This window comes from Streptomyces sp. NPDC050535 (assembly GCF_044457665.1).
Taxonomy (GTDB): domain Bacteria; phylum Actinomycetota; class Actinomycetes; order Streptomycetales; family Streptomycetaceae; genus Streptomyces.
Genome location: NZ_JBITHE010000010.1, coordinates 228,848 through 286,046 on the forward strand (window position 1 = coordinate 228,848; position 57,199 = coordinate 286,046).

The following is a 57,199-nucleotide window of genomic DNA, read 5'->3' on the forward strand; positions in this document are numbered from 1 at the left end:
CTCACCGGTGCCGCAGTCGAGAAGTGGCAGCTCCGGCCTCTCCGAAGGGTGAATCCATGCTGTTGCGAATCGCCGAGCTCGCCGTGCGTCGTGCCCGGCCGCTGCTCATCGTCTCCACGCTCCTGCTCGTCGCCATGGCCGCCCTCGGCATCGGTGCCTTCGGCAAGCTCAGCGGAGGCGGGTTCGATGATCCGGGCGCGCCGTCCAGCCGGGCCGAGAAACTGATCGACGAGAAGTTCGGCGGTGACGCGAACCTGGTCCTGCTGGTCGAAGCCGAGCAGGGCGGCCCCGACACGACCGCGGCGGCGCAGCGCGGCCGGGAGCTCACCGAGAGCCTGCGGAACGAGGGAACCGTCTCCGGCGTGCTGTCGTACTGGGACCGTGGCGGCGAGGGCCTGAAGTCCAAGGACGGCGAAAAGGCACTGGTCCTTGCCCATGTCAAGGGCGGCGACCGGGACGAGGGCCCGAACACCGAGGCGCTGCTCGACGAGTACACCGGTGACAAGGACGGCGTCTCGGTCCGGGCCGGCGGCGGCGCCGCGGTGAACAGCGGCCTCTCCACGCAGGTCGCCGAGGACCTCGCGCTCGCCGAGGCCATCGCGATACCGGTCACCCTGATCCTGCTGGTGATCGCCTTCGGGAGCCTGGTGGCGGCCCTGCTGCCGCTGGTCATCGGTGTCATCGCGATCGTCGGCACGCTCGCCGAGCTGTATCTGCTGGGCAGCGTCACCGACGTCTCGGTCCTCTCGGTCAACCTCACCACCGCGCTCGGTCTCGGGCTCGGCATCGACTACGGTCTGCTGCTCGTCTCCCGGTTCCGTGAGCAACTGGTCCACGGCGACGACGTGCCCGACGCCATCCGGCACACGGTCACCACCGCCGGGCGCACCATCGCCTTCTCCTCCGCGACGGTCATCGCCGCGCTGGGCGCGCTGCTCGTCTTCCCGCTGTTCGCGCTGCGCTCCTTCGCCTACGCCGGGATCGGGGTGGTGGCGATCGCGTCCATCAGCTCGCTGCTGGTGATCCCCGCACTGCTCGCCGTACTCGGTCACCGCGTCAACAAGGGCCGGGTCCCCGGCACCAGGGCGGCCGGCCGCACGGACTCCCCGCTGTGGGGGCGGATCGCCGGCACCGTGATGCGCAGGCCCGGTCTGACCGCCCTGCCCGTGCTCGCCGTGCTGCTGCTGGCCGCGAGTCCGCTCCTCGGCGTCAGTTTCGGCATCCCGGACGAGCGGGTGCTCCCGGAGGACGCCGAGAGCCGGCAGGTCTCGACCGCGCTGCGGACCGACTTCGCGGCCAACGACGCGGCGGCCGTACAGATCATCACCACCCGCTCGGTGACCCCGGACGCGCTCGGCGGCTACGCCACCCAACTGTCCCGGCTCGACGGTGTGGTGCGGGTCGACGCGAGCTCCGGCAGCTACACCGGCGGCCGGCAGTCCGCGCGGCCCGGACCCGGCGCCGAGGCGCTCGGCAACCCGGACGCGCAGCGGCTGACCGTGCTCCACGAGTTCACTCCGGCCTCGGACGCCGCACAGGACCTGGTCGGCGAGATCCGGGCCGTCGACGCGCCGTCCGGTGCCAAGGCCCTGGTCGGTGGCAACGACGCGCGGCTGGTGGACTCCAAGCAGTCGATCGGCGACCGGCTGCCGCTGGCCATCGGCTGGATCGTGGTCAGCACCTTCGTCCTGCTGTTCCTGTTCACCGGCAGTGTGGTGCAGCCGCTGCGCGCCCTGGTCCTCAACGGGGTCAGCCTGATGGCCGCCATGGGCGCCATGGTGTGGATCTTCCAGGACGGAAACCTCAGCGGGCTGCTCGACTTCACGCCGCAGCCCATGGAGGCCGGCACGACGGTACTGATGTTCTGCATCGCCTTCGGTCTGTCCATGGACTACGAGGTGTTCGTGACCAGCCGGATCAAGGAGCTGCATGACGGGGGCGCCGGTCCCGAGGAGGCCGTGACCCGGGGTCTCGCGGGTACCGGACGGATCGTCACCATGGCGGCCGGGCTGCTGGCCGTGAGCTTCTTCGCCTTCGCCACCAGCAAGGTCAGCTTCATCCAGATGTTCGGACTGGGCAGCGGGCTGGCGATCCTGATCGACGCGGTCGCCGTACGCGGAGTGCTGGTGCCGGCGGCGATGCGACTGCTGGGCCGCAGCGCCTGGTACGCGCCGGCCGGTCTGCGCCGGCTGCACACCAAGGTGGGCCTGAGCGAGGCCCCGGAGGCACCGGCCGACCGGGTGTCGGCCGGCGTGTAGCGGACACGGCGGAGGCCGTGACCCGAACCCTCGGGTCACGGCCTCCGCCGCGTCGGCCGTCACGCATCCGCTCCCGCACGCTTCCCGTGGGGGTGCGCCCCGGTCAGCCCACGGAGTGATCCGACTGTCACTACAGACGGGGGCCCCGGTCGCTCACCTGGGGCGACCGGGGCCTCTCGCGTCCCCGGATCCGGCCACGGCGGCGACACTCCCCCGAGTTACGCGTCCTACGCGCGCACCGTCGGGCCAGATCCGATGTTGTGATCACATCAGGCCACGCCAACAGATCGCTAACATAACCGCCAACGGTTCCACGGGGAGCCGCGTGCCGGTCGGTGCAAGTCGCCGTGGGCGCGGTCGGGTTGGTGCGCGGCACGGGCTGCTCGCGCGGAAGGGCAGTGGGCGGCTTCATGCGGGACGGACTGCGGCGTGGACTGCGGTTCGGGCTGCTGGGGCCACCGGTTCTGTACGACGCCGACGGCGAGGTCCGGTCGGCCGGCGGCGGCAAGATGCGTGCCCTGCTGGTCGCGCTGCTGCTCGAACCGGGCCGGGTCGTCTCCGTCGACGCGCTCAAGGACGCCCTGTGGGCCGGGTCGCCGCCGGCCTCCGCACAGGCCTCGCTCCAGAACCATGTGACACGGCTGCGGCGCCTCCTCGACGATCCGGAACGGCTGCGTGCCGTCCAGCCGGGATACGTACTGCGCGTCGGCGAGGGCGAGTTGGACGTCCGTGTCTTCGAGGACCACGTCACGGCGGCCCGCGCCGCGCACGCCGGACGCGACTGGGAGCGCGCGCTGCGCGAGTCCGCGAACGCCCTCGCACTCTGGCGCGGGACACCCCTGAGCGGGCTCCCGTCCGAGGGATGCGGGTACGCGTTCGTCCAGCGGCTCGCGGAGGCGCGGCTGCTTGTTCTGGAGTGGCGGTACGAGGCTGAGTTGGGCCTCGCGGAGGCCGGATCCCGGGGTGACGCGGGCCTCGGGGGCGCGGGTGCCGGGGCGCACGAGGTCGCGGCCGGTGCGGCCGGGGTCGCGGCCGGGGCGGATCGACTGGAGCGGCTCGCACCGGAGTTGGCCGCCCTCGTCACCGAACATCCGCTCCGTGAGGCCTTCCACCGGCAGCTCATGCTCGTACTGCACCGCACCGGACGCCGTGCCGAGGCCTTGGCCGTCCACCGTGACCTGCGGGCCCGCCTGGTCGAGGAGCTCGGCGTCGAGCCGGGCGCCGCGGTGCGGGCGGCGCACCTGGAGATCCTTCGGGAGCGGGCGGTGCGGGGGGCGCCGTCGGCAGGGGCGGACGATCGGGGGACCGGCTCCCCGGATCCCCGTTCCGTGAAGCCTGCCCCGCCGACGCCGAGCTCGCCGGTCCCGAGCTCTCCGGTCCCCGGGCTCGCGGAGAACGTCCCACCCCGTCCGGCCCAACTCCCGCCCGCACCGGCATACTTCACCGGCAGAGACGAGGTGCAGAAGGCGCTGCGGCCGGTTCTGGACGCGGAACTCCGGACGGCCGCAACCGGACCCGGTGTCGCCGTCATCAGCGGTATGGCCGGTGTGGGCAAGAGCGCGCTGGCACTGCACGTGGCACACAGGTCGAGGAAGTGCTTTCCCGACGGGCAGCTCTACGTCAACCTGCACGGCGCCACGCCCGGAATGGCTCCACTCACCTCTGCCCAGGCGCTCGCCGCGCTGCTGCGCGACCTCGGTACCGAGCCGCGCCGTATCCCCGAACACCCGGACGCGGCAGCTGCGTTACTCCGGTCGATACTCGCGCCGACCCGCACGCTGCTGGTGCTCGACGACGCGGCGCACGCCGGGCAGGTACGGCCGTTGCTTCCCGCGGGAGCGGGGTGCGCGGTGATCGTGACGAGCCGTTCGCCGCTCACGGCACTGGACGGCGCGCACCGATTCCCGCTGGCGCCGCTGTCGGACGAGGACAGCGCGGCGTTGCTCCGCGCGATCTCCGGACGGGAGGAGGGACTCGACGGCGGACACCGCCTCGTCGAACTCACCGGCAGACTTCCGCTCGCCCTCCGAATCGTCGCGGCCCGCCTCGCCGCCCGCCGCGCGCTCACACCGGACGCGCTCGCCGGTCAACTGGCCGCCACAGAAGGGCGGTTGCACCATCTCGAGTACGACGACCTGAGCGTACGCAGGTCGCTGGGCGTCGCCCATGACGCGCTGCGCGTCTCGGAGCGGCAGGCCGACCGGGACGCGGCGCTCGCCCTGTGCCGTATCGGCGCGCTCGACCTCCCCGCGTACGGGGCGCCCCTCCTCGCCCGGCTGACCGGCACCGACGAACGCCGTGCCGAGGCAGCCCTCGACCGCCTAGTCGACGTAGCCCTCCTGGAGGAGACGGCGTACGGCCGCTACGCACCCCACGACCTCGTCCGCGACTTCGCCCGCGAGATCGCGGGAGCACCGGACGGCGGGCTGGTCACCGAGCCGGCCCCTGAGGCGGACACCGGGGGAGACGGCGTCTCCGTCCCGGCCGAACGCGCCCTGCGCTGGTATGCCGCCGTCGCCGCGCGCACCCTCGCGGTGATCGTCGAACCCGGCCTAGACCGCGAGGACCGCGGCAGGCCGACCGCGTCACAGCCGGACTCGCACGCGGCGGACGTCGAGGCCACGCCGCCGTTCGGCTCCTCCGAGGAGGCGTTCGCCTGGGGCGATCTCGAGCTGGAGAACGTGGTGGCGCTGGTGGAGCGGTACGCGCGGGTCTGCCGGTACGTCCCCGTCCTGGTGCGGCTGCTCCACCCGTACGCCCAACGCAGCGGCCGGGTAGCCGAGTCGGAGGTGCTCCAGCGGGCCGCGCTGCGCGCCGCGCGGCGGCTCGGGGACGAGGCCGCCGAGGCGTACGCGCTCGGGGACCTCGCGGGGCTGCACTTCATGACCGGGCGCGCGGGCGGTGCACTCGCCCTGAACGACGAGGCGCTGGCGATCTGGCGGCGGCTCGGGGTCCTGTCGTGGGTGCGGCGGGGCCTGAACAACCGCGGCATGCTCCTCCAGGGGCTCGGCCGGCACGACGAGTCCGGCGAGGCACTGCTGCGGAGCCTGGAACTCTCACGGCGGCTGGGAGACCGGCACACCGAGGCCATCACCTACAGCAACCTCGGCAACCTGCACGAGCACACGGACCCCCGGGTCGCCATCGACCACCACAGGCGGAGCCTCGCGATCGGCGACGCGCTGGACGACGTGATCATCCGGCACTCCGCGCACTGCAACATCGGCTACGCCCATCTCACCCTCGGCGAACCGGCCGCCGCCGTACCGCACTTCGAGGAGAGCCTGCGTGTCCTCGGCAGCCACGGCGACTGGCACGGCGAGGCGCAGACCCGGCTAGGGCTGGTGCGCGCCCTGCGGAGAGCGGGGCTCCGGGCGCGGGCCGCGGCCGAGTGCGACCTGCTGTTGTGCCGTGCCGACAGCCGCGCCGACGGGTACACCGGAGGGCTCGCCCGCCACCAGCGCGGACTGCTGCTGCGCTCGGCGGGGGACACCGAAGGGGCGTACGGCCAGTGGCGGTCGGCCCTGGAAGCGCTGGACGGGACGGACAGTTCGGTGGTGGGGGAGCTGAGGGAACTCCTCGCGCGGCCGGCTGACCTGCCCCGGCCGGATGTCGTCCTACCCCGGCCGGTCGCCGCCCCCGAGCCGGTCCAGTCGGTCCCGGCCTCGTCGCGCCCCGCCCTTTGACTCCCGCCTCACGCCACCCCACCGACCCTCACTTCGCGTCCGCATAACACTCGACCACCGCTGTCGTGAACGGAAAGCGGACCGGTGTCTCGCCGAACGTGAGGCGGCCCGCGAGGTCGGCCGCCTCGCGGATCGCGGTCACCACCGTGTCCGCCTCCTCGGCGGGGCAGTGCACGATGACCTCGTCGTGCTGGAAGAAGACCAGCTCGGCGGCGAGGCCGGCGCAGGTGCGCCGGAGGGCGGCGAGCACCAGCAGGGTCCATTCGGCGGCGCTGCCCTGGACGACGAAGTTGCGGGCGAACCGGCCGCGGGCACGGGAGTTGGAGGACGCGTAGCCGGGGACCCAGGCGCTCTGGTCGACGCTGGTCTCGGCGGGGTCGTCCTGCGGGATGCCCGCCTCCTCCGACGCGGCGTCCGCGGCGTCGGACGCGCCGACCGCCGGAGGGCAGGTGCGCCCGAGCCAGGTCCGGACGAGCCGCCCCTCCTCGCCCGCGCGGGCCGCGTCGTCCACGTAAGCGACGGCCTTGGGGAAGCGGCGGCGCAGCAGGGCGAGGTTCTTCAGTCCGTCACCGGACGTCTGCCCGTACACGGCTCCGAGCACGGCGAGCTTGGCCTGCGCCCGGTCACCGGAGAACGCCCGGTCCGACACCGACTGGTACAGGTCGCTCTCGCGGCCCGCGACCTCCATCAGTCCCGGGTCGCGCGAGATCGCGGCGAGCACCCGGGGCTCCATCTGGTCGGCGTCGGCCACGACGAGCCGCCAGCCGGGGTCGGCGACCACGGCACGGCGGATCACCTTGGGGATCTGCAGCGCCCCGCCGCCATTGGTCACCCACCGCCCGGTGACCGTCCCACCGGGCAGGTACTCCGGCCTGAAGCGTCCGTCCCGCACCCAGTCCTGGAGCCAGGACCAGCCGTGTGCCACCCAGATCCGGTACAGCTTCTTGTACTCGATCAGTGGTTTCACGGCCGGGTGGTCGATGGACTCGATCTCCCAGCGGCGGGTGGACCTGACCTTGATCCCGGCCTGCCCGAACGCCTTTATGACGTCGGCGGGCAGGTCGGGTCTGACCCGTCTGCCGAAGGCCGCCGAGACCTCTTCCGCGAGCTCGGCCAGGCGGCGGGGCTCGCCACCGCCCACGTACCGCTCGCCGAGCAGTTCGTGCAGGACCGCCCTGTGGACGTCCGCGCTCCACGGCAGCCCCGACTCGTTCATCTCGGCGGCCACCAGCGTCCCCGCCGACTCGGCCGTCGTCAGCAGGTGCATGCGCTCGGGGCGCGCGGTCGCTTCGTGGCGGCGGTACTGGTCCGCGTACACCTCCAGGAGGTCCGCCAGGGGTACGTGGACCGGGCGCGGTTCGAAGAGGGACGACTGCGAGCCGGGTTCGGCGGAGCGCTGGGGCGGGTCCGGCGGTACGGGGCCGCCGCGCAGTCTCGCGAGCGCGGCGGCAGCCGACCGGGGTTCGCCCAGCCGCCCCTCGTGACCGAGGAGCAGCGTCTCGGCGGCCTCGATGTCGTAGCACCGCTCCACTCGCACCCCCGTGGCGAGCAGGCGCGGGTACACGTCCGCCGTCGACCGCCAGACCCACCGGGTCACGTCCGGGCGCGTCCGCACGGCGTCCACGAGATCCGGCTCCCTGCGCACCGGCCCCGCGGGCAGACCGTCCGGGCCGAGGGGAGCGACCTCGGCGCCGCCGTCCTCGGCCGGCACGAGAGCCCACCGGTCGGTCATGATTCCGAGTCTCGCAGGGGGGTCTGACAATGAGGTCGGGCGCGGCGTGTCGCCCCCCCCCGGGGGGCAGGGCGTGGACGGGCCGGCCGCCGACCTGCTCCGGACCCGATCAGCCGGTGGTCTCCGTCCGCGCCTTCACGATCTCCCCGATCACGTGGCTGATATGCGCCTCGGCCGCGGCCTTCTCCACGCCGACTCCGCTGAGGACTCCCTCGCCGTTCTCGAACTCCAGGAGGGCCAGGAGGATGTGCTCGGTGCCGACGTAGTTGTGGCCGAGGCGGAGGGCCTCACGGAAGGTGAGTTCCAGGACCTTCTTGGCCGCGGGACCGTACGGGATGAGCTCCGGTACCTCGTCGGCGGCCGGCGGGAGCGTTGCCGTCGCCGCCTCGCGTACGGCGTCCAGGGTCACACCCTGTGCGGTGATCGCCTGCGCGGCGAGCCCCTCGGGTTCGGCGAGGAGGCCGAGGACGAGGTGTACGGGGAGGCTCTCGGCGTTGCCCGCGGACTTCGCCTCGCTGTGCGCGGCCATGACCACGTTCCGGGCGCGCGGGGTGTAGCGGCCGAAGCCCTGGCTGGGGTCGAGGTCCGACTCGGCCTTCGGGACGAAGCGCTTCTGGGCGGCCTGCCTGGTGACTCCCATGCTCTTGCCGATGTCCGTCCAGGACGCGCCCGAACGCCGGGCCTGGTCCACGAAGTGGCCGATCAGGTGGTCGGCCACGTCGCCGAGGTGGTCCGCGGCGATCACCGCGTCCTGGAGCTGGTCGAGTGCGTCGGTGTGGACCTTCTTGATGGCGTCGATGAGGTCGTCGAGACGTACGGATGCCGTGCCGGGTGGGTTCGTCGTCATGTGTCAACCGTAGGTTGGCAGTTGAGGGCTGTCAACCCGAAGTTGACACTTGGCGGCGGTGTCGCTGGTGCGGGCCGCGGAACCGGGCGGGGCCTCCGCGCGGGCCTCCCTGCGGGCTCCCGGTACTCCGACGTGCGGGTCCGACGAGCGTGCGGATCCGTCACGCAGGTCCCGGCACGGGCCCCCGTACAGGCTCCGCGTGCAGGCCCCGTACGAGCCCAAAGATCACCCCGAGCCCAAAGATCACTCCCGCCGTCCCGCCCGAGAACCCACCCCCATCACCGAGACCCCCAGCACCGAAGCCCCCACCCCGACCGCCAGGCAGACCCCCACACACCCGCCGAGCACTCCCCACGGCACTCCCACCTCCACCGGCGCGGACAACCGCCCCAGCGCCACCGCGAGCCCCGCGAGGTTCACCCCGGCGACGGCACCCCCGAGCAGGGCCCCCGCGCCGATCCCCATCGCCGCCTCACCGGCGACCACGCGCAGCACCTGCCCCCGGGTCGCGCCCGCGAGCCGCAGGGACCGGAGCTCCGTACCCCGTGCGGACGTCGCCATCAGCAGCGTCCCGGCGAGTGAGATCCCGGCGTAGACGAGAGCGATGCCCAGGACGACCAGCAGCCCCAGCCGCGTCTGCGGGCTGGTCCGCGGATGCGTGGCGGCCAGCCACGCCGACGTGGCCCGCACGGTCCCACCGCCCGCCCGGGCCTTCCCACCAGTGACCCGCGTCGTCCCGCCGTCGGACCCCACCGCCCCACCGATACCCCGACCCGTCCCGCCGTCGGACCCCACCGCCCCCACCGCGGCCCGCAGTGCCGCCCCGACCGCCCGCAGATCCACCCCCCGCCGCGCCCGCACATCAACCCGATCGACACGCGCCCCCGGCGCGTTCGCCAGGGTCACATACGCCCCGTTGTCCCCCGTCCCCCGCGCCAGCACCGCGGCGATCCGCAGCCGGGCGGGCCGTCCGTCGCCGAGCCGGACCCGGACCCGGGAACCCACCTCGTGCCGTTCCCACTCCTCGTTCACGACGATCGAGTGGTCGTCGAGGTCGCGCAGGTCGCCCGCGACGACCGGAAGCCGGGTCACCGAAGCGAATGCCGCCACGTCACTCACCGCCCGCGCTTCGGACCGTACGAGAGAGGTCCCCTCCTCCCGCACGAAAACGGCGGTGGACGCGGTCCCCGAAACCGTCGCCCCCGGTACGCCGGACCCTCGAAGCGCGTCCAAGTCCCCGCCGGTGACGACGAACTGCGCCCGCGTCTGCTCCCGAGCCTCGACCGCCTTCGCCCGTGCGACCGTCGCCGCCGAGCCCAGCAGCGACCCCGCAAGCGCGACCGTGACCAGAACGGGCGCCGCCACGGCGGCGGTTCGCCGTACGGAGGTGGACGCGTTCTCGCGGATCAGCAGCCCGGCGGCACCCGGCAGCCGATCCAGCCGGACCAGCCGTACGACCGGACGCACCAGGACGGGCGCGAGCGCCGCCACCGCCGTGATCAGGATCATCGGCTGGGTGACGTACGTCTTCCGCTTCAGCGGCGCGGCGGGGTCCGTGCCCAACGTCCAGGCCAGCAGGCCCAGTCCGGCAGCGAGCAGGGTGCAGCCGATCGCCCGCCGGGACCACGGCATCACGCCCGTGTCCACGGAGGCCTCGCGCAAGGCCTCGACAGCACCGATACGGGCCGCCCGCCGCGACGCCGCCCACGCTCCCGTGACGGCGACCAGCACCCCCACACCGAAGGCGGCCTGATACGGCCGGCTCACCGACCCCGGCAGCGCGAACCACGAGGGCGCCACCCCGCCGTCCACCAGCGCCCGCACGAGCCGCGGCGCCGCCCGAGACCCCAGTACGCAGCCCATCGCCGAGGCCACGAGCCCCACCGCGACCGCTTCGCCGAGCAGCAGCCGCCGCACCTGCCCGGGCAGTGCCCCGGCCATCCGCAGCAGCCCGAACTCCCGTCTCCGCAGGGCCACTACGAAGGCGAACGTGGACGCTGTCACGAACACCGACACGAAGGCCACGACCCCGGCGGCGGTGCCCAGCAGGGAGTTGACCCCGACCAGCGCCTCGGCGTCGCGCGCGGCGGAGGGGTCGGCCCGGTGGCGGTCGTCCCCGGTCAGGACGCGGGCGCGGTCCCCGACGAGCGCTCGTACGGCCGCGGCGGGAGCGTCGACACCGACCGCGTCCGGCACCGCCCCGTCCGTCGTGCCGAGTCCGTCGAGCCGTACCGGGCCCAATTCCCGTAGCCCGGCTATCAGTTCTCCGTCCACAGGGTGTGGATGCGCCAGCCGTTTCGACACCAGCGCGGTGTCCGGCCCCCGCCGTACCTCCACCGTCAGGGTGTCGCGGCCCATCACCACCACGGGCGAGGACGCGAACCGTTCCGGTGCGCGGGCGGGCGCGCCGAGGGAGGCGCTGAGACCCAGCCCCATCGCCGTCATCACGGCGACCCCGAGCCCGACGGCTACGAAGGAGCCGAGCAGGGAGGCCCAGCGGGTACGCAGAGAGGACCAGGTCAGGAGGGGGAGCGGGGTCAGCACTTCGCACGCTCCAGCCCAGCCAGGTGCGCGGCGATCTCCGCTGCCGAAGGGGCCGCCGACTCCCCGCTCACCCGCCCGTCGACCAGGAAGACCACCCGGTCCGCGTACGAGGCGGCCACCGGATCGTGCGTGACCATGACCGTCGTCCGGCCCTCGCGGTCCACCGACTCCCGCAGCAGCGTAAGGACTTCATGGCTCGTCGCGGTGTCCAGCGCGCCCGTCGGCTCGTCGCCGAAGAGCACGGACGGGCGGGTGATCAGGGCCCGCGCGAGCGCGACGCGCTGCTGCTGCCCACCGGACAGCTGCGAGGGACGGTGTCCGGCACGGTCCGCGAGGCCAACCCGGGCCAGCGCCTCGCGCACCGCCCCGCGCGCAGGCCGCCGCCCGGCCAGCCGCAGCGGCAGCGCCACGTTCTGCGCGGCCGTCAGCGACGGCAGCAGATTGAAGGACTGGAACACGAAACCGATCCGTTCCCGCCGCAGCAGCGTCCGCCGCCGCTCGCTCAGCCCGGCCAGCTCGACCCCGTCGACGGCCACGGTCCCGGAACTCGGCCGGTCGAGCCCGGCCGCGCACTGGAGCAGGGTCGACTTCCCCGACCCCGAGGGGCCCATCACGGCCGTGAAGGTCCCGGCGTCGAAGTCCAGGTCGACCCCGGCCAGGGCGGCGACGGCGCCGTAGTCACGGCGCAGGGATCGGATACGTACGGCTGTGGTGTCCATGCCCTCCAGCGAACCGTCCGGCGGCCGCCCGGGCACGACCACCAGGGGGTCTTCCGGGGGTAGGGCAGGCCATACCCCCGCCCGGCCCGTGACACGATCGAGGCATGAGCAGCCCGCCCAGCACCGTGGAGCGCGCCTTCGAGGCCGCCCTCTACGCCGACTCCGACTCCGCCCTCGACACCGGCGCCTCGATGCTCGCCGCCGACCCCGCCTCCGATGCCGAACTCGCCCGGCGCGGCGAGGAGTTCGTCGCAGGGGCCTGGCGGCGCGGCTGGGAGCCCGCAGACGTCGTGCGGTTCGTGCGGCGCGAGCTGGAGGACGTGCACGTACGCCTGGCGGCGGAACTGATCCGCGGCGAGAGCGGCCGGGACAAGCCCCGCGGTCCCCGCTGGGCGGCCCAGCTCGAAGACCTGGACGCCACCGGACCGGCCCCCCGCGGCGATCGCTTCTCCTTTGCCACGGCCGCCCTGGAGCTGTACCGGCTCCTCCTCCGCCTTCCTTCCATCGAGCCGCTGGACGTCCCCGAGGGGGCAGCCGCCGCCGCGCCGAAGGACTCCCGCATGCTCACCCGTATCCGCGCCCTGCTGGCGAAGGCCGAGGCGACCGGGTTCCCGGAGGAGGCGGAGGCGTTGAGCGCCAAGGCACAGGAGCTGATGGCGCGGCACAGTATCGACGAGGCGCTGCTGGCGGCCCGTACGCACGCCAAGGACGCGCCCGGAGCCTGCCGGATCGGGGTCGAGCCGCCGTACGAGACGGCCAAGGCGGTACTTCTGGACGCGGTGGCCGGGGCGAACCGCTGCCGGGCCGTGTGGAACGACTTCCTCGGCTTCTCGACCGTCGTCGGCTTCGAACCCGATCTGGAGGCGGTCGAGCTCCTCTACACCTCGCTGCTGGTGCAGGCCACCGCCGCGATGACGAAGGCGGAGGCGGCGCAGCGGGCGGGCGGGCGCAAGCGTACGAAGACCTTCAGGCAGTCGTTCCTGGCCGCGTACGCGCACCGGATCGGCGACCGGCTCGCGTCCGTGTCGGAAGGCCAAGTGGCTTCTACGGAGGGTGAGTTGCTGCCGGTGCTGGTGGCCCGCGACGTGGCGGTCGCGGACCAGCTGGAGCGGATGTTCCCGGCGACGGTGACCACTCGTCTGCGCGGGGTGACCGACGCGGCCGGCTGGGAGGAAGGGGCCGCGGCGGCGGACCGGGCGCAGGTCAGGGGGCGGCGCCCGATCCCGTGACCCGGCGGGTCTCCGTGACCCGGCGGGTCTAGTCGCCCGCGCGCTGGAAGGGGCTCACGGAGGCGTCCGGGTCGCTCGCGTCGGTCTTCCCGGCGACCGGGCCGTACGACCACGGGAAGTCCTTGGTGGCGTCGGCGCCGGGCAGGCTGATGCGCACCGTCTTCGCGTCGAGGCTCCTGGCGCCGGCCGCCTCACCCCGTACGTAGGTGAGGGTGAAGGCCGCGGTGTCGCCCTTCGCCAGGGTCAGCTTCTCCGGCTGCGCGCCTTCGTCCCCGGGCACGGTCGCGGAGGCCTCGCCGGCGCTCAGGCCGATGCCGGGAAAACCCTCCAGGGTGCACTGTTCGCCGCTGTTGGTGATCGTGAAGGGCACGATGCCGGTGTCGCCCGCTGCCGGGGCCTCGCTCGCGGGGCCGGCCTCCAGACCGACCTGGCCGATCGCGCAGGCGGCGGTGGCGGCGGTGGAGGCCGTGGCCTTCGTGCCGCTGTCACCGCCGTCGTCGCCGCTGTCGCCGCAAGCGGTCAGAGAGAGGGCCGCCACGAGGGCGGTGACGGTGATCGGTATGGCGCGCATGTTCTGGTTCCCCTGAATCGGCCTGCATCGTGCCTGGATCATGACGGTGCTCCCAGGATCATCACGCATATCGCTGTGCTTCCGTTCCACCGCCCTGGTTGTCCTGGCCGCCGGGCGTTCGTCCGTTGCACCCCCCCGGCTGTCCTGGCCCCCGGGCCTGCACTCGTTGCGCCGCCCCGGCTGCCCCGACTCCCGGGCCCTCTCCCGCTCCGCCATCCCCGGCACGTCTCGCCCGCCGGGCCCTCTCCCGGACCGCGAACCCCCCGAAACCTCCGTACGCTGGCCGAATGAGCTGGCTCCGGGCGCTGAGGGAGACCACGCGCTCGGGTTTCGTGGTCGAGCGGAAGCGTCTCGAACCGCTGATCGCGCTGCGCGGCGCGGCCGGGCTCGCGCTGGTGATCGCGGTGAGCCTGTGGGCGTTCGGACCCGCGGCGGCGGCGAGCTCGGCGTTCGGGGCGTTCCAGGCGGCGATCGCCACCTTCCAGCGGAGCTGGCGCCCGCGCCCCGAACTCGCCCTGGCCTCCGGGGTAAGCCTCGCGGTCTCGACCTTCCTCGGCTACCTCACCATCTCCCACCTGGTCCTCTTCCTGGCGCTGCTGGTGGTGTGGACCTTCCTGGCGGGGATGAGCTGGGCGGCCGGCCCGACCATCGGCCTGATCGCCTCCTCGAACGTGGCGATCATGCTGATCACGGTCACCCTGCCGACCTCGGTCGCCCAGGCGGCCGGTCACGCGGCGATGATGGTCGTGGGCGGGCTGGTGCAGGCGCTGCTCGTCGTGCTCTTTCCGGTACGGCGCTGGGGTGCCCACCGTGACGCGCTGGCCGACGCCCTGGCCGCCGAGGGGGACTACGCGCGCCGGCTGCGCCACGACCCGGTGGCGCGCTTCGACCCGCTCCCGCTCATGGAGGCCCGCAACGCGGCGGCCGTCACCCCGCGCCAGGCCCGCACCCGCCCCGCCGCACTCCACGGCACCCGCGGCATCGCGGAACGCATCCGCCCGGTCCTCGCCTCCCTCGCCGACCCGGCCATGGGCGTACCGTCCGAGGGCCGCGAACGCGACCGGGTCCGCGAACTCCTCGCCGCCGCGGGCACCGTCCTGGACGCCACCGCCCGCGCCGTCCGCCACGGAGACCCGGTGTCCGTCCCGCCGAACGCGGTCGCCACCTTCAGGACCCCCGACACGGGCTCCATCCTGACGGGCCCGCCCTACCGCGCGGCCGTACGCCTGAGAACCCTGCTGGAGGACGTGGTGGAGACGGCGGAGAGCACCGGGAAATCCGCGGGCACCGCACCCGATCACCGCCTGCGCCCCACCCTCCCGCACCTCGTCCCCGTGGCCCTCGACGCCATGCGACGAGAACTCCACCGGGGTTCCCCGATCGCCCGCCACGCGACCCGGGTGACCGCGGTCGCCGCCACCGGCTACCTCCTGGGCACCTGGCTCCCGCTGGGCCACGGCTACTGGGCCCCGCTGACCTCGGTGATGGTCATGCGCCCCGACTTCTCACTGACGTACAGCCGCGCGGTCGCCCGATTCGGCGGCACCCTGGTGGGCGTGGCCCTGGCGACGGGTGTCGTTCAGGCGGCGCATCCGGGGGAGTACCTCTCGGCCGGGCTCGCCGTCGTCAGCGCGGCCTTCATGTACCTGGTGATGCGCACCGGCCAGTTCGCCGCCCAGGCCTGCGTCGCCGCGTACGTCGTCTTCCTGCTCGGCCTGGGCGGCGAGGAGTGGACGCAGACGGTCCCCGAACGCGTGCTGCTCACCCTGCTCGGCGGACTCCTCGCGATGCTCGCGTACGCGCTCTACCCGGCCTGGGAGACCCCGAGGCTGCGCACCCGGCTCGCCGACTGGCTGGCCGCGCAGGGCCGTTACGGGGCCGCGGTACTCAGCAGGTACGCCGATCCCGCCGACGGTTCCGGCGTCCGCGAGGCCCTCCTCGGCTCCCGGGCCGCCCGCGCCGCCTGGCACACGGCCGTGGCCCGCGCCCAGGGCGAGCCGGTACGCCACCGGGGCCTATCCCGCACCGCCGCCGACGACGCCGAGGACGCGCTCGCCCAGCTGGGCCGCGTCGCCATGCTCATGGAGGCCCACTTCCCGGACCGGGACGCGCCCCCCGTCCCGGCCGCCGGCCGCTTCGCCGAGGCCCTGCGCACCGCCACCGACAAGGGCGCCAAGGCCGTACGCGAGCGCCGTGTCCCGCGCTGGGACGCCGTGCGCGAGGCGCTGGAGGCCTGGGACAGGGAGGGCGTCCCCGAGGACGGGCCCGAAGCGATGGTCCGCCAGGGCGCCGGCCTGCTCCTGAACTCCCTCACCGAACTCTCCGAGGCCCTCGACACCGCCGTATCCCCGATGACGGCAGGCGGGTCCGGAAAGACGGGCCTTCCGCGGACGACGAATGGTTCCCAGACCACGAACGGTTCCCAGACGACGAGCGGGCCCCAGAGCACGAGCGGGCCCCGAACCACGAACGGGCCGCAGAGCACGAACGGGCCGCGGGACCCGAAGGATTCCGCGGCCCGCGACCAGTAGCGGCCCCGTCGGGGGAGGAGACCGTCAGCCCAGGCTCGCCGTGGGCAGTCCGGTCGGCAGCTGCCCGCCCTCGGACTTCGTGTACGACTCGGCGCCGAGGTCGCCCTCCCAGGTGACCTTCATGGCCCCGCCGCTCACGGAGTCGACCATCCCGACCGCGCGGACCTTGCTGCCGTCCGTGCACGTGAGCCGGATCATCCGCATGCCCGACTCCTCGCCCGCGGTGCCACTGCACACCGTGCCGCCGGTCTCGAAGAGCCCGGCCTGCGTACCGGTGATCACCAACGCCACGGCCTTGCCGTCCGTGGTGGCCAGCCAGCTCCCCTCCAGCTCGCCGCCGGACGAGGATGCGGCTCCGGAGCCGCCTCCGGTGTCGGCCGACGCGCTCGCGGACGCGCTGGGGCTCGCGGATCCGTCCGCGGAACCGTCGCCGTCGTCGCTGCAACCGGTCAGCACGAGCACGGCCGCGAGGCTCGCGCCCGCGGCCGCTGCCGCGATACGCGCCCGACGCCGCGGGAAGGTAGCCGAAGTCAACTGAAGCCCCCAAGGGTGGAGAAGATGCCGGGGTCGCCGGAACGACCGCAGCAAGTTACCAGGAGGACTCGCGAACCCCTGGAGGGAATTCCGCGTGCGTTTGCTCACGCGGATGCACCCGGGAGGCCCGCGTCGCGCGGCTGCCCGCGCAACTCCTCCTCGGCAGCGAACCGTTCGGCCTCGCTGGAGGTCGGCCACCGGATGCCGTACGCCGGCAGCTGAGCGCGGTCACGCGCGGCTGAGCGGGTCTGATGTGACGGGGGGTTCCCTATGCGTCACGCGTAGGGAATCCCCAGCCATTTCCGCCTCCTATTTGTCGAGGTTTCAAGGAGGTTGGAACACCGCGGCCCTTGCGCGCGTCTCCTTAAAGAGGCACGGGGGCTGGAGATCGTGTGTGCCGCGAGCTGCTGAGAACGCGGCTGGGGACCAGCTGTAGTCACCTGGACAACCGCCTGTAGTCAAAGGGGCGGTAAAAGCTGTAACCACAGGACCACCCCGCGTGCACGTGCATCTGCCCATGCATCTGCACATGAACAGAGCTATGATCCGGGTCAGTTGACCACTGCATCTATGGCCACATCAGCCACTGCACGACCGGGGAGCGACCTGTGGACCACGACGTGTACGACGTGGATGACGTGCACAACGGCATGGCTGCTACCGAGCTGAGCGGAGTGGCCTGGCAGAAGAGCCGGCACAGCAACTCGCAGGGTTCCTGCGTGGAGTTCGCGAGGCTGCCGGGCGGTGACGTCGCCGTGCGGAACTCGCGGTTCCCCACCGGGCCCGCGCTCGTCTACACGCGCGCCGAGATCGAGGCCATGCTCCTGGGTATCAAGGACGGCGAGTTCGATCACCTGATAGCGGGTGCCTGACCGCGCGACCCAGGGCGATCACCGCACTGCGGTGAGTAACGCGCGTAGAACCGCGGCGCCGAGAGGCGCCGCGGTTCTTCAGTCGCACGGAGTCGCGGCGGGAGCGGTCGGGAGCAGGAAGAGCGCCCACACGACCTTGCCGCTGAGGGTCCCCGCGAGCGGGTGCCAGCCCCAGCTGTCGGAGAACGAGTCGACCAGGAAGAGGCCGCGGCCCGATTCGGCCGAGAAGTCCTCCGAGCCGCCCGCGACCGGACTGTCGTGACTCGGGTCGCGCACCGCGCACACCAGTCGCTCGGTCCACCGCATCAAGTGCAGCCGCACGGGCGGCCCTTGGTCCTCCGGACGGGGCGTGTCCGATGGCAGTGCGTGCCGCAGCGCGTTGGTGACGAGCTCGGAGACCACCAGACAGGCATCGTCGAAGCGGTCGCCGACCTCCCACTGGTCGAGCGTTCTGCGGGTGAACTGCCGCGCCTCGCGCACCGCTTCGTAGCGGGCGGGCAAGGCGCAGGAAGCGGCGTTGGACACGGCAGCGGGATCTAGCGGCGGAAGTCCCTGCCGTAAGGGCTCGAGCATGGTCGATCCATTCGTCCCCATGCGAGGCACTCCCGGGTGTTCGCGGTCGTTGCGATGCAGCGGTGGCGCGAGGACCATGGTTCCGAATGCGCAGAGCAGATGCAAGGGCAGATGCACGTGCACGTGACCGAATTGGCCCTGCATCTACCATTTCCGGCTTATTTCTTCTGTCACCTTCTTCACTCTTGTTGCTCCTCCAGTGGTCTTTTCCTGTGGCGCTCCTTCGGAAGCTTTCCGTTTCTGTAACCGAATGAGTACAGCTCGAAGTGTTTTAGTGGCAGACTTCGGCCCCTGAAGACGGTTGGGGAGGCGGACGAACGTGAGCGCTGGTGAGTCGAGCGGCTCGGTGGTGCGGCGCATGCTGTTGGGATCGCACCTCAGGCGCCTGCGAGAGGCGCGTGGAATCACCCGCGAAGCGGCGGGTTACTCGATCCGCGCCTCCGAATCGAAGATCAGCCGCATGGAGTTGGGACGGGTGAGCTTCAAGACGCGCGATGTCGAGGACCTGCTGACGCTCTACGGCATCATGGACGAGGTCGAGCGCACCTCCCTGGTGTCCCTCGCGAAGGAAGCCAACGTCGCGGGCTGGTGGCACAGTTACTCCGACGTCCTGCCGAGCTGGTTCCCGACCTACGTCGGCCTCGAGGGCGCGGCCCACCTGATCCGGGCGTACGAAGTGCAGTTCGTGCACGGCCTGTTCCAGACCGAGGCCTACGCTCACGCGGTCGTCTCGCGCGGTATGAAGGGCGCGAGCGCCGCCGACATCGACCGGCGGGTGGCACTGCGCCTGGAGCGCCAGAAGTACCTCGTCGCCGAGAGCTCCCCCGAGTTCCACATCATCCTCGACGAGGCGGCGCTGCGCCGGCCGTACGGCGACCGAGAGGTGATGCGCGGGCAACTCCAGCATCTGATCGAGGTGTCGGAGCGCTCGAACGTACGGCTTCAGGTCATGCCGTTCAGTTTCGGCGGCCACTCGGGAGAGAGCGGCTCCTTCACCATCCTCAGCTTCCCCGAGTCCGACCTCTCCGACGTCGTCTACCTCGAACAGCTGACCAGCGCGCTGTACTTGGACAAGCGCGAGGACGTCACGCAGTACGAGAGCGCGCTGAAGCAGTTGCAGCAGGACAGCCCCGGTCCCTCGGAGAGCCGCGATCTGCTCAGAGGTCTGCTCCAGCTCTCCTGAGGATTCCCGGGATTCTCAAGGTCTTCTGAGATCTCCCGGACCCCTTCACGGGATCTCCCGAGGTGTTCTCCAACTCCCTTGAAACACAAGTACGATGACGTCCGATCAGTCGTTGATCGGATGGCTGCCACGGCAGCGCGGGGATTGAGGGATTGAGGGAGTAAATGTCGTCCTACTTCACGGACCTGGCCCAGCAGTACATCGACGGTGAGTGGCGCCCAGGCACCGGATCCTGGGACATCATCGACTTCAACCCGTACGACGGCGAGAAGCTGGCGTCGATCACGATAGCCACCGTCGACGAGGTCGACGAGGCCTACCGCGCGGCCGAGCGCGCCCAGAAGGAATGGGCAGCCACCAACCCGTACGCGCGCCGCGCCGTTTTCGAGCGCGCCCTGCGGATCATCGACGAGCGCGAGACCGAGATCACCGAGGTGATCATCGCGGAACTCGGCGGCACGCACCTCAAGGCGGGTTTCGAACTGCACCTCGTCAGGGAGTTCCTGCGCGAGTCGGTCAACCTGGCGCTGCGCCCCGAGGGCAAGATCCTCCCCTCGCCGGTCGACGGCAAGGAGAACCGCGTCTACCGCGTCCCCGTCGGTGTCGTCGGCGTGATCAGCCCCTTCAACTTCCCCTTCCTCCTCTCGCTGAAGTCCGTCGCGCCCGCCCTGGCGCTCGGCAACGCCGTGGTCCTCAAGCCGCACCAGAACACCCCGATCGTCGGCGGTTCCCTGGTCGCCAAGATCTTCGAGGACGCGGGCCTGCCCGGCGGCCTGCTGAACGTCGTGATCACCGACATCGCCGAGATCGGCGACGCCTTCATCGAGCACCCGGTCCCGAAGGTCATCTCCTTCACTGGTTCGGACAAGGTCGGCCGGCACGTGGCCACCGTCTGCGCCTCGCACTTCAAGAGCGCGGTCCTCGAACTGGGCGGCAACAGCGCCCTGGTGGTCCTGGACGACGCGGACATCGACTACGCGGTCGACGCGGCGGTCTTCAGCCGGTACGTCCACCAGGGCCAGGTCTGCATGGCCGCCAACCGCGTGCTGGTGGACCGCTCGATCGAGGCCGAGTTCACCGAGAAGTTCGTGGCCAAGGTCAAGACGCTGAAGGTCGGAGACCCGTCCGACCCGACGACGGTCATCGGCCCGGTCATCAACTCCTCGCAGGCGGACTCGCTCACCGGCGTGGTCGACCAGGCGATCGCCGAGGGCGCCACCGCCCTCGTGCACGGCACCGCCAACGAGAACCTCGTCTCCCCGAGCGTCCTCACCGGCCTGCCCGCCGACTCCGCCATCCTCCAGCAGGAGATCTTCGGCCCGGTCGCCCTCCTCATCCCCTTCGAGGGCGAGGAGGAGGCCGTACGCCTGGTCAACGACACCCCGTACGGACTCAGCGGCGCCGTCCACACCGCCGACGTCGAGCGCGGAGTGGCCTTCGCCAAGCAGATCGACACCGGCATGTTCCACGTCAACGACGGCACCGTGCACGACGAGCCGCTGGTCGCCTTCGGCGGCGAGAAGCACTCGGGCATCGGCCGCCTGAATGGCGAGGCGACGGTCGAGGCGTTCACCACGCAGAAGTGGATCTCGGTCCAGCACGGCCGCAGCCGCTTCCCCTTCTGAGCCTTTCGGGTCTCTTCCGAGGCGCTCGGTTCTCGGCGGGCCCTTGCGGACAGAACCTGACCGCAAGGGCCCGTAGCTTCATCGGTGTCAGGCAGAAGGTGCCGGGCAGTAAGACCCGATGAAAGGCGGCCCAGACATGGTCACTCACGTTCCCGCAGAGGCGTACGGCGATGAGCGCGGCGCTCTCCTGGCCTTCGTGGAGGCCCAGCGCGGCGGCATCAGGCGCGCGGTGCTCGGACTGAGCGACGAGCAGGCGGCGCGCACGCCCAGCGCGAGCGAGCTGTCCCTGTCCGGGCTCGTCAAGCACGTCGCCGAGTGCGAGCTGAACTGGCTGCGGCTGGCCCAGCGGAAGCCGAACGAGCGGGCCCGTACCCGGGAGACCTGGGGGGAGAGCTTCCGGCTCGTCGAGGGTGAGACGCTGGCCGGGACCCTCGCCTTCTGGGACGAGGTGGCGCACGAGACCGAGGAGTTCATCCGGTCCGTCGGGTCGCTGGACGACACCTTCCCGCTGCCCGAGGCGCCCTGGTTCCCCAAGGGCGAGGTCTCGATGCGCTGGCTGATGCTCCATCTCGTTGAGGAGATCGCCCGGCACGCGGGCCACGCCGACATCATCCGCGAGTCGCTGGACGGCAGGACGGCCTTCGAGCTGGTCGCCCAGGAGCAGGGCACCTCCTGGGAGTAGCGCGGCGGGTCCTAATGTGGACCACATGTCAGCGATCCGTCTCCTGGTGCTCGGCGCCGTCCGCCAGCACGGGCGGGCCCACGGCTACCAGGTGCGCAACGACCTGGAGTACTGGGGCGCGCACGAGTGGTCCAACGCCAAGCCCGGCTCGATCTACCACGCGCTCAAGCAGCTGGCGAAGCAGGGACTGCTGCACGCGCACGAGATCGCGCCGTCCACGGCGGGCGGCCCGCCGCGCACCGAGTACGAGATCACGGACAAGGGCACCGAGGAGTTCCTGGCGCTGCTGCGGGAGTCCCTGACGTCGTACGACCAGAAGATGGACGTCAAGTCGGCGGGCATCGGCTTCATCGTCGAACTGCCGAGGGCCGAGGCGGTGGGCCTCCTGAAGGAGCGCATCAGCCGCATCGAGGACTGGCGCTCCGCCGTCACCGAGCACTACGTGCCCGAGGACGGCCCCGAACAGCTCGGCCACATCGGCGAGATCATGAACCTCTGGGTGCACACCGCCGACTCCGACGCCGAGTGGACGCGTGGCCTGATCGCGCGGATCGAGCGCGGGGAGTACACCTTCGCGGGCGAGGGCGAGCCGTTCGTCGGCGTCCTGGCCGAGGGCGAGGAGAACCCGTACGCGACCGGTACGCCGCATCCCGGGGACCGCGGCTGAGCAACGGCGGCCGACTGAGCAACGGCGGCCCGATCGCCGATCCCACGGCTAATCAAGTTTGACTAATGATGTGACGGGGGATATTTTCGGCACGTAGTCAAGTTTGACTACTGAGCGAGGGGGATCGGATGACCGACGCGATTGTCGCTGAGGGCGTACGGAAGCGGTACGGCGACAAGGCGGCACTGGACGGCCTCGACCTGGCGGTGCGCCGCGGCACCGTCCACGGCCTGCTCGGCCCGAACGGGGCGGGCAAGACCACCGTGGTGCGTGTCCTGACCACCCTGCTGCGGCCCGACGAGGGCCGGGCGGAGGTCGCCGGGTACGACGTGGTGCGCGAGGCCGGCCGGGTCCGGCGCAGCATCGGCCTGCTCGGCCAGCACGCCGCGCTCGACGAGGAGCTCGGCGGCCACCAGAACCTGGAGATGTTCGGGCGCCTCCACCACCTGGGCGCCCGCCACGCGCGCGTGCGGGCCGACGAGCTCCTGGAGCGCTTCGGCCTCGCGGACACCGGCCGCAAGGCGGTCAAGCAGTACAGCGGCGGCATGCGGCGCCGCCTGGACCTCGCCGCGTCCCTCATCACCGAGCCGGAGGTGCTGTTCCTCGACGAACCGACGACCGGGCTCGACCCGCGCGGCCGGGCGGAGGTGTGGGCCGCCGTCCGCTCCCTGGTCGGCGGCGGCACCACGGTCATGCTCACCACGCAGTACCTGGAGGAGGCGGACCAGCTCGCCCACCGCATCTCCGTCGTCGACCAGGGCCGCGTCATCGCGGACGGCACGGCGGACGAACTGAAGGCCCGTACCGGCGGCGACCGGATCGACGTGGTCCTCCGGGACGGCGGCCAACTGGGCGCAGCCGTGGCCCTGTTGCCCTTCCCCGCGGACGGCGTCTCGGTGGACACCGACCGCCGCCTCCTCAGCGCCCCGGTCACCGACCGCATGTCGGCGCTCGCCGGGGCCGTACGGGCCCTGGAGGAGGCCGGCATAGAGGCGGAGGACATCGCGCTGCGGCGGCCGACGCTGGACGAGGTGTTCCTGGACCTGACGGGGGCCGGGCACCGTACGGACCGCATGGAGGAGACCGTATGAGCACGGGTACGTACGAGGCGAACCGTCCAGGGACATACGACACGAGCCCCGCGGGGACGTACGTCCTCACCGACTGCTGGACCATGACCCGCCGCGAACTCGCCCACTGGGCACGGCAGCCCGTCCAGGTGCTCGTCGGCCTGGTCTTCCCCGTGATGCTGCTGCTGATGTTCGGCTATCTGATCGGCGGCGGCCGGGGCGTCCAGGGCGATTACGTCGACTTCCTCGTGCCCGGCATGCTCGCGCTGACCATGGCCTTCGGCCTGGAGGGCACGATGCTGGCCGTCACCCAGGACCTCAACAAGGGGGTCATCGACCGTTTCCGCTCGATGCCGATGACCAACGGGGCGGTGCTGGTGGGCCGTTCGGCCGCCGACATGCTCCAGTCGGCGGTGGCCCTGGCCGTGATGATCGGCGTCGGGTACGCGATCGGCTGGCGCGCGCACGGCACGTTCGCGGCGTTCCTGGGAGCCGTCGGGCTGCTCCTGCTCTTCCGGTTCGCCATGCTGTGGATCGGCATCCACCTCGCGATGGTCGCCGGCAAGCCGGAGATGGTCCAGGCCGTGCAGATCCTGGTCTGGCCGGTCGGCTTCCTCTCCAACGCCTTCGCGACCCCGGACTCCATGCCGGGCTGGCTGGGCACGGCGGTCGAGTGGAACCCGATGTCCCAGACGGCGACGGCGGTACGGGACCTGTTCGGCGGGCCGGGCGGCGAGCCGGGGCACGTCCTGGCGGCCGTGGTCTGGCCACTGGCGCTGCTGGCGGTGTTCCTGCCGCTGGCCGTACGGAAGTTCGGGGCCCTGAGCAAGTAGGAAAGCGGCCGGCAGCGGCGGGGGCCGGCCCGGAAAGTCGTGGCGAGGGAGTGGGAACCCGATCGCGTCGAGCGGTGTACCAGAAGTGACGGGACATCGCGGGATCGGGGGGCTCTCATGAGCAGGGGCAGGGGCAGGGGCTGGGGCTGGGGCTGGAGTGGCGGTCGGGGAAGGGGGCGGGCGGTTGTGGCCGTCGTGCTTGGCGTGCTGGCACTGCTCGTCGGGTGCGTTGACTCGGGTGCGGGTGCGGGTGCGGGTGCCGGTGCCGGTGTGGACGGCGGCGCGGATGTGGACATTGGCGTGGGCGTGGGCAGAAGCGCCCCCGCCCGGACAGGGGCGGCGCCACCCCGCATCCCCTCGTCACCGGACCTCCCCGGCAGTCCGTACGCCGTCGGGTTCGCGTCGGACGCCGGCGGGTTCGCCCTGCTCGCGCGGTGCGGCAAGGAGCGTTGCCGGCAGCACGTCGCCGTGCTCGACAAGGGCGCCGGTTCCTGGCGCCGGGCCCGCTCACCCCTGCCGGACGTGACCGGGGATCTCGGCATCACGGCGGGGCTCATGGTGCTCGGGCCCGGCCGCGCGCTGATCACCGAGGGGCGGTGGCCGCCACCCGAGCGGACCTGGTTCACGGACGACGCCGGGCGCAACTGGCGGCGCGGGTCCGTCGACCCCTCCGGCACGGCTCCCGAAGTACCCCGAGGAGGCGCCCTGGTCCACGACTGCTCACGACCGGACAGAGAGGGGAACGGCTGCGAGGCGTCCCGCCTGCTGGTGGTCCTCCCCGGCACGGGCCGGTTCGAGGCCCTCGCCGGCCAACCCCCACTGGCGGGTGTGCTGACCCCGGCCGGGGAGACCGCGGACGGACTGCTCTTCGCCTCCGGTGCCGACCCGGGCACCGGCCTCCCGGCCCTCGCCCGCAGCGAGGACCGCGGGCGCACCTGGCGTACGACGACGCTCGCCGGCTCCGACAAGCACGGCTGGGGAATCCGCGTGGTCGCCGCCGAAGACGTCCTGTACGCGGTCCAGCCGGGCCAGTTGCCCGCCGGGGAGGGCGTGAAGAACGGCCTGCTCGCCCTCCACCGCAGCACCGACGGCGGTCACACCTGGGAGCGGGTCTGGAAATACCGCAGGGGTGTGGAGCCGCGCTCCACGCTCGGCGATCCGGTCGCCGCCGCCGACGGCAGCCTCACCGTCCACGGCGAGAACGGCGTCTGGCGCAGCACCGACGGTGGCCGTTCCTTCGAGCCCGCCAGGGGATCACAGGGCCTGGGCGGTCCGGCGACCGTGACACCGCTCGGCTACCTGTCGGGCGGCAGCTTCGGAGCCGGGAGCTACCGAATATCAGGCGACGGCGTCCACTGGCACGGGTTCGAGCTGGGCGACGGCACCTGACAAGGACCGGCGCGAGGGCGGGCCGGGTGTCGGCCCGGGTGTCGGTTCAGTGGTGGAAGCCGGTCGCCGCGTCCTTGTCGGTCAACGGATGCGGCTGGCACCGCAGTTCCGGCAGCAGTCGTCCCAGGTCCTCCACGAAGAGGTCGGCGAGGTCCTTGGAGAAGCCGTTGCGGCACACCACGCGGAGCACGGACAGGTCCTCGCGATTGGCCGGGAAGGTGTACGCGGGCACCAGCCAGCCCCGCTCGCGCATCCGCCGGGACACGTCGAAGACGTCGTACGCGCTCACGTCGGGCCCGGTCGTGAAGGCGAACACCGGCAACTCGTCGCCCCGGGTGAGGAGTCGGAAGTCGCCCAGCGCCTCGACCCGCGCGGACAGCCCGAGCGCCACGTCGCGGGTCGTCCGCTGCACGGCCTGGTAGCCCTCGCGGCCCAGCCGCAGGAACGTGTAGTACTGCGCCACGACCTGGGCGCCGGGCCGGGAGAAGTTGAGCGCGAAGGTCGGCATGTCGCCGCCCAGGTAGTTGACGCGGAAGACGAGCTCCTCCGGCAGCTCGGCCGCCGACCGCCACAGTGCCCAGCCGACGCCCGGGTAGACAAGGCCGTACTTGTGCCCGGAGGTGTTGATGGACGACACCCTCGGCAGCCGGAAGTCCCAGACCAGGTCCTCGTCGAGGAAGGGGGCGACCATCGCGCCGGAAGCGCCGTCGACATGCACCGGGATGTCGAGGCCTGTCCGCTCCTGAAGGGCGTCCAGGGCCGCGCACAGGTCGGCGATCGGTTCGTACGAGCCGTCGAAGGTGGATCCGAGGATGCCGATGACGCCGATGGTGTTCTCGTCACACAGTTCGGCGGCCGCCTGGGGGTCGAGGTGGAACCGGTCGCCCTCCATGGGGACCTGGCGCGCCTCGACCTCCCAGAAGTTGCAGAACTTCTCCCAGCAGACCTGGACGTTGACACCCATGACGAGGTTCGGACGGGCCCCGGGGTAGCGGTCCGCGTTGCGCTGGGACCAGCGGCGCTTGAGGGCCATCCCGGCGAGCATGCACGCCTCGCTCGACCCGGTCGTCGAACAGCCCACGGCGGCCGACGGATCGGGGGCGTTCCACAGGTCGGCGAGCATGGCCACACAGCGCCGCTCCAGCTCGGCGGTGCGCGGGTACTCGTCCTTGTCGATCATGTTCTTGTCGCGGCACTCGGCCATCAGCACCCCGGCCTGCGGCTCCATCCAGGTGGTGACGAAGGTGGCGAGGTTCAGCCGCGAGTTGCCGTCCAGCATCAGTTCGTCGTGGACGAGTTGATAGGCCGTCGTGGGCGGCAGCGGTCCGTCCGGGAGCCGGTGCCTGGGCGGAGCCTCGGTCATGCCCCCGACCGGATTGGTCTCCCCGAAGAAGGGGTTCACGGACATCGGGCGCTCGTCGCCCTCGTCGGGGCCTTTGTGGAGGGGCATGGCATCTCCTAGCGGATCGGGGTTCCGTCGTCGTGAAGCTGCATCTGGGGGCGCCCGGTGACCAGCAGCCAGGCCGGCACCGACGCCAGCACCAGCAGGGGCAGCACAGCGGGGTCGGACACCAGGACCGCCGCCGTGAACAGGCTGATCCAGCCCTGCCGGGTGACGGCGAGGAGTACGCCCAGGACCCCGCACACCACACCGACCGTGGGATGCACCTGGGGTACGAGCGCGTGCGCACACAGGCCCAGGGCTACCCCGGCGAAGACGGCGGGAAAGATCCGGCCGCCCCGGAAGCCGCAGGACGCGGCGATCACGAGAGCGGCCAGTTTCACCACGGCCATCAGCGCGAACCGTCCGGCCGACCAGCCCTCCGGGTCCCCGGCCAGCACCTTCACCTCGTCCAGCCCCTTGAAGAGCGTCAGATGCCCGCCCAGGGCGCCCAGCAGGCCGAGGAGGAGCCCGCCCACCGGAATCGTCAGCATGGGGTGTCCGAGCCGTGAGAAGGCGCCGTGGACGTACGGGAGGGCGTACACCGCCGCCATCCCGGCCACCGCTCCGGCCGAGGCGACCACCAGGGCGGACAGGAGGTCGCCCCAGCGCGGGCCGGTGTAGTCGGGCAGCGACAGGTCGAAGCTCGGGTGGGCCAGCAACGTCATGGTCAGCGCACCCGCGCCGCCGGCCAGCAGCGGCGGCAGCAGCCGGTCCCAGAGGGCACCGGGTCCCGGCTGCCCGGCGAGCACCTCGGAGAAGATCAGCGCGGCCGCCACCGGAGTTCCGAACAGCGCGCCGATCGTGCCCGCGGCCGCCAGCATCATCCACAGGGCGGCGGGGGAGCCCGGGGCCGCCTTCCTGCCGAGCCAGTACGCGAGCGCGATGTTGGCGGCGGTGATCGGGTTCTCCGGGCCCAGGCTCACCCCGCCCGCCAGCGCCAGGACGGTGGCCAGGAGCAGCCCGGGCAGTACGCGCGGCGGCAGCGGCGGGTCGACCAGCCCCGTGGTCGCGGGGTCCGGGCCCGCGTGCCCCGGCACCTTCCACACCACCAGGCCCACCGCGACACCGGTGGCGGTGAGCATCACGATCATCCAGAGCACGGAGTAGCGGCCCACGTCCAGCGCGTCCGGCAGGGTCTCCCACAGAACGTCCTGGAGCCGCTCGGCCACCAGACTGACGCCCAGCAGGACGAGCGCCGCGGCCACACCGACCACCGCGGCGGGCACGACCAGGGGCAGCAGACCCCGGGCGGGTGTCTGTTCCGGGCCCGGTGCCGCAGGGGCTTCTGTGGTCACGCGCACACCCTAAGTGGGCGAAACCGACATAACACCCCGAGGAGTCCACTCCGGGCCTCCGGAACTCAGGACTTGCACCTCACGTCACGTGAGGCCCCAGCCTGAGAGGCGTACGGAAGAAGGGAGCGGAAGGTGAGTCATCCAGTGGGCCAGGTCGCCGGTTTCGCCGGGGTCACGGTGCGCACGCTGCACCACTACGACGAGATCGGCCTGCTCGCGCCGAGCGGGCGCAGCCACGCCGGCCACCGGCGTTACAGCGACGCCGATCTCGACCGGCTTCAGCAGATCCTGTTCTACCGGGAACTGGGCTTCCCCCTCGAAGAGGTCGCCGCCCTGCTCGACGACCCGGCCGCGGACCCGCGCGCGCACCTGCGCCGTCAGCACGAGCTGCTGACCGCCCGGATCGAGAAGCTCCAGAAAATGGCCGCGGCCGTGGAACACGCCATGGAGGCACGGAAGATGGGCATCAACCTCACGCCCGAGGAGAAGTTCGAGGTCTTCGGCGACAAGGACCCCGAAGCGCACGCCGAAGAGGCCCAGCGGCGCTGGGGCGGCACGGAGACGTACGCGGAGTCGCAGCGCCGCGCCGCCCGCTACACCAAGGACGACTGGCAGCGCATGCAGGCCGAAGTGGCCTCCTGGGGCGAGCGTTACGACGCTCTGATGGCGGCCGGTGAGCCGCCGGCGGGCGAGCCGGCCATGGATCTGGCCGAGGATCACCGGCAGCACATCACCACATGGTTCTACGAGTGCACGTACGAGATCCACCGGGGGCTCGGCGCGATGTACGTCGCCGACGAGCGCTTCAAGGAGTTCTACGACTCCATGCGGCCGGGGCTCGCCGAACATCTCAGGGACGCGATCGAGGCGAACGCGGCCCGGCACTCCCAGGGAGCCTGACGGTAAGGGGCGCCGCGCTTTGCGGGCGCCCCTTACCGGCGTGCACTACTCCTTGACCAGCACGACCGCCGTCCCGTACGCGCACACCTCCGTGCCCACGTCCGCCGCCTCCGCCACGTCGAAGCGGAACATCAGCACGCCGTTGGCGCCACGCGCGCGTGCCTGCTCGACGAGCCGCTCCATGGCCTGGTTGCGGGTCTCCACGAGTGTCTTGGTGAGCCCCTTGAGCTCACCGCCGATCATCGACTTCAGGCCCGCGCCGATCTGGCTGCCCAGATGCCGGGAGCGCACGGTGAGGCCGAAGACCTCGCCGATGACCTCCTGGACGCGGTATCCGGGTGCGTCGTTCGTCGTCACGACCAGCACGTCCGCCTGGGGTCCCTGTCCGCCGCCGTACTCTTCGATACCCATGACGACAGCTTCGTACGGCTCACAGCTTTGTACCAGTTGACGCACAGTGCATCCTGTAGGCCTCGGTGGAACCTGGCGGGGACACCCAGCGTTGATAGTTTTGACCGGCCGCATCAGGCCCCATCTGGACCGCCGTCCCTTCCTCACCCCTCAGGAGCCCGGAACCGTGACGACGCTTGCTCTCGGACCAAGCTGGCTGGATCCGAACACGCTCCTGGACAACTTCGGTATCTGGGGCCTGCTTCTCATCGTCTTCGCCGAGTCCGGCCTGCTCATCGGCTTCTTCCTGCCGGGTGACTCGCTGCTGTTCACCGCGGGCCTGCTGATCACCGCGGGCACGCTGGACTTCCCGCTGTGGGCCGCGATCGCACTGATCTGTGTCGCCGCGATCCTCGGTGACCAGGCGGGCTATCTCTTCGGCAAGAAGGTCGGACCCGCGCTCTTCACCCGCCCGAACTCCCGCCTGTTCAAGCAGGAGAACGTGGTCAAGGCCCACGAGTTCTTCGAGAAGTACGGGCCCAAGTCCCTGGTCCTGGCCCGCTTCGTGCCCATCGTGCGTACGTTCACGCCGATCATCGCCGGCGTCAGCGGCATGCGGTACCGCTCGTTCATCACGTACAACATCATCGGCGGCATCCTCTGGGGCGCCGGTGTCACCGCGCTCGGCGCGTGGCTCGGCAACATCGAGTTCGTGCACAAGAACATCGAGGCGATCCTGATCCTGATCGTCCTCGTCTCGGTCGTCCCGATCGTCATCGAGTACCTCAGGGCGCGCGGCAAGTCCAAGAAGGAAGCCGCCGACGCGGCCGAGGAGGCTCCCGCGGAGCCCGCCATCGACCAGACGACCCAGCTCCGGATCCCCCCGCTCCACCAGAACCAGGACCAGGGTCCGCACCAGCCGCACCAAGACCCGTACCAGCAGCAGCACCAAGACCCGTACCAGCAGCCCCAGGACCCGCAGAACCCGCCGCGCGGTGGCCGCCACGCCAAGCGGTAGCCCCGGTAGCTCCTCGTAGGGCCGGCCTAGAAGCCGCGCGTCCGCTTGGCCGCGCGGCGGCCCGCGGCGACCGCGCCCGGCACGCGCAGGAAGAGCCGGGAGATCTCGGACCCCAGGTTCACACCGATGGCGATGGCCATGGCGAGGGCGGCGGCCTTGGTGAGGGACACGAGCCCCTTGTCGAGTTCGTTCTGGGCGATGGACAGCAGGCCGAAGTAGGTGGCCGAACCCGGCAGCAGTGGTCCGATCGCGGCCGTCGTGTACGGGAGCGCGGACGCGAAACGGTAGCGGGACAGCAACTGCCCGAACAGACCGACCAGGCCCGCCGCCGCGGCCGTGGAGGCGACCGGTGAGATGCCGCCTGCGTAGTGCATCGCTCCGTACACCGACCAGGCCACGCCCCCGTTGAGGGTCACCGCGAGCACGGTGGAACGTTCCTGCTGGAGCAGGATCGCGAAGGTGAGCGACAGCAGCATCGAGGCGGCGATCTGGAGCAGCGGCCGCTTGGAGATGCTCAGGGCCTGGTCGGGGTTGAGTTCCGCGCCCAGCTTCACGCCGAAATAGAGCACCAGAAGTACGCCGACAACGATGCCGACGAAGAAGTACATGACTTCCAGCAGCCGCGCGGACGCGGTGATGTAGAAGCCGGTCAGGCCGTCCTGCACGCCCGCGACGAGCGCCCGCCCGGGCAGCAGCGCGAACAGCCCACCGGTGATCACCGCGGACGCCTTCACGTCCAGGTGCGCGAGCTGGAGCGCGACTCCGATCGCGGCGGGCGGCGTCGCGGCCACCGTGAACTGGTAGAACTCCGGCAGCCCGCGCCCCGCGCACAGCCACGCGAGCCGGTCGCCCAGCATCGCGCCGAGCGCGGCGGCGGCGAACACCAGCGCGTCACCGCCGACGAGCACCGAGGCCGCGCCCGCGAGCAGCCCGGTCGCCGCGGTCAGCACCCAGCCGGGATAGGGGTGCCGGTTGCGCCGTATCTCCGCGAGCCGTCGGTACGCCTCCTCCAGGGAGACCGCGATGTCCGGGTCGCTCAGGTCGTCCACGAGCCGGAAGACGGCCGCGAGCCGCGTGTAGTCGGTGCCCCGGCGGCGTACGGTCCGGGACGCCGTCACCGGGTCCTGCACCAGCGACGGCTGGTGCGAGATGGACAGCAGGGTGAAGGTGACGTTCGGCTCGCAGCGGTCCAGGCCGTAGCTGCGGCACACGGCGAACATCGCCGCCTCCACGTCCTCGGCGCCTTCACCGCCCGCGAGCAGCAACTCGCCGATACGCAGGGTCAGGTCGAGCACGCGCGGAACCGCGGGCCCCGACTCGTCCTCCTTGTGGACCGGTTCGGGCGCGGGCCGCTCGGTCACCGGCATCCGCAGCATCTCGCGCATCCGGTCCTGCCAGGGCACGTCCTTGGTCAGCTTGACCACGGGGACGCCGCCCGACGGCGTGACCGCGGGCCAGGCCTGCTGCGCGCTGTAGCCGGCGGGAGTGCTGAACGCCGAACCCTCGGAGTCGGCCGCGGACGGCTGGGCCACGCCCAGCCCCTTCGGCAGCGCGAACTCGGACGTCGTCGACGACTCGTCGTCGACCGTCGAGGGCTGCGGCGGCGCCACACCGGCGGGCTGGGAGAAGGCACTCCTAGCCTCGTCCGACTGCGGTTTGCGGTCTTCCGCCTCCGGGTCCGCCACCAGCTCCTGCCTTGCCTTTCGTACACGTGCGTCTCTTGCGCGACTTCCGTATGTCCTCAGTATGCGTACGGACACGCGAACGGGCCGCGCGACACCTTCTGGATCGCACGGCCCGGACGGAAGCGGAGCTGGTCAGTGACCGCCCTGCTCCTTGAGGCGCTTGTAGGAACGCTCGATCTCGGCCTCGGCCTCCGTACGGCCCACCCAGTCGGCGCCCTCGACGGACTTGCCGGGCTCCAGGTCCTTGTAGACCTCGAAGAAGTGCTGGATCTCCAGGCGGTCGAACTCCGACACGTGGTGGATGTCGCGCAGGTGCTCGACACGCGGGTCGTGCGCCGGAACGCACAGCAGCTTGTCGTCGCCGCCGGCCTCGTCCGTCATCCGGAACATGCCGATCGCGCGGCACTGGATGAGGCAGCCCGGGAAGGTCGGCTCGTCCAGGATGACCAGCGCGTCCAGCGGGTCGCCGTCCTCGCCGAGAGTGTTCTCGACGAAGCCGTAGTCGGCCGGGTAACTGGTCGAGGTGAAGAGTCGACGGTCCAGACGGATCCGACCGGTCTCGTGGTCCACCTCGTACTTGTTCCGCGAACCCTTCGGAATCTCGATCGTGACGTCGAACTCCACCGGTGGCTCCTCCATGATCAGCACATAGTTCTGGTGGTTAAGTGTCCCTCACGCAGGTGGGTGATCGCGAAAGGGGCTGGTGATCGTGCCAGAGGTGAGGGTTTGGCGGGCCGCGAGACCGCATGTGGTGCGGGTCGCGCGTTCGGTTGAACCGCACGTGGCGCGGATCACCCAAGCCGTGCGGCCGCGATCCGTCAAGTTGACGACCTCGCAGCTCACAGCCGTCGCCGCCACCGTGGGCCTGGCGCTCGCGGCCGGGTCGGTGGCCGCGGCAGGTCCCTGGGACGCCTCGGGGCAGCGTAGGGCCGAGCGCGACTGGGCCGCGTCGCGGAACAGCGAGGGTGGCACAGATCACGGCGTTGCGTCCGGTACGTCCGGCAAGGCGCCCCACGCCGCGCCCAGCGCCGCCACCGTACTGGCCGGACTCGGCGGCGCCACGGGCTCCTCGGACACCGTTCCCGCGCCGAAAGCCCTCGCGAACGTGCTGGAACCGCTCCTGAAGGACCCCGCGCTGGGTGCGAAGCGGACCGCGGCGGTCGTCGACGTGGCGACCGGCAAGGTGCTGTACGGCATGGACGCGGGAGTGGCCCAGACCCCGGCCTCCACCACGAAGATCGCCACCGCCGTCGCCGCGCTCTCCGCGCCCGGCGCCGACCACCGCATCACCACGCGCGCGGTCCTGGAGCCCGACACCAACGAGGTCGTCCTCGTCGGCGCCGGCGACCCGACCCTGACCGCCCGCAAGGACGCGAAGGGCTGGGCGAGCCTGCGCACCCTCGCCGACGGGACGGCGAGCGCCCTGAAGGCACGCGGGATGTCACAGGTGACGCTCTCGTACGACACCTCGCTGTACGCGGGCTCCGCCGTGCACCCCATCGGTGCCAACCCGAACCTCGCACCGGTCAGCGCCCTGATGGTCGACGAGGCCCGCACCGACGACTCGGACAGCGGCCCGGTGACGCGCAGCGAGGACCCGGCGGGGGACGCGGCCAGGACGTTCGCGGAGCTGCTCAAGGCCAAGGGCATCAAGACGACGTCGCCCGGTCCCTCGAAGGCGACGGGCCGGTCGCAGGCTCTCGCCTCCGTCGCCTCACCGCCCGTGTCGGCCCTCGTCGAGCGGATGCTGACGAACAGCGACAACGACATCGCGGAGGCACTGGCCCGGCAGGTCGCCCTCGCGACGGGCGGGCAGGCGAGTTTCCAGGGCGGCGCGTCGGCGATCGGCACGCGGCTGAAGAAGCTCGGACTCCCCCTCACCGGCGTGAAGTTCGCCGACGGAAGCGGGCTGGACCGCGCCGACAAGCTGACGGCCGGCCTGCTCACCGGGCTGCTGGCGATGGCCGGCGACCCCTCCCGCCCCGAACTCCGCCCCGTCCTGACCGGCCTCCCCATCGCCGGCTTCACCGGCACCCTCAGCGACCGCTACACCGCCGACGCCTCCGCCACCGGTGTCGTACGCGCCAAGACGGGCACCCTGACCGGCGTCAACACCCTGGCGGGCACGGTGGTCGACGCCGACGGCCGCCTGCTGGCCTTCGCGTTCCTGACCTCCGACGAGGCCCGTCCCCCGGAGCCGAAGGCGGCCCAGGCGGCCCTGGACCGCACGGCGACGGCGCTCGCGGCGTGCGGCTGCCGGTAGTCGGCCGGTCGGCCGTCGCCGGGCGCAACGGGAAAACAGGCCCCCGCCTCCGCCGACCCGGGGGCACCAACGGCACCGTGGGTTCCGCACGGGTGGCGCCCGGCCGCCCGTACCCCTAGGAGCTGTCCCGCCGATCATCGGATGCATACTCTTTGCTTGTGATTGATCACGGCATTGCCCTGCCTCACTACCGCCTCCACGTCGTGCCTGCGGTCGTGGCACTGGCCAGCCCGACGTGGCAGCGAGAGGTGTGGCTCGATCCGGATCAATTCGAGGACCTCGACTACACCGTCCACGTAATCTTCGACGACTTCTGCGATGCGAACAACCCTCTGCCCTGGCTGGGACAGTGCCTTCGGAGCGAGGAGGAAGCCGAGCTGATGGCGCGTCTCGGTGCTGCCTGCAGCGCGGTTCAGGACTCGGTCGGCGTCGCGGCGCGCGACGAGGCCTACCTGGACTCACCGGGCTGGTTGGCCGTAGTCGCGGCGGCAGCCCGGCTGGCCCAGGTGATGGTGTCCAACGATCACTCCGCGTTGAGCAAGCTGCATGACGCCGGCCATCGCTGGCCGCTCAACACCGAGCCGGTTGTGTCCGGGACGGAAGACCAGCACGTCGATTCATGACCGCAGCCAGATGACCAGGGCCGCGGCGGTGATTGTTCCGAGGAAGACGTAGCCGCGCTTGTCGTAGCGGGTCGCGACGGCCCGGGCGTTCTTGAGCTTGTTGATGGCCCGTTCGACGGTGTTGCGCTTCTTGTACCGGTCCTCGTCGAAGCCCGGTGGCCGTCCGCCTCGTGACCCTCTGCGCAGGCGGGCGGCCTGACTGTCGGACTTCTCGGGGATCGTGTGCCGGATGCCTCGCCGCCGCAGGTACTCGCGGCAGGGACCGTTGCTGTAGCCCTTGTCGGCCGCGACGCTGTCGGGTTTCTTGCGGGGCCTGCCCAACCCGAGCCGCGGGATCCGGATCTTCTCCAGCACCGGAACGAACTGGGTGCAGTCGGCCCGCTGCCCGGGCGTGACGATCAGGGACAGGGGTCGGCAGCAGCCGTCCGCGCTGAGGTGGATCTTGCTGGTGAAGCCTCCGCGTGAACGCCCCAGGCCCTCGCCTCCCGCACCACCTCCACCAGTCGGCCGACGAGGCTTTGCCACCAAGTCTCGTCCTGGTGTTCCACCATCTCCTCCCCCTTTGAGCCGGCAAGAGCCGGCGGTGGGTCGGTGCGGGCACCGGCCGCGTGCTGGTGGGCGCGCACGATGGTGGAGTCCACCGAGACGTCCCAGTCGATCTCACCGGCCGCGTCAGCTGCGGCCTGGACCTGCTGCAGCAGCCGTTCCCAGGTGCCGTCGGCCGACCACAGCCGGTGGCGCTCGTAAACCGTCTTCCACGGCCCGAACCGCTCGGGCAGATCGCGCCAGTGCACCCCGGTCCGAACCTGGTGAAGAATCCCATCAATCACCTGCCGGTGATCACGCCACCGCCCGCACCGACCGTTACTCACCGGCAGAAACGGCCGCAGCCGCTCCCACTCCGCATCCGACAGATCACCACGTTCACCCCACCCCATGTTTGGGATAACGATCCGACCAAGCGACGGTCACATGATCGGCGGGACAGTTCCTAACCGCAGTCGGACACGCTCACGTACGGTTGACGCATGACGAGCATCGGTGGTGCCGAGATGGTCGACTGGAATCTCGCGGTGGCAACCGCGACACGGCTCGTACGCCCGGGTCCCGAGGTGAGCCGTGACGAGGCCAGAGAGGTTGTCGCGGAGCTGCGCAGGCACGCGAAAGCCTCGGAGGCGCACGTCCGGGGGTTCACCCGGATGGGCACGGAGGACACCCACGACACCCCCGTACTGGTGGTGGACCGCCCCGGCTGGGTGCGGGCGAACGTCGCCGGGTTCCGGGAGGTGCTCAAGCCGCTGCTGGACAAGATGCAGGAGCGGCGCGGGAGCACCCCGGGCGGAGCCGTCCTCGGCGCCGTCGGCGGCAAGGTCACCGGCGTGGAGCTGGGCATGCTGCTCTCGTTCATGTCGTCGAGGGTCCTCGGCCAGTACGAGACGTTCGCCCCGGCGACGCGTGAGCTGCCCGCGGGGGCGAACGGCGGCGGCAGGCTCCTGCTCGTCGCGCCGAACATCGTCCACGTGGAGCGCGAACTCGACGTACAGCCCCACGACTTCCGCCTCTGGGTGTGCCTGCACGAGGAGACGCACCGCACCCAGTTCACGGCCGTGCCCTGGCTGCGGGCCCACCTCGAGGGTGAAATCCAGTCGTTCTTGGGGGAGACCGAGGTCGACCCCATGACTGTCCTCGAACGTATTCGCGAAGCCGCCCAGTCGCTGGCAGGCGGACGCCCCGAGGGCGAGGAGGACGACGGCGGCAGGTCCCTCGTCGAGATCGTGCAGACGCCCGCCCAGCGGGAGATCCTCGGCCGGCTGACCGCCGTGATGTCGCTCCTGGAGGGCCATGCCGACTTCGTGATGGACGGCGTGGGCCCGGAGGTCGTCGCGTCCGTCGCCGAGATCCGCGAGAAGTTCCAGCAGCGCCGCGCCAAGGGGGCCTCGCGCCTGGACCTGGCACTGCGCAAACTGCTCGGCCTGGACGCCAAACTGAGGCAGTACAAGGACGGCGAGCGGTTCGTACGGGCGGTCGTCGACGAGGTCGGCATGGACGGGTTCAACCGGGTGTGGACCTCTCCGAACACGCTCCCGACCAAGACGGAGATCGCCAAACCGGCGGACTGGGTCGCGCGGGTGCACCGCAAGGCCGAATCGTGACCCCTGCGGGAGGGTTGTGAAGCGGATCCGGCCGACGGCAGGCGAACGCCCCTCCAATCACCCGTCCGAGGGACCGTGAGGCATGCGTAGGCGTGCAATGCTCGGGGAACGGCCCGGTTCTGTCACCATCTACACACTCTGAGTGACCGACACCGGGTTAACCCCCCGAAAATTTCATGAAGGGAACCGGACATGGGTCCCCATCCTGCGGTCGCCGCGATACGCCTGGCGGTTCGCCGCGTACTCCACGACATCCTCACCGAGCATCCGCCCGCCCCCGACACCCGGCGCGCGTTCGCCGACGCCGCGCGCCCGTCCGCCGCCGAGCGCGTACCCGCTCCGGGAACCAGGCGCTCGCCCGCCCCCGAAGTCCCCGCGCCGGCCCTCCACGAGCAGCCTCCCGCGGGCTCCCGGCGACGCCCGGCCGGCGAGGTGGCCCCGCCGCCCCTCGTGCTCGTCGCGTGCTCCGGCGGCGCCGACTCCATGGCCCTCGCCTCCGCCCTCGCGTTCGAAGCCCCCAAACTCGGCATCCGCGCCGGCGGCATCACCGTCGACCACGGTCTCCAGCCCGGTTCCGACCTGCGCGCCGACGAGGTCGTGCTGCGCCTCACCGAACTGGGGCTGACCCCGGCCGAGTCCGTCGCCGTCACCGTGGGCCGGGACGGCGGGCCCGAGGCCGCCGCCCGCGACGCCCGGTACTCCGCCCTGGACGCCGCGGCCGAACGCCACGGCGCCACCGCGATCCTGCTCGGCCACACCCGTGACGACCAGGCCGAAACCGTCCTGCTCGGTCTCGCCCGCGGCTCCGGGATCCGCTCCCTGTCCGGCATGGCCGCCGTCTCCGGGGGCCCGGGGGCCGCCCGCCGCTACCGCCGCCCGTTCCTGTACCTGGACCGGCAGACCGCCCGCAAGGCCTGCATGGTCCAGTCGCTGCCCGTCTGGGACGACCCGCACAACGCCGATCCGGCCTACACCCGCTCCCGGCTGCGCCACGAGGGCCTGCCCGCCCTGGAGAAGGCGCTAGGCAAAGGAGTCGTCGAGGCGCTCGCCCGGACGGCCCAGCTCTCCCGCGACGACGCCGACGCCCTGGACGCCTGGGCCAGCCAGGCCGAGGCCTCCGTACGGGACGCGGCGGGCCTCCTGGAGTGCGCCAAGCTCTACGCCCTGCCGCCCGCCGTACGCCGCCGCATCCTGCGCCGTGCCGCCATCGAGGCGGGCGCCCCGGCCGGGTCGCTGTTCGCCCGGCACATCGAGGAAGTCGACCGGCTGATCACCGGCTGGCGCGGCCAGGGGGCCATCAATCTCCCGGGCAAGGTCGTCGCCCAGCGGCAGGGTGGCAGACTGGTGATCCGGCAAGGCTGAAACCGGACCCTCCACCGGGACCGCTCACGCGGCTCCGGGGGCCCGCACACGCGGGTCGCGGGCGGTCCGGGAGCCCGCCGAAAAGGTTCGGACGGACGACCGAAAGTGATGCGGGTGGACGCGAAAGACATGGGTACCGACCTCAAGTCGGTGCTCATCACCAAGGAAGAGATCGACGCCAAGCTGGCTGAGCTGGCCGCGAAGATCGACGCGGAGTACGCGGGCAAGGACCTGCTGATCGTCGGTGTCCTCAAGGGCGCGGTGATGGTCATGGCGGACCTGGCGCGTGCGGTGTCCACCCCCGTCACCATGGACTGGATGGCGGTGTCCTCGTACGGCGCGGGCACCCAGTCCTCAGGTGTGGTGCGGATCCTCAAGGACCTCGACACCGACATCAAGGGCAAGCACGTCCTGATCGTCGAGGACATCATCGACTCGGGGCTGACACTCTCCTGGCTGATCTCCAACCTCGGCTCCCGCGAGCCCGCCTCCCTCAAGGTGTGCACCCTGCTGCGCAAGCCGGACGCGGCCAAGGTCGCCATCGAGGTGGAGTGGGTCGGCTTCGACATCCCGAACGAGTTCGTCATCGGCTACGGCCTCGACTACGCCGAGAAATACCGCAACCTCCCGTTCGTCGGTACGCTCGCGCCGCACGTCTACGGCGGCTAGCACAGCCGTCACAGGACACCGGGAACCCCAGCGGGGTTCCCGCCGTTGGAGCATGCGTAGGCCGGATTGCCAGCCGTCCCCTGCGTCTTCGGGTGACAATGCTGGGGTACCGTCCGAAGAACAGTCTTTAAAAGTCTTTATCAAACTCACTATGGCAGGAGGGACGGGGCGTCACCGCTCCGTATGGATGGACGTGAAGCGATACTTCCGTGGGCCGGTCATGTGGATCGTGCTGGCCGTCCTTGCCGTGGTCGTGTTGATGCAGGTCGTCGGCTCGTCCGGCGGCTACAAGACAGTGGACACCGGCCAGGTCGTCCAGGCGATCAATGACAACAAGGTCGAGTCGGCCAAGATCACCACCGGCGACGAGCAGATCATCAAGGTCTCTCTCAAGGATGGCGAGAAGGTCGACGGCAGCTCCAAGATCCAGGCGAGCTACATCGGCAACCAGGGCGTGACCCTGGCAGACACCCTTCAGAACAAGTTCCAGAACAAGCAGATCCCGGACGGCTACACCGTGGCGCCGTCCAAGCAGAACCCGTTCCTGGGCATCCTGCTGTCTCTGCTTCCCTTCGTTCTCATCGTCGTCGTCTTCCTGTTCCTGATGAACCAGATGCAGGGCGGCGGCTCCCGGGTCATGAACTTCGGGAAGTCCAAGGCGAAGCTCATCACCAAGGACACCCCGAAGACGACGTTCGCCGATGTGGCGGGCTCGGACGAGGCGGTCGAGGAGCTCCACGAGATCAAGGAGTTCCTCCAGGAGCCGGCGAAGTTCCAGGCCGTCGGGGCGAAGATCCCCAAGGGTGTGCTTCTGTACGGGCCCCCTGGAACCGGTAAGACGCTGCTCGCGCGTGCTGTCGCGGGCGAGGCGGGCGTTCCCTTCTACTCGATCTCGGGTTCCGACTTCGTCGAGATGTTCGTCGGTGTCGGTGCCTCCCGAGTCCGTGACCTGTTCGAGCAGGCCAAGGCGAACGCTCCGGCGATCGTCTTCGTCGACGAGATCGACGCGGTCGGACGGCACCGCGGTGCCGGCCTCGGCGGCGGTCACGACGAGCGCGAGCAGACCCTCAACCAGCTGCTCGTCGAGATGGACGGCTTCGACGTGAAGGGCGGCGTCATCCTGATCGCCGCCACGAACCGGCCCGACATCCTCGACCCGGCCCTTCTGCGCCCCGGCCGTTTCGACCGCCAGATCGCGGTCGACCGCCCGGACATGCAGGGCCGTCTGGAGATCCTCAAGGTTCACCAGAAGGGCAAGCCGGTCGCCCCGGGCGTCGACCTGTCGGCGGTCGCCAGGCGTACGCCCGGTTTCACCGGCGCGGACCTGTCGAACGTGCTGAACGAAGCTGCGCTGCTCACCGCGCGCAACAACGGGAAGCTGATCGACAACGACATGCTGGACGAGGCGATCGACCGTGTGGTCGCGGGCCCGCAGAAGCGGACCCGGATCATGTCGGACAAGGAGAAGAAGATCACCGCGTACCACGAGGGCGGCCACGCCCTGGTCGCGGCGGCGTCTCCGAACTCCGACCCGGTCCACAAGATCACGATCCTGTCGCGTGGCCGTGCCCTCGGCTACACGATGGTCCTGCCGGACGAGGACAGGTACTCCACGACCCGCAACGAGATGCTCGACCAGCTCGCGTACATGCTGGGCGGGCGCGCGGCCGAGGAGCTCGTCTTCCACGACCCGACCACGGGCGCTGCGAACGACATCGAGAAGGCCACGACCACGGCCCGCGCGATGGTCACGCAGTACGGCATGACCGAGCGTCTTGGCGCGATCAAGTTCGGCGGCGACAACACCGAGCCCTTCCTGGGCCGGGAGATGTCGCACCCGCGTGACTACTCGGAAGAGGTCGCCGCGCTCGTCGACGAAGAGGTCAAGAAGCTCATCGAGAACGCGCACAACGAGGCCTGGGAAATCCTGGTCGAGAACCGTGACGTCCTCGACGCGCTGGTGCTCCAGCTGCTGGAGAAGGAGACGCTGAGCAAGGAGCAGATCGCCGAGGTCTTCGCTCCCATCATCAAGCGTCCGGCCCGCCCCGCGTGGACCGGCTCCTCTCGGCGCACCCCGTCCACCCGCCCGCCGGTGCTCTCCCCCAAGGAGCTGTCACTGACGAACGGGGCGAACGGTTCGACGCCGGCCATCGCCGGCGTGACGGAGTCCGTCCCGGCGACGGAGGCGGTCCCGGAGGAGCGCCCCGAGAGCTGACCTCGTGGCTCCCGGTGTCCTCACCAGGCCCGGAATGGATGCCGCGCCCCTCAGGTTTTAACCTGAGGGGCGCGGCATTTTCGTATGCCCGTACGTTTGGCGCGTCGACCGGCACGCGTGTGAGGCACAGGAACGAGGACCCACATGACCGACCCCGTGACGCTGGACGGCGAGGGTGTGATCGGCGACTTCGACGAGAAGCGAGCCGAGAACGCCGTACGAGAGCTCCTCATCGCGGTCGGCGAGGACCCGGACCGTGAGGGACTGCGGGAGACTCCGGGACGGGTGGCGCGGGCCTACCGGGAGATATTCGCGGGTCTGTGGCAGCGGCCGGAGGACGTGCTCACGACGACGTTCGACCTGGGGCACGACGAGATGGTGCTGGTGAAGGACATCGAGGTGCTGAGCTCCTGCGAGCATCACCTCGTGCCGTTCGTCGGGGTCGCGCACGTCGGTTACATCCCGTCCTCCGACGGCAAGATCACGGGCCTCTCGAAGCTGGCCCGCCTCGTGGACGTCTACGCCCGCCGCCCGCAGGTGCAGGAGCGGCTGACGACCCAGGTCGCCGACTCGCTCATGAAGATCCTGGAGCCGCGCGGGGTGATCGTCGTCGTCGAGTGCGAGCACATGTGCATGTCGATGCGGGGTGTGCGCAAGCCCGGGGCCAAGACCATCACCTCGGCGGTGCGCGGGCAGTTGCGTGACCCGGCCACCCGCAATGAGGCGATGAGCCTGATCATGGCGCGGTAGGGCGGGTGAGGGACGCCCGGGGGGAGCGTGTGGCGGGTCTTGAGCAGGTCCCTACACGGCCGCTGCCGTGCCGCCGTTCTCGTCGTCGTCCTCCGGGAGTTTGCAGACGCGCTCGAGGAAGAAGGCGGCCGCTATGACGCCGATGCCGGCGAGGACCGAGAAGCCGGCGTAGATGGCCTGGTCGCGGCGGGCGGGGATGTCCAGGGACTCGAGCAGGAACGCGCCCGTGCCGCCGTACATCCCGGCGACCAGGGCGGCGACCAGGGCGCTGGCCTGGCCGAAGACGACGGCGCGGGCCGCCATCAGGGGATCGACTCCCTTGGCGCCCGGGCGGCGCTCGCGCTGGGCCCTGAGGCGGGCGCGCAGCGAGAGCGCCGTGGCCAGCAGGACGACCGCGATCAGGGCCAGGACGATGGGGGCGGCCAGCGGGACGCGGGGGAGCGTGCCCACCGAGTTCCACAGGCGGGCACCCGCCCAGCACAGCACCCCCGCGATGACGAACACCGCGGCCAGCGTCCTGATACGCAGCTCTTTCACTTTGCCCCTTCGGTCGGCCGCCTGTAGTCGTCTTGACCTTAACGACTACTCGGGCAGCCGGAGTTCCAGGTCGGCGCGGGGCGCGACACCGTCCCGGGCGACCGCCGCGAGGAGCTGGGCCACGGCGCCGCGGCCGGGGAGCTGTGCCTCGGGTTCCACGTCGTGCCAGGGGGCGAGGACGAAGGCCCGCTCGTGGGCGTACGGGTGAGGGAGGGTCAGGACCGGGTCGTCGGAGACCACGTCCGCGTACGCCACGATGTCGACGTCGATCGTGCGCGGGCCCCAGTTCTCCTCGCGGACCCGGTGGAAGGCCTCCTCGACCGCGTGCGCGCGCTCCAGGAGGGAGGAGGGCGGCAGGGTCGTCCGCAGGACCACCACCGCGTTGAAGTACGTCGGCTGGCTGTCCGGGGCGACGCCCCAGGGCTCCGTCTCGTAGACGGGGGAGACCGCTTTGACGCGGACGCCGGGGGTGTCCTCCAGGGCGTCGATGGCGCCCTGGAGGGTCTCCAGACGGTTGCCCAGGTTCGAACCGAGGGAGATCACCGCTCGCCTCGGGTTGTGCAGGGTCGTGTCCGCGGCGTCCACCTGCTCCGTCACGGAGGCGGGCACCGGCTGTACGGTCGGGTCGCTCTGACCCTCGGTGAAGAAGGCGGTCATGCTCGGCTCCGGGTGATGGTGACGGTCACGTCGTCGAAGGGCACCGTGATCGGCGCGTCCGGTTTGTGGACGCAGACCTCGACCTCCTGCACCCTGTCGTGCTTCAGGCACGTCTGGGCGATCCGCTCGGCCAGTGTCTCGACGAGATCGACGGGGTCGCCCTCGACGACCGCCACGACCTCCTCCGCGACCACGCCGTAGTGCACGGTCTTCGCCAGGTCGTCATCGGCCGCGGCCGCTCGGGTGTCCAGGCCCAGCGTCAGGTCCACGATGAAGGTCTGGCCCTCTTCGCGTTCCCTGGCGAAGACGCCATGGTGCCCGCGGGCCTTGAGGCCGCGCAGCGCGACACGATCCACGCGAATCACTCCTGCAATCGTCGGTAGCGGCAGGTATGTACCTGGTGCGGTCGGTACACCCGCCACGAACGAATCTACCCGCGGGCACTGACAGTCCTGGTCCGCGGGGGCGGACGCCCTGCCGATGGGCACGAGGCTTCATCGGGCGTTTCCCCTGGGGAACACGGCGGCTCACGGGTTGGTAGCCGCCCCTACCCAGGGGTACGTGACTCCAACCACCCCTTGATCCCCGCCGGCCGCCGAATCAGTCAGCCGGGTGAGTCCTGGTCATCCGCCTCACCCGTCTCGGCGAGGACGGGGGAGGCGTGGTGCGACCAGAGCTTCCAGCCGTAGGCCGTGCGGCGGAACACGTTCGTGGCGACGACGAGCTGACCGACGAGCGGGCCGAGCTCGTCGCTGTCGTCGGGGGCGGGTCCGCCGCTGAGGATGTTCTCGGTGCAGGTGACCAGCGCCGTGTCGCCGACGACGGAGACGTGCACGTCGGTGAGGAAGAACTGGATGTATTCGGTGTTCGCCATCACCAGCGCGTAGGAGCGCAGTACCTCGCCGCGGCCGTTGAGGACGGGCCAGCCGGGGTGGACGCAGGAGATGCCCAGGCCCTCGCCCTCCTCCTCGCCGCCGCTCTCGACGGCGTCGTCCGCCGTGTCCGTCGGGGCGAGCCAGAGCGACGACAGCTCTTCGAAGTCGCCCCGTTCCAGGGCCTCGTAGAAGGCCGTGTTGGCGAGTTCGACCTGTTCGATGTCGGTGCGGGGGGTGCTCACCGGGCTCCTTCTACGGCCCTGGCGACGCGCACGGCGTCGGCGCTGGCCCTGACCTCGTGGACTCGGACCGCCCAGGCGCCCTGGTGGGCGGCGAGGGCGGAGACGGCGGCGGTGGCGGCGTCGCGCTCGCGAGCGGGGGGCGGTGCGCCTTCCGAGCCCGCCAGGACGCGGCCCAGGAACCGCTTGCGGGACGCGGCGACCAGCAGGGGGCGGCCGAGTTCGCGCAACCGGTCCAGGTGGGCCAGCAGCACCAGGTCGTGCTCGGAGTCCTTGGAGAAGCCGAGGCCCGGGTCGACGATGATCCGGTCGAGGGCTACGCCGCCGGCCAGAACGGCCTCCACACGTGCGTGCAGTTCGTCGACGACTTCGGAGACGACGTCCTCGTACGTCCCCTTCACGTTGCCGCCCTCCAGGAAGCCGCGCCAGTGCATGACCACGAAGGGGGCGCCCGCCGCCGCGACGACCGGGATCATCGAGGGGTCGGCGAGGCCGCCGCTGACGTCGTTGACGAGGATGGCTCCCGCGGCGAGCGCCTGCTCGGCGACACCGGCGCGCATGGTGTCCACGGACACGGTGACGCCCTCGGAGGCGAGGCCCCGGACGACGGGGATGACCCGCTTGAGCTCCTCCGCCTCGTCGACGCGGGCGGCGCCGGGGCGGGTGGACTCGCCGCCCACGTCCACCAGGTCGGCGCCCTCGGTGACCAGGCCGAGGCCGTGTTTCACGGCGGCCGTCGTGTCGAACCAGCGGCCTCCGTCGGAGAACGAATCAGGGGTCACGTTCACCACCCCCATGACCGCGCAGCGGTCCCACGTCGGCAGTCCCGCGACTTGGCCGCGCCCGCGCTCAATGCTCATACGCCCAGCCTAGGCCTCTGGCACGGGACGTTTTCGACCCTGTGGGCGGGCAACGGCGCCGACGGGACCTTTCGACCGCCTCGCGGCCTCTCCTCACCGGGCCGCCCCACCGGCCCGCCCGGGTCATGGCGCCGGGCCTACGCCGTCCGGACCTCCCGCTCCGCCACCGCGTGCGCGCAGGGACGCGGAGCCGCCCTGCGGCGCAGCAGCAGCCGTGGCAGCGCGAGGCTGACGAAGCCCTCGGCCTGCATGGCGGCGAGGCCGATGCGGGGGAGGTCGCGGGAGGTGCGGTAGACGACGAAGCGGGGTTCCCAGCGGGGGCGGAACTTGGCGTTGAACTTGTACAGGGACTCGATCTGGAACCAGCGGGACAGGAAGACCAGCAGGCTCCGCCAGACGCGCAGCACCGGGCCCGCGCCGATCTTCTCGCCGCGCGCGAGCGCCGAGCGGAACATCGCGAAGTTCAGGGAGACCCGTTCGATTCCGAGGCGGGGGGCCGCCTGGAGCGCGGCCACGATGAGGAGTTCGTTCATGCCGGGGTCCGCGGCGCGGTCGCGGCGCATGAGGTCAAGGGACACGCCGTCCGTTCCCCAGGGCACGAAGTGGAGTACGGCCTTCAGGTCGCCGTACGGGCCGGGTCCGGCAAACGGGCCGGGTCCGCCGTACGGGACGGAGGGGGCGTGCGGGCCGGGCTCCGCGCGGGTGCCGGGTCCGTCGGCCTTGTGGGCGGTGGCGATCAGGCAGTCCCCGTCGGCCGTGTCGCCGATGCGGCCGAGCGCCATCGAGAAACCGCGTTCGGTGTCCGTGCCCCGCCAGTCCTCCGTGGCGCGCCGGATCCGCTCCAGCTCACCCTCGCTCAGGTCGCGTACGCGCCGTACCCGGGTTTCGTAACCGGCCCTTTCGATACGTTTCACCATCTGGCGCACATTCCGCATCGGGCGCCCGGAAAGGGAGAAATCCACCACGTCCACCACCGCCTCGTCACCGAGTTCGAGGGCGTCGAGGCCCGTCTCGCGGGTCCACACCTCGCCGCCGGTCTCGGAACAGCCCATGACGGCGGGCGTCCAGGAGTGTGCCTTCGCCTCGTCCATGAAGCGTTCGATGGCGCCGGGCCAGGCCTCCACGTCGCCCACCGGGTCGCCGCTCGCCAGCATCACTCCCGACACGACGCGGTAGGTCACCGCCGCCTTGCCGCTCGGCGAGAAGACGACCGCCTTGTCGCGGCGGAGCGCGAAGTGGCCGAGCGAGTCGCGGCCGCCGTGCTTGGCCAGCAGGGCGCGCAGGCGGCTCTCGTCGTCATCGGTCAGCCGCGCGGCCGGGTGTTCGGGGCGGAAGGCGAGGTAGATCGTGGTGATCGCGGTCAGCAGACCGAGCGCGCCCAGCGAGAAGGCGACCGTCGACGAGGTGGGTCCCGTGTAGTCGAGGGGCCCTTCGAAGCCGAACAGGCCGTACAGGACATGGGTGATGCGGTCGGCCAGGCTCGGGTCGCCGACCATCCGGCTCGCGTGGACGCTGACGATGACCAGCCCGAGGACCAGTGAACCGGCGCCCATGAGAACGAAGTTGGCGAGCGCGCGCCAGCGGCTGCGCGGATCCGGCAGCGCGGCGAACTCGCCGCGGTGGCGCAGCAGCGGAGCGAGCAGGGCCAGCGAGATGACGACGCCGATGAGCGAGTGCCGGTAGGCGAACTGGGCGACCGCGCCCGCCGGCAGCAGGGCGACGGCGGCCCGCCACGCCCGGCGCTTGCGGCGGCGCAGCCCGTGGGCGAGCAGCAGCAGGAGTACGCCGGTGCTGAGCGACAGTGCGGCGGCGAACGGGCCCAGCGCGCCAGGGAGTACCTCGGCCACGGTGTGCATACGGCTGTGCCGGAAGCGCGGGAAGACTCCCGCGGCGATGTCCAGGAACCCCACCAGCGTGCAGGCGGTGGCGATCAGGGCGGGAACGGCGTCGGGACGCGGCCCGCGTACCAGCGGGCTTCGGGCCCGTGGGCCAGGAACCAGCGGCTCACGAACCGTTGAGCCGCCGGCCGCTGAGCCGACGACCTTTGAGCCGACGACCTTTGAGCCACGGGCCGTTGAGCCGATGACCTCCGAACTGCTGTCCGTTGAAGCACTGTCCGTTGAGCCACCGGTCATCGAGCCGCCAATCAGAGGGCCGCGGGCCAGCCGGCCTCGGACTGTGCGCCGCGTGCGGCTCGTTCGGTCCGGAACCACGCCCGACATTTCACCCTCTACCTTGACAGACATCGCATCCCGTGGTTCTGCGAGAGACCTTGGTGCCGACGCCAATCCGGCATCCGGCGACATTGCGCCCTCTAGGACGGTGTCTTGGGGACGCAGGTTCACTCCTCACGGGAAAGCCGGTCCAAAGAGCAGGGAAAGCGCGGGCAGAGCGGTCCAATGGGTCTCACGAGTGACAATGTGCTGGTGGCGGCAATCCTGCTCGCCGTACTGCTGTTCGTCGGCACGGTGTGGCTGTGGCCGCGGCTGGCGCGGCGGGGCTGGCGGTCCTTCAGCGGACGGATCGGCCTGTTGCTGGCCACCCAGGTGGTGGTCTTCGCCGCCGTCGGCCTCAGCGCCAACCAGGCGTTCGGCTTCTACGCGAGCTGGGCCGACCTCTTCGGCCGGGAGACGGGCGAGGGCGTGGTCGTCGACCACGACGGCACCGGCGGCGCTCCCCTTCGGGTGGTCGGCACCCAGGAGGTGAAGGTGGCCGGCGGTTCCCGGCCGCACGTCGGCGGCCAGATCCAGAAGATCGAGATCGTGGGCCGTACGACACACATCGCGACACCGGCGTACGTCTATCTCCCCCCGGAGTACTTCCAGCCGAGGTATCGCACCCGTACCTTCCCGGCCGCCGCGGTCCTCACCGGATACCCGGGCACGGCGGAAGCGCTCATCAAAGGCCTGCATTACCCGCGTACGGCCCATGAGTTGGTCAGGGACGGCGCAATGCGGCCGATGATCCTGGTCATGCTGCGGCCGACCGTCGCGCCACCGCGCGATACCGAGTGCGTGGACATCCCGGGCGGCCCGCAGACCGAGTCGTTCTTCGCGAGGGATCTCCCCGACGCCGTATCGGCCCACTACAGGGTGGGCGGAAAACCCGGCCGCTGGGGCATCGTCGGCGACTCCACGGGCGGTTATTGCGCCCTGAAACTCGCCGTCCACCATCCCGAGGTGTACGCGGCGGGGGCAGGCCTGTCGGCGTACTACAGAGCGCCCCTCGACCCGACGACGGGTGACCTCTTCCACGGGAACGACGAGCTGCGGAACAGCGCCGACCTGAGGTGGTACCTGCGGCACAGGCCCGCGCCCGACACCTCACTGCTCGTCAGCAGCAGCAAAGCGGGGGAGGCCAACTACCGGGAGACGCTGGAGTTCATCGATTTGGTGAAGTCGAAGAGGCCGACCCGGATCTCGTCGGTCATCCTCGACAGCGGCGGTCACAACTTCAACACGTGGCGGCGGGAAATCCCGGGGACGCTGGAGTGGATGAGCGGGCGGCTGCACGAGCGCTGAAGCGCGGGCCGTTTCGGAAATGAGACCTAAAGACTTGATCGAATTAGGGGCGTGAGTGTCCGCGGAGAGCGCCGAGCCGTGTGAAAGCTGCGAGACGACTGTGTTTTTACCGGGCGGGGCACCAAGATTCGCCTACGCGCGGTAAGTTTCTGGCCATGCCACGTGGACGTCATCGCCATTCCCCGCCTCTGCACAGGCTGCTGCCTCCGTCGGCGATCGCGGGCGTCTCGCTCGTCTGCGCCGTGGGGCCCTGGCTGTTCACCGAGCCGCTGGTGCTCCGTGGGCTGGCCGCGGGCGCCGCGCTGACGGCGGTGCTCGGCGCGGTCGTGCTGCGCCGCTGGGACTCGTCCGCGGGCAAACAGGTCGCGGACCTCGCGCGCGCGCGGGCGAGCGACGAGTGGCGTTACGAGGAGCGGGTCGCCGAACTGGAGACCGACCTCGACGAGTCGCGCGAGCTGCGGGTCAAGCTGGAGCACAAGCTGCGCGCGAAGCGGTCCGAGCTGGCCGGCCTGCGCAATGAACACGCGGCACTGCTCAGGCGGTACGCCACGGCGGAGACCGAGCGCGCGACCGCCCTGGAGGGGCGCCGGCTGCTCGAGATAGAAACCTCGGAGCCGGCCCGCGCGCTGCCCGCCGCGCTGACGGCTTCGGCCGCGACCGATGCGGAGGCGTCCGAGTCGACCGAGGCAGCCGAGTCCACCGAGACACCTGAGTCGCCCGAGGCGCTTGACGCTTCTGAGGCGGCCGATGCGGACGAGACAGCTGCGGCAGCCGATGCGGCTGAGACGACTGCGGCAGCCGATGTGGCCGCTGCGCCCGATGCTGCCGACGCTCCTGAGGCGGATGCCGCCGGACCGGACGCCGACGACGCCGGCGACGCCGGCGAAACTGCCGATGCCGATGAGACGGCCGGGGAAGCCAAGACGGCCGGAGCAGCCGAGGCCGAGGACGAGGACGACGCGGACGCGGACGCACCGAAGTCCCCCCAGGTCTTCTCCCCGACCGGCTCGTCGCTCTTCCTGCGCGCCAACGCCGCGCTGAACCGGATCGGGAACGGCGCCCCGGGCACGGACGACGACCCGGAGCCGGACGCGGCCCTGCCGGACGAGCCGGAGCACGGCGGTTCGGCGGAGGCGGGGACTACGGCCGAGACGACGGCCGGGACGAGCCCGTCCGAAAGCGCCGCGGCGGAGGAGGGCGAGGCAGCGGGGAAGCCCAAGGCGGCCGACGGTCATGAGCCCGCGGCCGCCGAGGCGAAGCCGTCCCCGTCGGAGCCCTCCCCGCCCGAGCCGTTCCCGTCGAAGCCCTCCCCGTCGAAGTCCCCGCAGGCCCCGGCGCCGGCGTCGGCCCCGTCCCCGGCATCGGCGTCGGCCCCGTCCCCGGCGTCGGCCGAGAGCGTCGAGTCCGCGGACCACCCGGAGCCGCCGACGCCCCCGGACCGCCCGGCCCGCGCCAAGCCGGCGAAGCCCGTCAAGCCGGTCAAGTCCGCCCCGCCCTCCGGGCACTTCACCGTGCCGACCGCGGTGGCCGTCGTACCGGCCGCGCCCGTACGGCGTCCCTCGGTCGAGGGCGGCTTCGACTTCTTCGGTACGCAGGCGGAGGCGCCGGACGCGCTGGACGCCGTACAGAACGAGGACCTCGCCGATGTCGTCGGCCAGGAGGCGCTCGCCCTGCACAAGGCCGAGGCGGAGTCCGGCTTCAAGCCCGCGGACGAGGAGTCCCGCGGCGTCGGCCAGGTCATCGACCTGACCGTCCACGACGAGACGGAGCGGATCGACGTGGCGGAACTGCGGAGCGCGGTTTCCTGACCCGGCGGTGGGGGGGGGGGGGGGGGGGGGGGGGGGGGGGGCGCCCCCCCCCCCCCCCCCCCCCCCCCCCCCCCCCCCCCCCCCCCCCCCACCGCTCGGACCGCTCACGCCATCCACCGGTCCGGTCGGGCCTCCCGCCGCCCCGTGCGTGACCGGTCGGCCTGGGACTGCAGCAGCTCCGCCGCCTCCGAGGCGTCCCGCAGCCGCGCCGTCACCCTCTTGTTGGCTCCCGTGTCCACATGAATGTGCGCGAGCCCCTTGAAGCGGGCCCAGGGCCCCTGCTTCAGCCGTACGCTCTGGACCTTCGCGTGCGGCACGAGCGCGAGGTTGCGGCGCAGCAGCCCGTGGCGGGCCACGAAGACGGTGTCGGTGACCGCGAGTCCGTAACCCCGCCACCAGAACGGCACGCACCAGCCGGCCCGGCGCGGCGGCCGTGACAGCCGTGCCGGGACCGTCACGCCCGGCAGCACCCGCGCGATCACCGACTCGGCGACCTCGCGCGGGGCGACCGGCACGAGTACGGAGTTGGAGGACCCGGCCACGTCGAGCTCCACCCGCACCCAGCCCCGTCGGCGCCACATCAGCGGCTCCACGATCCGCACGGTCTGCACACGTCCGGGCGGCACCGTCTCGTGCGTACGGTCCAGGAGCCCGTGGTCGATCCGGAGCCCGTCCGGCGACTCGCCCACCGTCCAGTCGTACTCGCTGACGAACCGCCCCAGGGTGTTGGCACCCGCCGCTCCGAGCAGCGGCAGCGCGGTCGCGAGGACCGTCCACACGCTGTGGGTGGCCAGCCAGAGCAGCGTCGGTACGACGAGGGCGGCGGTCAGTGTCGCCCAGGTGGCGCCGGTGAGCAGCAGGGAGACGGCGAGCTTGCCCGCCGGTACGTGCAGCAGTTGCCGTACGGGGGCCTCGCCGACCTCGTGCGCCGTCTCGGGCGCGAAACCGGCGGCGCGGGCGAGGAGTTCGGCACGCAGGACGCGGGCCTCGTCCTCGCCCAGGTAGGCCAGTTCGTCCTTCTTGTCGGCCCCGATGACGTCGAGTTTGAGCTTGGCGACACCCGCGACGCGCGCCAGCAGCGGCTGGGTGACGTCGACGGCCTGGAGTCGGTCGAGCCGGATGTGCGCGGTGCGCCGGAACAACAGGCCGGTACGGATGCGCAGTTCGGTGTCGGTCACCGCGAAGTGGGTGAACCACCAGGTCAGAAAGCCGTAGAAGGCACCGCCCAGGACGGCCGCGGCGAATCCGAGGAGGAGCGTGGTCGTGGCGAGCTTGGTGAGCTGTTCCTGCGCCTGGTTGGGGTCGTGCACGGCCCAGCCGGCGACCACCGCGACCGGCGCCCACGCGCGGCGCAGCGGGGTCACGGGGTGCAGGCGCCGCTCGAGTAGCGGTTTCCCCTCCCGTATGTCCTTGTCGGCGCCCAGGGGTGCCGTGGGCGGCGTCGTCACAGTCCAGCCGATCGGGCTTCGCCCAGCTCGGTGAGCCGGTCGCGCAGCCGCTCGGCCTCGTCCGGCGCGAGGCCGGGGATGCGCGCGTCGGTCGCGGCGGCCGCGGTGTGCAGCTGCACGCTCGCGAGCCCGAAGTGCCGCTCGACCGGCCCGGAGGTCACCTCGACCAACTGCATCCGCCCGTACGGCACCACGGTCTCCTCGCGCCACAGCACACCCTTGCTGATCAGCAGGTCGTCCGCCCGCTCGGCGTACCGCCAGGACCGCCAGTTGCGCCCCAGCATCGGCCAGGCCCAGGCCAGCAGGGCGAGCGGCAGCAGGGCGAAGAGGGCCCAGACGGGCCCGGCGAACAGCCCGAGCGGCACCCCCACCGCGATGGCCAGCAGCCCCAGCCACACCACCAGCAGCAGGCGTCGCATCCGCAGCAGCCCGCGGGGCAGCCCGGTCCAGACCGGCTCGGTGGCCGGATTTCCGGTGGTCTCCATGCTCCCCGTCTCCATGTGGCAAGCGTACGTACGAGACACTGTGCCCATGACTCCCACCACGGAGACCATGGTTGGCATCGGCGGCGCCGCGGAGAGTACCGACATGGTGCTCAACATCGGGCCCCAGCACCCGTCCACGCACGGTGTGCTGCGGTTGAAGCTCGTGCTGGACGGCGAGCGGATCCAGCACGCGGAGCCGGTCATCGGCTATATGCACCGCGGCGCGGAGAAGCTCTTCGAGGCGCGCGACTACCGCCAGATCATCATGCTCGCCAACCGCCACGACTGGTTGTCCGCCTTCGCGAACGAGCTGGGTGTGGTCCTCGCCGTGGAGCGGATGCTCGGCATGGAGGTCCCCGAGCGGGCGGTGTGGACGCGCACGCTGCTCGCGGAGCTCAACCGGGTCCTGAACCACCTGATGTTCCTCGGCTCGTATCCGCTGGAACTGGGCGGGATCACCCCGATCTTCTACGCCTTCACGGAACGCGAGGAACTCCAGCACGTCATGGAGGAGGTCTCCGGCGGCCGGATGCACTACATGTTCAACCGGGTCGGCGGCCTCAAGGAGGACCTCCCGGCCGGCTGGACGGGGCGCGCGCGGGACGCCGTCACCGGCCTGCGCTCGCGGATGGGCGTCTACGACGAGCTGGTCCTCGGCAACGAGATCTTCAGAGGGCGTACGCGGGGCGTGGGGGCGCTCGCGCCGGAGGCCGTGCACGCGTACGGCGTGAGCGGGCCGATCGCGCGTGCCTCCGGGGTCGACTTCGATCTGCGCCGGGACGAGCCCTACCTCGCGTACGGCGAACTCCAGGACACCCTGAAGGTGGTCACGCGCCAGGAGGGCGACTGTCTGGCCCGCTTCGAGGTCCTCCTGGAGCAGACGCACAACGCGCTCGACCTCGCGGACGCCTGCCTCGACCGGCTCGGGGACCTCCCGCCGGGCCCGATCAACCAGCGGCTGCCCAAGGTCCTCAAGGCGCCCGAGGGCCACACCTACGCCTGGACCGAGAACCCGCTCGGGATCAACGGCTACTACCTGGTCAGCAAGGGCGAGAAGACCCCGTACCGGCTGAAGCTGCGCTCGGCCTCGTTCAACAACATCCAGGCGCTCACCGAACTGCTGCCGGGCACGCTGGTCGCGGACATGGTGGCGATCCTGGGGTCACTGTTCTTCGTGGTCGGGGACATCGACAAGTAGGCCGTCGAGAAGCGGGCCGTCGGCAGGCACGTTCGGCAATCCGACTGGCTGGAGCAGCCAGCCGAAGTCGCCCAGGCCGCCGGGCGCGGTCAGCTCGGCCGCCGCGCCGGCGCTCGCGAGGGCGCGCACGTACGCGGCGGGGTCTGTGGACGCGAGGGAGAGCGCCGGGCGTGCGCCGCTCACGCCCAGCGCGCGCAGGGCGTCCCGCTGGGTCACCACGCGCCCCCCGGGCCGCGCGCACGCGTCCAGCGCCACATGCGCGGTGATGTCGCGGGAGCCGTCCGGCACGGGCACCGTCTCCCGGCCCTCCCGGAAGCCGGTGAGGGTCCCGAACGGCGGCCGCCCGGCGGCGGTGTGCGCGTAGTCGGCGGCCACGGCCAGACCGCGCCCGAGAGAGGCGACGGCACCGGCCCAGGCGGTGTCCCTGGGGAGCCCGATCTCGGCACGGCCTCCTTCGGGGGACAGCGGCCACCACTTCCGCAGCCACGCCGCGTCCGCCCCCCGGACCGGTTCCCCGAGCCGTTCGGTGCCGTCCCGGCGTACGAGCACCACGCGCGCCACGCCCTCCGGGTCCGCCTCGGCGACGTCCACGGGCACGTTGTCCAGCCACTCGTTGGCGAACAGCAGCCCGGTGACACCCGCCGGGGGCTCCGCGAGCCACTCGATCCGGTGATCAAGGCCGGCGGGGCGGCCGGCACGTTCGACGGCGTACCCACGCGCGCGGGAGGCCACTTCGGCGGGGAGCGCGGCCAGGACGGCGGTCACGAGCTCGCCGCGGCCCGCCGCCATGTCGACGAAGGCGAGCGCGGAGGGGCGGTCGAGCGCCTCGTCGACCTGGCACAGCAGCCGGGCCACGGCGCCCGCGAAGAGCGGGGAGGCGTGCACCGACGTACGGAAGTGGGCCGCGGGCCCTTCGGGCCTGCGGTAGAAGCCCTCGGGCCCGTACAGGGCCTCCTCCGTCGCCTCGCGCCAGCCTCGGAATCCGTCCGTTTCCTCACGTGTCACGGGGTCAGGCTAAGCGGCCGGAACCAGCGGGTCTCCACCTTGGGGAGTACGCGCGGCGGCTGCGGATCGATCCTCGGGTTGACCCCTGCACACAGCACGCGTCCCTACTCTGGGTTACGTGCAGCGCCTCTATGACTTCCTCCGCAGGCACCCGACGTGGGTCGACGGCTTCTGGGCCGTCGTCCTGTTCGGGATCACCGGCGCGAGTCTCCTCAGTGTCGCCGGTGCCGAGGCGAACCATCACGGGTCGGCGGCCGCGGCCCTCCCGATCGCCGTCCTCCTGTGCCTGGCGGTCGCACTGCGCCGCCGGATGCCCGAGAAGATGCTGCTCCTGGTCGCCGCGATGGGTGTCGTACAGCTCATCGCGGACGTCGAGGTGATGCCCGCGGACTTCGCGATGCTGGTGATCATCTACACCGTCGCCGCGGACGGCGCCCGCTGGGCCTCCCGCTTCTCGCTGACCGGCGGCCTGGCCGCGGGAACCCTCGCGCAGATCCGCTGGCCCGAGCCGGGGACGGGCGCGCCGGGCGTCGTCCTGATAGCCGTCTTCCAGACGGTGCCCTTCGCGCTCGCCTGGGTGCTCGGCGACTCCATCCGCACCCGCCGTGCCTATCTCGCCCAGCTCGAGGAGCGTGCCGCCCGCCTGGAGAAGGAGCGCGAGGCGCAGTCCAAGGTCGCCGTCGCCGCCGAGCGTGCCCGGATCGCCCGCGAACTGCACGACGTCGTCGCGCACAACGTCTCGGTGATGGTGGTCCAGGCCGACGGCGCCGCGTACGTCATGGACACCGCCCCGGACCAGGCCAGGAAGGCCCTGGAGACCATCTCGGGGACCGGCCGGCAGGCCCTCGCCGAGATGCGCCGCCTGCTCGGCGTACTGCGCACCGGCGAGCACCAGGAGACCGGCGAGTACGTGCCGCAGCCCGACGTCGAGCAGCTCGACGACCTCATCGCGCAGTGCCGCACCTCCGGGCTCCCCGTCGACTTCAAGGTGGAGGGCACCCCGCGCCCCCTCCCCAGCGGCGTGGAGCTCACCGCGTACCGCATCGTCCAGGAGGCGCTCACCAACACGCGCAAGCACGGGGGCCCGAACACCGGCGCCAGCGTGCGCCTGGTCTACTTCGACGACGGCCTCGGGCTGCTCGTCGAGGACGACGGCAAGGGCGCGCCCCACGAGCTGTACGAGGAGGGGGGCGCCGACGGCCAGGGGCACGGGCTGATCGGTATGCGGGAGCGCGTCGGTATGGTCGGCGGCACCCTGGACGCGGGGCCGCGTCCAGGGGGCGGTTTCCGCATCAGCGCCCTGCTTCCGCTCAAGCCGGCCCACTGACACCTGTAACACCCCCTCGCTCTTTGACTTTGACGGAAACGGAAGAGGCCCCCGATGGCGATCCGCGTGATGCTCGTCGACGACCAGGTGCTGCTGCGCACCGGTTTCCGGATGGTGCTCGCCGCCCAGCCGGACATGGAGGTCGTGGCCGAGGCGGGTGACGGTGTCGAGGCCCTCCAGGTGCTGCGGGCGACCCAGGTCGACGTGGTGCTGATGGACGTGCGCATGCCGAAGCTGGACGGCGTCGAGACCACCCGCCGCATCTGCTCCGACCCCAACCCGCCCAAGGTGCTGATCCTCACCACCTTCGACCTCGACGAGTACGCCTTCTCGGGGCTGAAGGCCGGAGCCTCCGGCTTCATGCTCAAGGACGTGCCGCCCGGCGAACTCCTCGCCGCCATCCGCTCCGTGCACAGCGGTGACGCCGTGGTCGCGCCCTCCACCACCCGGCGGCTGCTCGACCGTTTCGCGCCGCTGCTGCCGCACGCCGGCCAGCAGCCCCAGCACAAGGAGCTGGAGCGGCTCACCGAGCGCGAGCGTGAGGTCATGATCCTGGTCGCGCAGGGCCTCTCCAACAAGGAGATCGCGGCCCATCTGGTGCTGTCCGAGGCGACCGTGAAGACACACGTGGGGCGCATCCTGACGAAGCTGGGGCTGCGCGACCGGGTGCAGGTCGTCGTCCTCGCGTACGAGACGGGGCTGGTGCGGGCGGGCGGCCAGGGCTGACCCCGGAGCGGACTCGGGTGTGCCCGTGAACTCGGCTCACCCGGGCCGGAATCCCCCTCTTTTGAAGAGGGGGACGATGTCAATAGGGTCTGCGCATGCTCCTCTGGATCAACGGCCCTTTCGGGGGCGGCAAGACGCAGACCGCACACGAGATCCAGCGGCGGCTGCCCGGCAGCGTCATCTGCGACCCGGAACAGGCCG

49 protein-coding genes (1 of these 49 only partly in view) are annotated in these 57,199 nt (G+C 71.4%); 27 read left to right on the plus strand and 22 right to left on the minus strand.

Annotated elements, in window-relative coordinates; genetic code table 11:
• Positions 1-56: 56 nt before the first annotated feature.
• Together ACIBLC_RS23440 and ACIBLC_RS23445 are read left to right on the plus strand one after the other, a co-directional pair.
• Positions 57-2,258 (plus strand): MMPL family transporter, encoded by a 2,202-nt coding sequence (locus tag ACIBLC_RS23440; protein WP_399213089.1) that lies wholly within the window; start codon positions 57-59, stop codon positions 2,256-2,258.
• Between the two features lie 410 nt (positions 2,259-2,668).
• A complete protein-coding gene (locus ACIBLC_RS23445; protein ID WP_399213187.1) occupies positions 2,669-5,944 on the plus strand; it encodes a BTAD domain-containing putative transcriptional regulator in 3,276 nt (1,091 codons plus the stop codon).
• Positions 5,945-5,972: 28 nt separating this feature from the next.
• Here ACIBLC_RS23445 and ACIBLC_RS23450 read toward each other — a convergent pair whose 3' ends face one another.
• From ACIBLC_RS23450 to ACIBLC_RS23465, 4 genes are all read right to left on the minus strand, one after another.
• Positions 5,973-7,676, minus strand: a complete 1,704-nt coding sequence (locus tag ACIBLC_RS23450; protein WP_399213090.1) for a bifunctional 3'-5' exonuclease/DNA polymerase — start codon at positions 7,674-7,676, stop codon at positions 5,973-5,975.
• 109 nt (positions 7,677-7,785) lie between these two features.
• The gene (locus tag ACIBLC_RS23455) at positions 7,786-8,523 is read right to left on the minus strand and encodes a Clp protease N-terminal domain-containing protein (RefSeq protein ID WP_399213091.1); all 738 of its coding nucleotides are present in this window, start codon (positions 8,521-8,523) and stop codon (positions 7,786-7,788) included.
• A 243-nt stretch (positions 8,524-8,766) separates the two neighbouring features.
• On the minus strand, positions 8,767-11,067 hold the full coding sequence (locus ACIBLC_RS23460; protein ID WP_399213092.1) for an FtsX-like permease family protein: 2,301 nt from the start codon (positions 11,065-11,067) through the stop codon (positions 8,767-8,769).
• Positions 11,061-11,786, minus strand: coding sequence for an ABC transporter ATP-binding protein (locus tag ACIBLC_RS23465; protein ID WP_399213093.1), 726 nt, complete (start codon positions 11,784-11,786; stop codon positions 11,061-11,063). Before ACIBLC_RS23465 ends, ACIBLC_RS23460 begins: the two co-directional genes overlap by 7 nt.
• A 104-nt stretch (positions 11,787-11,890) precedes the next feature.
• On the opposite strand from ACIBLC_RS23465, the gene ACIBLC_RS23470 reads away from it, so the two are divergent.
• The gene (locus tag ACIBLC_RS23470; RefSeq protein ID WP_399213094.1) at positions 11,891-13,015 is read left to right on the plus strand and encodes a DUF2786 domain-containing protein; all 1,125 of its coding nucleotides are present in this window, start codon (positions 11,891-11,893) and stop codon (positions 13,013-13,015) included.
• Between the two features lie 28 nt (positions 13,016-13,043).
• On the opposite strand, the gene ACIBLC_RS23475 is transcribed toward ACIBLC_RS23470, so the two are convergent.
• Positions 13,044-13,586: a DUF4232 domain-containing protein gene (locus tag ACIBLC_RS23475; protein WP_399213095.1), complete on the minus strand. Its 543-nt coding sequence runs from the start codon at positions 13,584-13,586 to the stop codon at positions 13,044-13,046.
• Positions 13,587-13,873: 287 nt separating this feature from the next.
• Between ACIBLC_RS23475 and ACIBLC_RS23480 the strand changes: the two genes are divergently transcribed.
• Positions 13,874-16,117, plus strand: a complete 2,244-nt coding sequence (locus ACIBLC_RS23480) for an FUSC family protein (protein ID WP_399213096.1) — start codon at positions 13,874-13,876, stop codon at positions 16,115-16,117.
• 24 nt (positions 16,118-16,141) lie between these two features.
• Here the strand turns inward: ACIBLC_RS23480 and ACIBLC_RS23485 are convergent, their stop codons facing one another.
• On the minus strand, positions 16,142-16,651 hold the full coding sequence (locus ACIBLC_RS23485; RefSeq protein WP_399213098.1) for a hypothetical protein: 510 nt from the start codon (positions 16,649-16,651) through the stop codon (positions 16,142-16,144).
• Between the two features lie 608 nt (positions 16,652-17,259).
• Between ACIBLC_RS23485 and ACIBLC_RS23490 the strand changes: the two genes are divergently transcribed.
• Complete coding sequence (locus ACIBLC_RS23490) at positions 17,260-17,523, plus strand: DUF397 domain-containing protein (protein WP_399213099.1); 264 nt, start codon at positions 17,260-17,262, stop codon at positions 17,521-17,523.
• Positions 17,524-17,601: 78 nt separating this feature from the next.
• Here the strand turns inward: ACIBLC_RS23490 and ACIBLC_RS23495 are convergent, their stop codons facing one another.
• Positions 17,602-18,117 carry an ATP-binding protein gene (locus tag ACIBLC_RS23495; protein ID WP_399213188.1) on the minus strand — a complete coding sequence of 172 codons (516 nt, stop codon included), beginning with the start codon at positions 18,115-18,117 and terminating at the stop codon, positions 17,602-17,604.
• A gap of 337 nt (positions 18,118-18,454) precedes the next feature.
• On the opposite strand from ACIBLC_RS23495, the gene ACIBLC_RS23500 reads away from it, so the two are divergent.
• From ACIBLC_RS23500 to ACIBLC_RS23530, 7 genes are all read left to right on the plus strand, one after another.
• Positions 18,455-19,279: a helix-turn-helix domain-containing protein gene (locus tag ACIBLC_RS23500; RefSeq protein ID WP_383680951.1), complete on the plus strand. Its 825-nt coding sequence runs from the start codon at positions 18,455-18,457 to the stop codon at positions 19,277-19,279.
• A 164-nt stretch (positions 19,280-19,443) separates the two neighbouring features.
• Positions 19,444-20,904 carry an aldehyde dehydrogenase family protein gene (locus ACIBLC_RS23505; RefSeq protein WP_399213100.1) on the plus strand — a complete coding sequence of 487 codons (1,461 nt, stop codon included), beginning with the start codon at positions 19,444-19,446 and terminating at the stop codon, positions 20,902-20,904.
• Positions 20,905-21,040: 136 nt separating this feature from the next.
• Positions 21,041-21,586 (plus strand): DinB family protein, encoded by a 546-nt coding sequence (locus ACIBLC_RS23510; RefSeq protein ID WP_399213101.1) that lies wholly within the window; start codon positions 21,041-21,043, stop codon positions 21,584-21,586.
• A gap of 25 nt (positions 21,587-21,611) precedes the next feature.
• Entirely contained in the window at positions 21,612-22,253 is a 642-nt protein-coding gene (locus ACIBLC_RS23515) for a PadR family transcriptional regulator (RefSeq protein ID WP_399213103.1), read from the plus strand.
• Between the two features lie 128 nt (positions 22,254-22,381).
• Positions 22,382-23,344: an ATP-binding cassette domain-containing protein gene (locus ACIBLC_RS23520; RefSeq protein WP_399213105.1), complete on the plus strand. Its 963-nt coding sequence runs from the start codon at positions 22,382-22,384 to the stop codon at positions 23,342-23,344.
• Positions 23,341-24,156 (plus strand): ABC transporter permease, encoded by an 816-nt coding sequence (locus tag ACIBLC_RS23525; protein WP_399213106.1) that lies wholly within the window; start codon positions 23,341-23,343, stop codon positions 24,154-24,156. Before ACIBLC_RS23520 ends, ACIBLC_RS23525 begins: the two co-directional genes overlap by 4 nt.
• Before the next feature lie 186 nt (positions 24,157-24,342).
• The gene (locus ACIBLC_RS23530) at positions 24,343-25,545 is read left to right on the plus strand and encodes a WD40/YVTN/BNR-like repeat-containing protein (protein ID WP_399213107.1); all 1,203 of its coding nucleotides are present in this window, start codon (positions 24,343-24,345) and stop codon (positions 25,543-25,545) included.
• 46 nt (positions 25,546-25,591) lie between these two features.
• On the opposite strand, the gene ACIBLC_RS23535 is transcribed toward ACIBLC_RS23530, so the two are convergent.
• Entirely contained in the window at positions 25,592-26,995 is a 1,404-nt protein-coding gene (locus ACIBLC_RS23535; RefSeq protein ID WP_399213108.1) for a glutamate decarboxylase, read from the minus strand.
• A gap of 8 nt (positions 26,996-27,003) precedes the next feature.
• Complete coding sequence (locus ACIBLC_RS23540; RefSeq protein ID WP_399213109.1) at positions 27,004-28,284, minus strand: ion channel protein; 1,281 nt, start codon at positions 28,282-28,284, stop codon at positions 27,004-27,006.
• Positions 28,285-28,416: 132 nt separating this feature from the next.
• Here ACIBLC_RS23540 and ACIBLC_RS23545 point away from each other — a divergent pair, with 132 nt between their 5' ends.
• A complete protein-coding gene (locus ACIBLC_RS23545; protein WP_399213111.1) occupies positions 28,417-29,184 on the plus strand; it encodes a MerR family transcriptional regulator in 768 nt (255 codons plus the stop codon).
• Positions 29,185-29,229: 45 nt separating this feature from the next.
• On the opposite strand, the gene ACIBLC_RS23550 is transcribed toward ACIBLC_RS23545, so the two are convergent.
• Positions 29,230-29,595: a YbjQ family protein gene (locus ACIBLC_RS23550; RefSeq protein WP_399213112.1), complete on the minus strand. Its 366-nt coding sequence runs from the start codon at positions 29,593-29,595 to the stop codon at positions 29,230-29,232.
• Positions 29,596-29,761: 166 nt separating this feature from the next.
• Between ACIBLC_RS23550 and ACIBLC_RS23555 the strand changes: the two genes are divergently transcribed.
• Positions 29,762-30,592 (plus strand): DedA family protein, encoded by an 831-nt coding sequence (locus ACIBLC_RS23555; protein ID WP_399213113.1) that lies wholly within the window; start codon positions 29,762-29,764, stop codon positions 30,590-30,592.
• 26 nt (positions 30,593-30,618) lie between these two features.
• Here the strand turns inward: ACIBLC_RS23555 and ACIBLC_RS23560 are convergent, their stop codons facing one another.
• Positions 30,619-32,277, minus strand: a complete 1,659-nt coding sequence (locus ACIBLC_RS23560; protein ID WP_399213114.1) for a threonine/serine exporter family protein — start codon at positions 32,275-32,277, stop codon at positions 30,619-30,621.
• Between the two features lie 132 nt (positions 32,278-32,409).
• The gene (locus ACIBLC_RS23565) at positions 32,410-32,901 is read right to left on the minus strand and encodes an inorganic diphosphatase (protein ID WP_318321238.1); all 492 of its coding nucleotides are present in this window, start codon (positions 32,899-32,901) and stop codon (positions 32,410-32,412) included.
• Positions 32,902-32,980: 79 nt separating this feature from the next.
• On the opposite strand from ACIBLC_RS23565, the gene dacB reads away from it, so the two are divergent.
• Positions 32,981-34,540 carry a D-alanyl-D-alanine carboxypeptidase/D-alanyl-D-alanine-endopeptidase gene (gene dacB, locus ACIBLC_RS23570; protein WP_399213115.1) on the plus strand — a complete coding sequence of 520 codons (1,560 nt, stop codon included), beginning with the start codon at positions 32,981-32,983 and terminating at the stop codon, positions 34,538-34,540.
• A 158-nt stretch (positions 34,541-34,698) separates the two neighbouring features.
• Positions 34,699-35,163 carry a hypothetical protein gene (locus tag ACIBLC_RS23575; RefSeq protein WP_399213117.1) on the plus strand — a complete coding sequence of 155 codons (465 nt, stop codon included), beginning with the start codon at positions 34,699-34,701 and terminating at the stop codon, positions 35,161-35,163.
• Here the strand turns inward: ACIBLC_RS23575 and ACIBLC_RS23580 are convergent.
• Positions 35,158-36,101 (minus strand): IS5 family transposase gene (locus ACIBLC_RS23580; RefSeq protein ID WP_399213118.1). Its coding sequence is split into 2 segments (ribosomal slippage): positions 35,158-35,709 and positions 35,712-36,101, totalling 942 coding nucleotides; the frame shifts between segments, so codons are not numbered across the junction. The genes ACIBLC_RS23575 and ACIBLC_RS23580 overlap by 6 nt on opposite strands.
• Positions 36,102-36,191: 90 nt before the next feature.
• Here ACIBLC_RS23580 and ACIBLC_RS23585 point away from each other — a divergent pair.
• From ACIBLC_RS23585 to folE, 5 genes are all read left to right on the plus strand, one after another.
• A complete protein-coding gene (locus ACIBLC_RS23585; RefSeq protein ID WP_399213119.1) occupies positions 36,192-37,316 on the plus strand; it encodes a zinc-dependent metalloprotease in 1,125 nt (374 codons plus the stop codon).
• 192 nt (positions 37,317-37,508) lie between these two features.
• The gene (gene tilS, locus ACIBLC_RS23590; protein ID WP_399213120.1) at positions 37,509-38,678 is read left to right on the plus strand and encodes a tRNA lysidine(34) synthetase TilS; all 1,170 of its coding nucleotides are present in this window, start codon (positions 37,509-37,511) and stop codon (positions 38,676-38,678) included.
• Positions 38,679-38,786: 108 nt separating this feature from the next.
• Positions 38,787-39,347, plus strand: coding sequence for a hypoxanthine phosphoribosyltransferase (gene hpt, locus ACIBLC_RS23595; RefSeq protein WP_399213121.1), 561 nt, complete (start codon positions 38,787-38,789; stop codon positions 39,345-39,347).
• A gap of 187 nt (positions 39,348-39,534) precedes the next feature.
• The gene (ftsH, locus tag ACIBLC_RS23600; RefSeq protein WP_399213122.1) at positions 39,535-41,562 is read left to right on the plus strand and encodes an ATP-dependent zinc metalloprotease FtsH; all 2,028 of its coding nucleotides are present in this window, start codon (positions 39,535-39,537) and stop codon (positions 41,560-41,562) included.
• A gap of 144 nt (positions 41,563-41,706) precedes the next feature.
• Entirely contained in the window at positions 41,707-42,312 is a 606-nt protein-coding gene (gene folE, locus ACIBLC_RS23605) for a GTP cyclohydrolase I FolE (RefSeq protein WP_399213123.1), read from the plus strand.
• 51 nt (positions 42,313-42,363) lie between these two features.
• Here folE and ACIBLC_RS23610 read toward each other — a convergent pair whose 3' ends face one another.
• The 6 genes from ACIBLC_RS23610 to ACIBLC_RS23635 all read right to left on the minus strand — a co-directional run bounded on the left by ACIBLC_RS23610 (position 42,364) and on the right by ACIBLC_RS23635 (position 47,615).
• A complete protein-coding gene (locus tag ACIBLC_RS23610) occupies positions 42,364-42,849 on the minus strand; it encodes a DUF3180 domain-containing protein (protein ID WP_399213124.1) in 486 nt (161 codons plus the stop codon).
• Positions 42,850-42,894: 45 nt separating this feature from the next.
• On the minus strand, positions 42,895-43,506 hold the full coding sequence (gene folK, locus ACIBLC_RS23615; RefSeq protein WP_399213125.1) for a 2-amino-4-hydroxy-6-hydroxymethyldihydropteridine diphosphokinase: 612 nt from the start codon (positions 43,504-43,506) through the stop codon (positions 42,895-42,897).
• Positions 43,503-43,862 carry a dihydroneopterin aldolase gene (gene folB, locus ACIBLC_RS23620; protein ID WP_399213126.1) on the minus strand — a complete coding sequence of 120 codons (360 nt, stop codon included), beginning with the start codon at positions 43,860-43,862 and terminating at the stop codon, positions 43,503-43,505. The genes folK and folB overlap by 4 nt, the downstream gene beginning before the upstream one ends.
• A 248-nt stretch (positions 43,863-44,110) precedes the next feature.
• Entirely contained in the window at positions 44,111-44,623 is a 513-nt protein-coding gene (locus ACIBLC_RS23625; protein WP_399213127.1) for a nuclear transport factor 2 family protein, read from the minus strand.
• Entirely contained in the window at positions 44,620-45,480 is an 861-nt protein-coding gene (gene folP / locus ACIBLC_RS23630) for a dihydropteroate synthase (protein WP_399213128.1), read from the minus strand. The genes ACIBLC_RS23625 and folP overlap by 4 nt, the downstream gene beginning before the upstream one ends.
• Positions 45,481-45,617: 137 nt before the next feature.
• Positions 45,618-47,615 carry a phosphatidylglycerol lysyltransferase domain-containing protein gene (locus ACIBLC_RS23635; RefSeq protein ID WP_399213129.1) on the minus strand — a complete coding sequence of 666 codons (1,998 nt, stop codon included), beginning with the start codon at positions 47,613-47,615 and terminating at the stop codon, positions 45,618-45,620.
• Between the two features lie 264 nt (positions 47,616-47,879).
• Between ACIBLC_RS23635 and ACIBLC_RS23640 the strand changes: the two genes are divergently transcribed.
• Both ACIBLC_RS23640 and ACIBLC_RS23645 read left to right on the plus strand, forming a co-directional pair.
• Positions 47,880-49,001, plus strand: coding sequence for an alpha/beta hydrolase (locus ACIBLC_RS23640; protein ID WP_399213130.1), 1,122 nt, complete (start codon positions 47,880-47,882; stop codon positions 48,999-49,001).
• Positions 49,002-49,156: 155 nt separating this feature from the next.
• On the plus strand, positions 49,157-50,809 hold the full coding sequence (locus tag ACIBLC_RS23645; protein ID WP_399213131.1) for a hypothetical protein: 1,653 nt from the start codon (positions 49,157-49,159) through the stop codon (positions 50,807-50,809).
• A gap of 104 nt (positions 50,810-50,913) precedes the next feature.
• Here ACIBLC_RS23645 and ACIBLC_RS23650 read toward each other — a convergent pair whose 3' ends face one another.
• Both ACIBLC_RS23650 and ACIBLC_RS23655 read right to left on the minus strand, forming a co-directional pair.
• A complete protein-coding gene (locus ACIBLC_RS23650) occupies positions 50,914-52,257 on the minus strand; it encodes a PH domain-containing protein (protein ID WP_399213132.1) in 1,344 nt (447 codons plus the stop codon).
• Entirely contained in the window at positions 52,254-52,757 is a 504-nt protein-coding gene (locus tag ACIBLC_RS23655; protein ID WP_399213133.1) for a PH domain-containing protein, read from the minus strand. The genes ACIBLC_RS23650 and ACIBLC_RS23655 overlap by 4 nt, the downstream gene beginning before the upstream one ends.
• Positions 52,758-52,788: 31 nt before the next feature.
• Here ACIBLC_RS23655 and ACIBLC_RS23660 point away from each other — a divergent pair, with 31 nt between their 5' ends.
• On the plus strand, positions 52,789-53,940 hold the full coding sequence (locus tag ACIBLC_RS23660) for an NADH-quinone oxidoreductase subunit D (RefSeq protein WP_399213134.1): 1,152 nt from the start codon (positions 52,789-52,791) through the stop codon (positions 53,938-53,940).
• Here ACIBLC_RS23660 and ACIBLC_RS23665 read toward each other — a convergent pair.
• Complete coding sequence (locus ACIBLC_RS23665) at positions 53,905-54,945, minus strand: SAM-dependent methyltransferase (RefSeq protein WP_399213135.1); 1,041 nt, start codon at positions 54,943-54,945, stop codon at positions 53,905-53,907. The genes ACIBLC_RS23660 and ACIBLC_RS23665 overlap by 36 nt on opposite strands.
• 118 nt (positions 54,946-55,063) lie before the next feature.
• On the opposite strand from ACIBLC_RS23665, the gene ACIBLC_RS23670 reads away from it, so the two are divergent.
• From ACIBLC_RS23670 to ACIBLC_RS23680, 3 genes are all read left to right on the plus strand, one after another.
• Positions 55,064-56,272 carry a sensor histidine kinase gene (locus ACIBLC_RS23670; protein ID WP_399213136.1) on the plus strand — a complete coding sequence of 403 codons (1,209 nt, stop codon included), beginning with the start codon at positions 55,064-55,066 and terminating at the stop codon, positions 56,270-56,272.
• Between the two features lie 54 nt (positions 56,273-56,326).
• Complete coding sequence (locus ACIBLC_RS23675) at positions 56,327-56,998, plus strand: response regulator (protein WP_399213137.1); 672 nt, start codon at positions 56,327-56,329, stop codon at positions 56,996-56,998.
• Between the two features lie 95 nt (positions 56,999-57,093).
• On the plus strand, positions 57,094-57,199 hold the start of the coding sequence (locus tag ACIBLC_RS23680; protein ID WP_399213138.1) for an AAA family ATPase. 527 nt of this gene lie beyond the right edge of the window; only the first 106 of its 633 coding nucleotides appear in the window; its start codon is at positions 57,094-57,096; its stop codon lies beyond the right edge, outside the window.

What these genes read in the sequence shown, in the direction of transcription:
- ACIBLC_RS23440 (WP_399213089.1), top strand. Translation starts at nt 57, where the DNA reads ATGCTGTTGCGAATCGCCGAGCTCGCCGTGCGTCGTGCCCGGCCGCTG.
- ACIBLC_RS23445 (WP_399213187.1), top strand. Translation starts at nt 2,669, where the DNA reads ATGCGGGACGGACTGCGGCGTGGACTGCGGTTCGGGCTGCTGGGGCCA.
- ACIBLC_RS23450 (WP_399213090.1), bottom strand. Translation starts at nt 7,676, where the DNA reads ATGACCGACCGGTGGGCTCTCGTGCCGGCCGAGGACGGCGGCGCCGAG.
- ACIBLC_RS23455 (WP_399213091.1), bottom strand. Translation starts at nt 8,523, where the DNA reads ATGACGACGAACCCACCCGGCACGGCATCCGTACGTCTCGACGACCTC.
- ACIBLC_RS23465 (WP_399213093.1), bottom strand. Translation starts at nt 11,786, where the DNA reads ATGGACACCACAGCCGTACGTATCCGATCCCTGCGCCGTGACTACGGC.
- ACIBLC_RS23470 (WP_399213094.1), top strand. Translation starts at nt 11,891, where the DNA reads ATGAGCAGCCCGCCCAGCACCGTGGAGCGCGCCTTCGAGGCCGCCCTC.
- ACIBLC_RS23475 (WP_399213095.1), bottom strand. Translation starts at nt 13,586, where the DNA reads ATGCGCGCCATACCGATCACCGTCACCGCCCTCGTGGCGGCCCTCTCT.
- ACIBLC_RS23480 (WP_399213096.1), top strand. Translation starts at nt 13,874, where the DNA reads ATGAGCTGGCTCCGGGCGCTGAGGGAGACCACGCGCTCGGGTTTCGTG.
- ACIBLC_RS23495 (WP_399213188.1), bottom strand. Translation starts at nt 18,117, where the DNA reads ATGGGGACGAATGGATCGACCATGCTCGAGCCCTTACGGCAGGGACTT.
- ACIBLC_RS23500 (WP_383680951.1), top strand. Translation starts at nt 18,455, where the DNA reads ATGCTGTTGGGATCGCACCTCAGGCGCCTGCGAGAGGCGCGTGGAATC.
- ACIBLC_RS23505 (WP_399213100.1), top strand. Translation starts at nt 19,444, where the DNA reads ATGTCGTCCTACTTCACGGACCTGGCCCAGCAGTACATCGACGGTGAG.
- ACIBLC_RS23510 (WP_399213101.1), top strand. Translation starts at nt 21,041, where the DNA reads ATGGTCACTCACGTTCCCGCAGAGGCGTACGGCGATGAGCGCGGCGCT.
- ACIBLC_RS23515 (WP_399213103.1), top strand. Translation starts at nt 21,612, where the DNA reads ATGTCAGCGATCCGTCTCCTGGTGCTCGGCGCCGTCCGCCAGCACGGG.
- ACIBLC_RS23520 (WP_399213105.1), top strand. Translation starts at nt 22,382, where the DNA reads ATGACCGACGCGATTGTCGCTGAGGGCGTACGGAAGCGGTACGGCGAC.
- ACIBLC_RS23525 (WP_399213106.1), top strand. Translation starts at nt 23,341, where the DNA reads ATGAGCACGGGTACGTACGAGGCGAACCGTCCAGGGACATACGACACG.
- ACIBLC_RS23535 (WP_399213108.1), bottom strand. Translation starts at nt 26,995, where the DNA reads ATGCCCCTCCACAAAGGCCCCGACGAGGGCGACGAGCGCCCGATGTCC.
- ACIBLC_RS23550 (WP_399213112.1), bottom strand. Translation starts at nt 29,595, where the DNA reads ATGGGTATCGAAGAGTACGGCGGCGGACAGGGACCCCAGGCGGACGTG.
- ACIBLC_RS23585 (WP_399213119.1), top strand. Translation starts at nt 36,192, where the DNA reads ATGACGAGCATCGGTGGTGCCGAGATGGTCGACTGGAATCTCGCGGTG.
- tilS (WP_399213120.1), top strand. Translation starts at nt 37,509, where the DNA reads ATGGGTCCCCATCCTGCGGTCGCCGCGATACGCCTGGCGGTTCGCCGC.
- hpt (WP_399213121.1), top strand. Translation starts at nt 38,787, where the DNA reads ATGCGGGTGGACGCGAAAGACATGGGTACCGACCTCAAGTCGGTGCTC.
- ftsH (WP_399213122.1), top strand. Translation starts at nt 39,535, where the DNA reads ATGGACGTGAAGCGATACTTCCGTGGGCCGGTCATGTGGATCGTGCTG.
- folE (WP_399213123.1), top strand. Translation starts at nt 41,707, where the DNA reads ATGACCGACCCCGTGACGCTGGACGGCGAGGGTGTGATCGGCGACTTC.
- folK (WP_399213125.1), bottom strand. Translation starts at nt 43,506, where the DNA reads ATGACCGCCTTCTTCACCGAGGGTCAGAGCGACCCGACCGTACAGCCG.
- folP (WP_399213128.1), bottom strand. Translation starts at nt 45,480, where the DNA reads ATGAGCATTGAGCGCGGGCGCGGCCAAGTCGCGGGACTGCCGACGTGG.
- ACIBLC_RS23635 (WP_399213129.1), bottom strand. Translation starts at nt 47,615, where the DNA reads ATGACCGGTGGCTCAACGGACAGTGCTTCAACGGACAGCAGTTCGGAG.
- ACIBLC_RS23640 (WP_399213130.1), top strand. Translation starts at nt 47,880, where the DNA reads ATGGGTCTCACGAGTGACAATGTGCTGGTGGCGGCAATCCTGCTCGCC.
- ACIBLC_RS23645 (WP_399213131.1), top strand. Translation starts at nt 49,157, where the DNA reads ATGCCACGTGGACGTCATCGCCATTCCCCGCCTCTGCACAGGCTGCTG.
- ACIBLC_RS23655 (WP_399213133.1), bottom strand. Translation starts at nt 52,757, where the DNA reads ATGGAGACGGGGAGCATGGAGACCACCGGAAATCCGGCCACCGAGCCG.
- ACIBLC_RS23660 (WP_399213134.1), top strand. Translation starts at nt 52,789, where the DNA reads ATGACTCCCACCACGGAGACCATGGTTGGCATCGGCGGCGCCGCGGAG.
- ACIBLC_RS23675 (WP_399213137.1), top strand. Translation starts at nt 56,327, where the DNA reads ATGGCGATCCGCGTGATGCTCGTCGACGACCAGGTGCTGCTGCGCACC.